This window comes from Micromonospora sp. NBC_00421 (genome assembly GCF_036017915.1).
Classification (GTDB): domain Bacteria; phylum Actinomycetota; class Actinomycetes; order Mycobacteriales; family Micromonosporaceae; genus Micromonospora.
Map to the genome: position 1 here is coordinate 2558446 of NZ_CP107929.1, position 57671 is coordinate 2616116.

49 protein-coding genes, 4 pseudogenes and 1 riboswitch (2 of these 54 only partly in view) are annotated in these 57671 nt (G+C 74.1%); of the genes and pseudogenes, 12 read left to right on the forward strand and 41 right to left on the reverse strand.

The features are described 5' to 3' along the window. The 6 genes and pseudogenes from OHQ87_RS11085 to paaI all read right to left on the reverse strand — a co-directional run. Window positions 1-576 carry the 5' portion of an ABC transporter ATP-binding protein gene (locus tag OHQ87_RS11085; RefSeq protein ID WP_328347535.1) on the reverse strand. 444 nt of this gene lie to the left of the window's left edge, so 576 of the gene's 1020 nt are visible here — the first part of the coding sequence; the start codon lies at window positions 574-576; its stop codon lies beyond the left edge, outside the window. Between the two features lie 125 nt (window positions 577-701). Then, window positions 702-1709 (reverse strand): annotated as a pseudogene (locus OHQ87_RS11090) (ABC transporter ATP-binding protein); the annotation flags it as partial. Next, entirely contained in the window at window positions 1706-2680 is a 975-nt protein-coding gene (locus OHQ87_RS11095) for an ABC transporter permease (protein ID WP_328347537.1), read from the reverse strand. The pseudogene OHQ87_RS11090 and the gene OHQ87_RS11095, both read right to left, overlap by 4 nt. After that, a complete protein-coding gene (locus OHQ87_RS11100) occupies window positions 2677-3621 on the reverse strand; it encodes an ABC transporter permease (RefSeq protein ID WP_328347538.1) in 945 nt (314 codons plus the stop codon). The genes OHQ87_RS11095 and OHQ87_RS11100 overlap by 4 nt, the downstream gene beginning before the upstream one ends. A gap of 9 nt (window positions 3622-3630) precedes the next feature. After that, complete coding sequence (locus tag OHQ87_RS11105; protein WP_442930744.1) at window positions 3631-5175, reverse strand: ABC transporter substrate-binding protein; 1545 nt, start codon at window positions 5173-5175, stop codon at window positions 3631-3633. A 172-nt stretch (window positions 5176-5347) separates the two neighbouring features. After that, complete coding sequence (gene paaI, locus OHQ87_RS11110) at window positions 5348-5758, reverse strand: hydroxyphenylacetyl-CoA thioesterase PaaI (RefSeq protein ID WP_328348809.1); 411 nt, start codon at window positions 5756-5758, stop codon at window positions 5348-5350. A gap of 486 nt (window positions 5759-6244) precedes the next feature. Between paaI and OHQ87_RS11115 the strand changes: the two genes are divergently transcribed. Continuing rightward, window positions 6245-6730, forward strand: coding sequence for a fluoride efflux transporter FluC (locus OHQ87_RS11115; RefSeq protein ID WP_328347540.1), 486 nt, complete (start codon window positions 6245-6247; stop codon window positions 6728-6730). Then, window positions 6727-7089: a fluoride efflux transporter CrcB gene (gene crcB, locus OHQ87_RS11120; protein WP_328347542.1), complete on the forward strand. Its 363-nt coding sequence runs from the start codon at window positions 6727-6729 to the stop codon at window positions 7087-7089. The genes OHQ87_RS11115 and crcB overlap by 4 nt, the downstream gene beginning before the upstream one ends. Window positions 7090-7182: 93 nt before the next feature. Here the strand turns inward: crcB and OHQ87_RS11125 are convergent. From OHQ87_RS11125 to OHQ87_RS11220, 20 genes and pseudogenes are all read right to left on the reverse strand, one after another. After that, window positions 7183-8064, reverse strand: a pseudogene (locus OHQ87_RS11125) (sirohydrochlorin chelatase); the annotation flags it as partial. Continuing rightward, window positions 8061-8654 carry a precorrin-8X methylmutase gene (locus OHQ87_RS11130; RefSeq protein WP_328347544.1) on the reverse strand — a complete coding sequence of 198 codons (594 nt, stop codon included), beginning with the start codon at window positions 8652-8654 and terminating at the stop codon, window positions 8061-8063. The gene OHQ87_RS11130 and the pseudogene OHQ87_RS11125, both read right to left, overlap by 4 nt. Window positions 8655-8721: 67 nt before the next feature. After that, window positions 8722-8922: pseudogene (locus OHQ87_RS11135) on the reverse strand (DUF362 domain-containing protein); the annotation flags it as partial. Window positions 8923-8945: 23 nt separating this feature from the next. After that, window positions 8946-10769, reverse strand: coding sequence for a precorrin-3B C(17)-methyltransferase (gene cobJ, locus OHQ87_RS11140; RefSeq protein ID WP_328347546.1), 1824 nt, complete (start codon window positions 10767-10769; stop codon window positions 8946-8948). Then, window positions 10766-12094: a precorrin-6y C5,15-methyltransferase (decarboxylating) subunit CbiE gene (gene cbiE / locus OHQ87_RS11145; protein ID WP_328347548.1), complete on the reverse strand. Its 1329-nt coding sequence runs from the start codon at window positions 12092-12094 to the stop codon at window positions 10766-10768. The genes cobJ and cbiE overlap by 4 nt, the downstream gene beginning before the upstream one ends. Then, window positions 12091-13242, reverse strand: a complete 1152-nt coding sequence (locus OHQ87_RS11150; RefSeq protein ID WP_328347550.1) for a cobalt-precorrin-5B (C(1))-methyltransferase — start codon at window positions 13240-13242, stop codon at window positions 12091-12093. The genes cbiE and OHQ87_RS11150 overlap by 4 nt, the downstream gene beginning before the upstream one ends. Next, entirely contained in the window at window positions 13239-14069 is an 831-nt protein-coding gene (cobM, locus tag OHQ87_RS11155) for a precorrin-4 C(11)-methyltransferase (protein ID WP_328347552.1), read from the reverse strand. The genes OHQ87_RS11150 and cobM overlap by 4 nt, the downstream gene beginning before the upstream one ends. Beyond that, entirely contained in the window at window positions 14066-14818 is a 753-nt protein-coding gene (gene cobI, locus OHQ87_RS11160) for a precorrin-2 C(20)-methyltransferase (protein WP_328347554.1), read from the reverse strand. The genes cobM and cobI overlap by 4 nt, the downstream gene beginning before the upstream one ends. After that, window positions 14815-16161: a cobyrinate a,c-diamide synthase gene (locus OHQ87_RS11165; RefSeq protein ID WP_442930746.1), complete on the reverse strand. Its 1347-nt coding sequence runs from the start codon at window positions 16159-16161 to the stop codon at window positions 14815-14817. The genes cobI and OHQ87_RS11165 overlap by 4 nt, the downstream gene beginning before the upstream one ends. Continuing rightward, window positions 16158-16769: a cob(I)yrinic acid a,c-diamide adenosyltransferase gene (cobO, locus tag OHQ87_RS11170; protein WP_328347557.1), complete on the reverse strand. Its 612-nt coding sequence runs from the start codon at window positions 16767-16769 to the stop codon at window positions 16158-16160. The genes OHQ87_RS11165 and cobO overlap by 4 nt, the downstream gene beginning before the upstream one ends. Further along, window positions 16769-18988, reverse strand: a complete 2220-nt coding sequence (locus OHQ87_RS11175) for a VWA domain-containing protein (protein ID WP_442930747.1) — start codon at window positions 18986-18988, stop codon at window positions 16769-16771. Before OHQ87_RS11175 ends, cobO begins: the two co-directional genes overlap by 1 nt. Window positions 18989-19043: 55 nt before the next feature. Further along, window positions 19044-22838 (reverse strand): cobaltochelatase subunit CobN, encoded by a 3795-nt coding sequence (cobN, locus tag OHQ87_RS11180; protein ID WP_328347559.1) that lies wholly within the window; start codon window positions 22836-22838, stop codon window positions 19044-19046. A gap of 516 nt (window positions 22839-23354) precedes the next feature. Beyond that, window positions 23355-23484: riboswitch (cobalamin riboswitch) on the reverse strand. A gap of 257 nt (window positions 23485-23741) precedes the next feature. Then, window positions 23742-24014 (reverse strand): hypothetical protein, encoded by a 273-nt coding sequence (locus OHQ87_RS11185; RefSeq protein WP_328347561.1) that lies wholly within the window; start codon window positions 24012-24014, stop codon window positions 23742-23744. Between the two features lie 583 nt (window positions 24015-24597). After that, a complete protein-coding gene (locus OHQ87_RS11190) occupies window positions 24598-24933 on the reverse strand; it encodes a hypothetical protein (protein ID WP_328347562.1) in 336 nt (111 codons plus the stop codon). Window positions 24934-25096: 163 nt separating this feature from the next. After that, complete coding sequence (locus OHQ87_RS11195; protein ID WP_328347563.1) at window positions 25097-25990, reverse strand: aldo/keto reductase; 894 nt, start codon at window positions 25988-25990, stop codon at window positions 25097-25099. 73 nt (window positions 25991-26063) lie between these two features. Then, on the reverse strand, window positions 26064-27290 hold the full coding sequence (locus OHQ87_RS11200) for an MFS transporter (protein ID WP_328347565.1): 1227 nt from the start codon (window positions 27288-27290) through the stop codon (window positions 26064-26066). 97 nt (window positions 27291-27387) lie between these two features. Beyond that, window positions 27388-28506 (reverse strand): FUSC family protein, encoded by a 1119-nt coding sequence (locus OHQ87_RS11205; protein WP_328347568.1) that lies wholly within the window; start codon window positions 28504-28506, stop codon window positions 27388-27390. 328 nt (window positions 28507-28834) lie between these two features. After that, complete coding sequence (locus OHQ87_RS11210) at window positions 28835-29632, reverse strand: sugar phosphate isomerase/epimerase family protein (protein WP_328348812.1); 798 nt, start codon at window positions 29630-29632, stop codon at window positions 28835-28837. Between the two features lie 59 nt (window positions 29633-29691). After that, a complete protein-coding gene (locus OHQ87_RS11215) occupies window positions 29692-30840 on the reverse strand; it encodes a dihydrodipicolinate synthase family protein (RefSeq protein ID WP_442930748.1) in 1149 nt (382 codons plus the stop codon). Further along, window positions 30837-31988, reverse strand: a complete 1152-nt coding sequence (locus OHQ87_RS11220; protein WP_328347570.1) for a Gfo/Idh/MocA family protein — start codon at window positions 31986-31988, stop codon at window positions 30837-30839. The genes OHQ87_RS11215 and OHQ87_RS11220 overlap by 4 nt, the downstream gene beginning before the upstream one ends. 155 nt (window positions 31989-32143) lie before the next feature. Here OHQ87_RS11220 and OHQ87_RS11225 point away from each other — a divergent pair, with 155 nt between their 5' ends. Continuing rightward, window positions 32144-33160: a LacI family DNA-binding transcriptional regulator gene (locus OHQ87_RS11225; protein ID WP_328348814.1), complete on the forward strand. Its 1017-nt coding sequence runs from the start codon at window positions 32144-32146 to the stop codon at window positions 33158-33160. A gap of 46 nt (window positions 33161-33206) precedes the next feature. On the opposite strand, the gene OHQ87_RS11230 is transcribed toward OHQ87_RS11225, so the two are convergent. The 8 genes from OHQ87_RS11230 to OHQ87_RS11265 are packed head-to-tail and all read right to left on the reverse strand — an operon-like array spanning window position 33207 to window position 40850. Continuing rightward, on the reverse strand, window positions 33207-33815 hold the full coding sequence (locus OHQ87_RS11230) for a bifunctional 4-hydroxy-2-oxoglutarate aldolase/2-dehydro-3-deoxy-phosphogluconate aldolase (RefSeq protein ID WP_328347572.1): 609 nt from the start codon (window positions 33813-33815) through the stop codon (window positions 33207-33209). After that, on the reverse strand, window positions 33815-34870 hold the full coding sequence (locus tag OHQ87_RS11235) for a sugar kinase (RefSeq protein WP_328347574.1): 1056 nt from the start codon (window positions 34868-34870) through the stop codon (window positions 33815-33817). Before OHQ87_RS11235 ends, OHQ87_RS11230 begins: the two co-directional genes overlap by 1 nt. After that, complete coding sequence (locus OHQ87_RS11240; protein WP_328347576.1) at window positions 34867-35850, reverse strand: PmoA family protein; 984 nt, start codon at window positions 35848-35850, stop codon at window positions 34867-34869. Before OHQ87_RS11240 ends, OHQ87_RS11235 begins: the two co-directional genes overlap by 4 nt. After that, complete coding sequence (locus tag OHQ87_RS11245; protein WP_328347578.1) at window positions 35847-36479, reverse strand: hypothetical protein; 633 nt, start codon at window positions 36477-36479, stop codon at window positions 35847-35849. The genes OHQ87_RS11240 and OHQ87_RS11245 overlap by 4 nt, the downstream gene beginning before the upstream one ends. Further along, window positions 36476-37357, reverse strand: a complete 882-nt coding sequence (locus OHQ87_RS11250; RefSeq protein ID WP_328347580.1) for a carbohydrate ABC transporter permease — start codon at window positions 37355-37357, stop codon at window positions 36476-36478. The genes OHQ87_RS11245 and OHQ87_RS11250 overlap by 4 nt, the downstream gene beginning before the upstream one ends. Continuing rightward, window positions 37357-38334 carry a carbohydrate ABC transporter permease gene (locus OHQ87_RS11255; RefSeq protein ID WP_328347582.1) on the reverse strand — a complete coding sequence of 326 codons (978 nt, stop codon included), beginning with the start codon at window positions 38332-38334 and terminating at the stop codon, window positions 37357-37359. Before OHQ87_RS11255 ends, OHQ87_RS11250 begins: the two co-directional genes overlap by 1 nt. A gap of 35 nt (window positions 38335-38369) precedes the next feature. Beyond that, entirely contained in the window at window positions 38370-39713 is a 1344-nt protein-coding gene (locus OHQ87_RS11260; protein WP_328347584.1) for an ABC transporter substrate-binding protein, read from the reverse strand. 18 nt (window positions 39714-39731) lie between these two features. Next, entirely contained in the window at window positions 39732-40850 is a 1119-nt protein-coding gene (locus OHQ87_RS11265; protein WP_328347586.1) for a LacI family DNA-binding transcriptional regulator, read from the reverse strand. A 242-nt stretch (window positions 40851-41092) separates the two neighbouring features. Between OHQ87_RS11265 and OHQ87_RS11270 the strand changes: the two genes are divergently transcribed. The 6 genes from OHQ87_RS11270 (at window position 41093) to OHQ87_RS11295 (ending at window position 49489) form a co-directional block, all read left to right on the forward strand. Beyond that, window positions 41093-42421, forward strand: a complete 1329-nt coding sequence (locus OHQ87_RS11270; RefSeq protein ID WP_328347588.1) for a Gfo/Idh/MocA family protein — start codon at window positions 41093-41095, stop codon at window positions 42419-42421. A 142-nt stretch (window positions 42422-42563) separates the two neighbouring features. Further along, complete coding sequence (uxaC, locus tag OHQ87_RS11275; protein WP_328347590.1) at window positions 42564-43988, forward strand: glucuronate isomerase; 1425 nt, start codon at window positions 42564-42566, stop codon at window positions 43986-43988. Continuing rightward, on the forward strand, window positions 43985-45289 hold the full coding sequence (locus tag OHQ87_RS11280; protein ID WP_328347592.1) for an enolase C-terminal domain-like protein: 1305 nt from the start codon (window positions 43985-43987) through the stop codon (window positions 45287-45289). Before uxaC ends, OHQ87_RS11280 begins: the two co-directional genes overlap by 4 nt. Beyond that, window positions 45280-46770: a mannitol dehydrogenase family protein gene (locus OHQ87_RS11285; RefSeq protein WP_328347594.1), complete on the forward strand. Its 1491-nt coding sequence runs from the start codon at window positions 45280-45282 to the stop codon at window positions 46768-46770. The genes OHQ87_RS11280 and OHQ87_RS11285 overlap by 10 nt, the downstream gene beginning before the upstream one ends. Further along, window positions 46767-48053 carry a Gfo/Idh/MocA family protein gene (locus tag OHQ87_RS11290; RefSeq protein ID WP_442930751.1) on the forward strand — a complete coding sequence of 429 codons (1287 nt, stop codon included), beginning with the start codon at window positions 46767-46769 and terminating at the stop codon, window positions 48051-48053. The genes OHQ87_RS11285 and OHQ87_RS11290 overlap by 4 nt, the downstream gene beginning before the upstream one ends. 77 nt (window positions 48054-48130) lie before the next feature. Then, window positions 48131-49489, forward strand: a complete 1359-nt coding sequence (locus tag OHQ87_RS11295; protein ID WP_328347596.1) for a pectate lyase family protein — start codon at window positions 48131-48133, stop codon at window positions 49487-49489. A 182-nt stretch (window positions 49490-49671) separates the two neighbouring features. On the opposite strand, the gene map is transcribed toward OHQ87_RS11295, so the two are convergent. Further along, window positions 49672-50442 (reverse strand): type I methionyl aminopeptidase, encoded by a 771-nt coding sequence (gene map, locus OHQ87_RS11300; protein ID WP_328347598.1) that lies wholly within the window; start codon window positions 50440-50442, stop codon window positions 49672-49674. Between the two features lie 66 nt (window positions 50443-50508). On the opposite strand from map, the gene OHQ87_RS11305 reads away from it, so the two are divergent. The 3 genes from OHQ87_RS11305 (at window position 50509) to OHQ87_RS11315 (ending at window position 52413) form a co-directional block, all read left to right on the forward strand. Next, window positions 50509-50811, forward strand: a complete 303-nt coding sequence (locus OHQ87_RS11305) for a helix-turn-helix domain-containing protein (protein ID WP_328347600.1) — start codon at window positions 50509-50511, stop codon at window positions 50809-50811. A gap of 99 nt (window positions 50812-50910) precedes the next feature. Then, window positions 50911-51459 (forward strand): ATP-binding protein, encoded by a 549-nt coding sequence (locus tag OHQ87_RS11310; RefSeq protein WP_328347602.1) that lies wholly within the window; start codon window positions 50911-50913, stop codon window positions 51457-51459. Between the two features lie 237 nt (window positions 51460-51696). Continuing rightward, window positions 51697-52413: an HD domain-containing protein gene (locus OHQ87_RS11315; protein ID WP_328347604.1), complete on the forward strand. Its 717-nt coding sequence runs from the start codon at window positions 51697-51699 to the stop codon at window positions 52411-52413. A 3-nt stretch (window positions 52414-52416) separates the two neighbouring features. On the opposite strand, the gene OHQ87_RS11320 is transcribed toward OHQ87_RS11315, so the two are convergent. The 6 genes and pseudogenes from OHQ87_RS11320 to OHQ87_RS11345 all read right to left on the reverse strand — a co-directional run. Next, on the reverse strand, window positions 52417-52854 hold the full coding sequence (locus OHQ87_RS11320; protein WP_328347606.1) for a barstar family protein: 438 nt from the start codon (window positions 52852-52854) through the stop codon (window positions 52417-52419). Window positions 52855-52914: 60 nt separating this feature from the next. Next, window positions 52915-53352 carry a ribonuclease domain-containing protein gene (locus OHQ87_RS11325; RefSeq protein WP_328347608.1) on the reverse strand — a complete coding sequence of 146 codons (438 nt, stop codon included), beginning with the start codon at window positions 53350-53352 and terminating at the stop codon, window positions 52915-52917. A gap of 281 nt (window positions 53353-53633) precedes the next feature. Continuing rightward, window positions 53634-54905 (reverse strand): cellulose-binding domain-containing protein, encoded by a 1272-nt coding sequence (locus tag OHQ87_RS11330; RefSeq protein ID WP_328347610.1) that lies wholly within the window; start codon window positions 54903-54905, stop codon window positions 53634-53636. Window positions 54906-55356: 451 nt separating this feature from the next. Next, window positions 55357-56211 (reverse strand): hypothetical protein, encoded by an 855-nt coding sequence (locus OHQ87_RS11335; protein WP_328347612.1) that lies wholly within the window; start codon window positions 56209-56211, stop codon window positions 55357-55359. 324 nt (window positions 56212-56535) lie between these two features. Next, window positions 56536-56773: pseudogene (locus OHQ87_RS11340) on the reverse strand (winged helix-turn-helix domain-containing protein). A gap of 307 nt (window positions 56774-57080) precedes the next feature. Continuing rightward, window positions 57081-57671, reverse strand: the 3' portion of a protein-coding gene (locus tag OHQ87_RS11345) for a VOC family protein (RefSeq protein WP_328347614.1). It continues 111 nt past the right edge of the window; 591 of the gene's 702 nt are visible here — the last part of the coding sequence; its start codon lies beyond the right edge, outside the window; it ends in the stop codon at window positions 57081-57083.

Below are 57671 nucleotides of genomic sequence, written 5' to 3' on the forward strand. Positions count from 1 at the left end.
GTTCATGATCTGCGCCTGCACGCTCAGGTCGAGCGACGCGATCGGTTCGTCGAGGACGATCAGCTCGGGCTCACCGGCCAGCGCGCGGGCGATCCCCACCCGCTGGCGTTGGCCGCCGGAGAGCTCGTGCGGGTGCCGACCGGCCAGCTCCGGTCGCAGGCCCACCAGGTCGAGCAGCTCGGCGACCCGACGTCGGCGGGCCTCGGCGGAACCCGCCAGCCGGTGCACGACGAGCGGTTCGGCGATGCTCGCGCCGACGGTACGCCGCGGGTCGAGCGACGCCTGTGGGTCCTGGAACACCATGGCCACCCGCCGGCGCAGCCCGCGCAGCCGACGACGTGACCAGCCGGTGACGTCCTGTCCGCCGACGGTGATCCGGCCGGCGGTCGGATCGACAAGTCGCAGCAGCGCCAGCCCGGTGGTCGACTTGCCGCTGCCGGACTCCCCCACCAGGCCCAGGGTCTCGCCCGCCCGCACGGTCAGCGACACCCCGTCCACCGCGCGCACCGGCGGGCCGCCGGGGCTGGGAAACCAGACCGTGAGGTCGTCGAGTTCGGCGACGGTTCCCGTACTCATCGGTCCTCCGGTGTGGGCTGGTGGCGGTCCTCGCCGGCGGGCGGGTCACCGGCGGGCCGGCCGTCGGTGGGACGGTGCTCGCCGATGGCGGGATGTTCGCCGATGGTGGGATGTTCGCCGATGGTGGGATAGAAGGTGCGGACCCGGTGGTCAGGCGCGATCGGGGTCAGCGGTGGCAGCTCGTGCGCGCAGCGGGCGTCGCCGCGTACCGGGCAGCGGGGCCAGAACGCGCAGCCCGCCGGCAGGTCGAGCGGGCTCGGCGGGGCGCCGGGGATCGCCGCCAGCTCCTCCCCGGCCGCGCCGGGCCGGGGCCGGGCGGCCAGCAGGGCCCGGGTGTACGGGTGCCCCGGCGTGACGAAGACCGCGTCGACCGGCCCCTGCTCGACGATCCGCCCGCCGTACATCACCGCGACGGTGTCGGCGATCCCGGCCACCACGCCGAGGTCGTGGGTGATCCAGACGACCGCCATGCCGAGTCGGCGACGCAGGTCGGCCACGAGTTCGACGATCTGCGCCTGGGTGGTGACGTCCAACGCGGTGGTCGGTTCGTCGGCGATCAGCAGTTCCGGCTCGCAGGCCAGCGCCATCGCGATGACGACGCGTTGGCGCATCCCGCCGGAGAACTGGTGCGGGTGGGCGTCCACCCGGCGGTCGGGTGCCGGGATGCCGACCAGGTCGAGCAGCTCGACGGCGCGGGACCGGGCCTGCCGCCGGTTCATCCCGAGGTGTTCCTCGCACGCCTCGGCGACCTGGCGACCGACGGTCAGCACCGGGTTGAGGGTGGTCATCGGGTCCTGGAAGACGAACCCGACGTGTCGGCCCCGCCACCGCCGACGGTCCGCCTCGGACATGGCGGTCAACTCCCGGCCGAGCAGCCGGACCCGGCCGGTGACCGTGGCCGAGCGCGGTGCCAGGCCGGTGGCGGCGAGCACGGTCATGCTCTTGCCGCTGCCGGACTCGCCGACCAGGGCGAGGGTCCGGCCGGGGGCCACCGACCAGTCGACCCCGGCGACCGCCCGCGCCGGGCCGTTGCGGGTGCCGAGGGTGACCGTCAGGTCGGCGATGTCCAGCACCGGTCCGCCACCGGATGCCGCACCCGCGACCCGGGGCGACGGTACGACGTGCTCGCTCATCGGGTGCTCCTCCGGGCCTCGCTGACGGTGAGCTGGCGCGGGTCGAGCACGTCCCGCAGCGCGTCACCGACCAGGTTGAAGGCGAGCACGGTCAGGAAGATCGCCGCACCGGGGAAGAACCCCAGCCACCAGGCGTCGGTGACGAACCCGCGCCCGTCGTAGAGCATCCGGCCCCAGGCCGGCGCGGGTGGCTGGACGCCCAACCCGAGGAAGGACAGCGCCGCCTCGGACAGGATCGCGAAGGCCAGCGACAGCGAGGTCTGGACGATCAGCGGGGCGGCGATGTTGGGCAGCACGTGCCGGCGCAGGATGCGCAGGTCGGAGGTGCCGATGGAGACGGCGGCCCGGACGAAGACCTGTTCCCGGACGGCGAGCACGCTGGCCCGGGTGACCCGGGCGAAGATCGGGGTGTAGACCACCCCGATGGCGACCATGGCGGTGACCAGCCCCGGGCCGAGCACCGCGACGATCGCCACGGCGAGCAGCAGCACCGGGAACGCGAAGAGCACGTCCATGCCGCGCATCAGGATGTTGTCCGCCCAGCCGCCGTACCAGCCGGCGAGCAGGCCGACGGTGACCCCGACGGCCAGCGCGATGCCGACGCTGACCAGGCCCACCTGCAACGACACCCGGGCCGCCACCAGCACCCGGCTGAGCACGTCACGGCCCAACTCGTCGGTGCCGAACGGGTGTGCGCCGCTGGGTGGGCGGAGCATCTGGTCGACGTCCACGTCGTTGGTGCCGGCCGGCGCGAGCCACTGCCCGGCCAGCCCGACGACCAGCAGCACCAGCAGGACCACCGTACCGGCGACGGCCGGCGGGTCGTGCCGCAGCGCGGTCAGCGTCCGCCGCAGGGTGCCCGCCTCGGCGGCCCGCCGGGGCGGGTGCTCGTCGGTCGGCGGAGGGTCGACGCGCGGCGGCGGGTGCGGCGTGCTGGCGGCGGTCGACGTCCGGTCCCCAGGCGTGCTCATCGCAGCCTGATCCTCGGGTCGAGGCGGGCGTAGAGGACGTCCACCAGCAGGTTCATCAGCAGGAAGAGGCTGGCCACGAAGAGCACCGCACCCTGGAGCACCGGGTAGTCCCGGGCCTGGACGGCGTCGTAGGTGAGCCGGCCGACGCCGGGCCAGGCGAACAGCACCTCGATCACGATCACCCCGCCGACCAGGCTGGCCAGCTGCACCGCCACCACGGTGACCACCGGGATCAGCGCGTTGCGCAGTACGTGCCGGACCACCACCACCCGGCGGCGCAACCCCTTGGCCTCGGCGGTGCGGACGTAGTCCTCGGCGAGCACTTCGAGCACCGAGGAGCGGATGAACCGGGTGAGGATGGAGGCGGTGACCAGCCCGACGGCGGCGGCGGGCAGCGCCACGTGGGACGCCCAGCCGGCCGGGTCGTCGGTGAGCGCCACGTAGCCCGACGGTGGCAGCCAGCCGAGCACCCCGGCGAAGAGCAGGATGCCCATGATGCCCATCCAGAAATCCGGGACGGAGACCCCGAACTGGCTGAACACCCGGGCGGCGTGGTCGACGAACGAGCCGCTGCGCACCGCGGAGAGCACCCCGAGCGGGAAGGCGACGAGCAGGGCGAGCAGCACCGCGGTCACCGCCAGTGACAGGGTCGCGGGAAGCCGTTCCAGCACGATCGAGGTGACCGGCTGCCCGCTGCGGAAGCTGACCCCCAGGTCACCGGTGAGCGCGTGCCCGACATAGCTGAGGTACTGCACCACCAGCGGCCGGTCCAGCCCCGCGCGCTCCCGCAGCGCGTCGTAGGTCTGCTGGTCGAAGCGGGTGCCGAGGGAGACCCGGACCGGGTCGCCGGGGACCAGTTGCAGCAGCAGGAAGACCACCAGGGTCACCCCGAGCAGGACGACGACAGACTGGAGCAGCCGTCGCAGGACGAAGCGTCCCATGCCGCCCCCTCAGCGAGCCAGGGCGACGTCGCGGAACCGGATCGCCCGGTCGGTGCGGACCTGGTAGCCGGTGACCTTCTTGGACCAGCCCTGCACCACGTCCGGGTTGTAGAGGTAGATGTAGCTGGCGTCGTCGACGATCTGCTTCGCCGCCCGCTCGTACGTCTGCTTGCGGACCCCCTCGTCGGTCTGGGTGCGGGCCTGGTCGAGCAGGGTGTCCACGGCGGGATTGCTGTACTTGTGGAAGTTGAACGTGCCGCCGGTGCGGTGCTGGGCGTAGTAGAACTCGTCCGGGTCGATGTTGCCCAGCCAGCCGAGCAGGAACCCGCCGAAGTTCCCCTTGCCCTGCTCGTCGAGCCACTGGGCGAAGTCGAGGGTACGGATCTTCACGGTGATCCCGACGTCCTTCAACTGGGCGGCGATCACCTGGGCGGCGGTGACCGTCTCCGGGTATTCGCTCGTCACCATCAGGTCCATGGTGAGGCCCTTGACACCGGCCTGGCCGAGCAGTTGCCGGGCCCGGTCCGGGTCGTGCCGGTACGGCGAGTAGTCGTAGTACCAGGAGCTGCCCTTGGGGATGGCTGTCTGGTTGGCGGTGGCCTGCCCGAACTTGGCGGCCTTGGTGATCGCCTCCCGGTCCAGCGCGAACGCGACGGCCCGCCGGACGTTCACGTCGTCGTACGGCTTGCGCCCCTCGTTGAGGGCCAGGTACCAGTAGTCGGTCGAGGGGGTGGTGGACACCGCCACCTCACCGGCCTCCTTGAGCGCCGGCACCTGCTGCGGCGGCAGGTTGTCGGTCCACTGCACCTCGCCGCCGCGCAGGTTCTGCAGGGCCACCGTCGGGTCCTTGACGAAGGTGAAGGTGACCCCGTCGAGCTTGGGCTTCGCCCCCCAGTAGGCGTCGTTGCGGGTCAGCTTGATGTTGTCGCCGGAGGTGTAGCCGGCCACCGTGAACGGGCCGCTGCCCACCGGCCTGGTCTTGATCGCGCCGGACTCCACGTTGGACTTCTCGACGATGGCGACGCCCTTGAAGCCGCCGAGGTTGGCCAGCAGGTTGGGCGTCGGCGCGGTCAGCGTGACCACCACCGTGGCCGGGTCGGGCGCGGTCACCGACTTGACGGTGGCGAACTTGTACGACGCGTTCAGCTTCTCCTTGATGATCCGCTGATACGAGTAGACGACGTCCTCCGAGGTCAACGGCGACCCGTCGGAGAACTTCACCCCCTCGCGGAGAGTGAATGTCCAGCTGAGCTGGTCGCTGCTGGTGGTCCACTTCGTGGCCAGCGCCGGGCCCATCTTCAGGTCGGCGTCCGGCTCGACGAGGGTGTCGTAGACGTTCTCCAGCACCTCGAAGCTGTAGTAGGCCGAGGTCTTGTGCGGATCGAGCTGGTCCGGTTCGCCGCCGATGGCGGCGGTGAGCGTGCCGCCGGCCGACCCACCGGCGGTGGAGCCGCCACCGTCGACGTCGACGCTCTCGCCCGCGCTGCACCCGGCCAGGCCGGTCAGGACGACGGCGAGTGCTCCCGCGGCGATCCTCGATCTGGTCATGGACACGGTCATCCTCCGTCGCCTGGCAGATCAAAAACGCGAGTCTTCTCCGCCAAGCGGGGCAATGTCAATGAAATCAGTGCAATTCCTCGATTGTCGCGCGTGGAACGTGCCCGCCAGCATCGCGCATGGAACGTGCACAGCGGACACCCCGCTACTCTTTCCCGCAGCACGACGGTCAAACCTCACCCCCGCGACGGGGCACGGACCCCTCGCCGACCGGCCGGTCGAGGGTGCGGCTGCGTCCCCGGAACTCGGCCACCACCTCGTCGCCCCGGGTGACGGTCACGTCGTAGATGCCGCTGCGGCCGTACCGGACGCGTTCGCTGGCGTACGCGGTCAGCAGGTCGCCCTCGCGGACGGGGCGCAGGAAGCTGATCTCGCCGCCGGCCGCGACGGTGGCCGGGCCGTGGGTGTTGCAGGCCAGCGCGAAGGCGGTGTCGGCGAGCAGGAAGACGAAACCACCGTGGCCGATCCGGTGCCCGTTGACCATCCCGGCGGTCACCCGCATCCGGGCCACCGCCGCACCGCCGCCGGCCGAGACCAGCTCGATGCCGAGGCCCCGGGACGCCACGTCGGCGTCGAACATGTCATGGGCGGCCGTCCGGCCCGTCCCGCCCCCACCGGCTCCTCTCTCCCCGGCGGGCTCGTTCTTCCCGCCCGCCGGGCCCTCCCCGGCGGGCTCCTTCTCCACGGCGGAGGCGGGCTCCACCCGCCCGGCCCGCCCGCCGCCGCGCCGCCTGCCGCCGGTCCGCCCGGCAAGGTCCGGTTCGCCGGGGCGTGGGCTGCGGTCCGGCACGGTTCCTCCTGTGGTCACCCGGCGCGACGACCGGGGCCGACGCCGGTCGCCGCTGCCGACCGTACGCGGGCGGAGCGGTGACCACCGGCCGCGGGGGGCGGGGCGGGCACCGCGACCTGCGGCGTCACCTCCTCCGGGCGGCGGGGGGAGGTCGGCCGGGCTATGCTCACGGACGTGTCGGCGGTGGGGCCCGCCGTCCCGGCGTCGACCGGGAGAACCGCGCCGGACGCGCCAACGGTCCCTGCCAGTGGTCCACGTACTGGTGGGGAGGTCCCGATGGCACCACGGTCAACGCGCCGCGTCGATCCCGACGTCGACCTGCACGTCCCGGCCGACCGGGGTGAGCTGACCGCCCGCCCGGCCGCCGTGCTGGGCGCGATCGCCGCCGGTGGGATGCTCGGGGCGCTGGCCCGCGCCGGGGTGCAGACGGCCCTGCCGTACGCCCCGACCGGTTTCCCCTGGTCCACCTTTGCCGTGAACGTCACCGGTTGCCTGCTGATCGGGGCGCTGATGGCGGTGCTCGGCCGGCGTCGGGTCGGCCCGCTGGTCCGGCCCTTCGTCGGGGTAGGCGTGCTCGGCGGCTTCACCACCTTCTCCGCGTACGTGGTGGACGTGCACCGGGCGCTGGCCTCCGGGGCCGCCGGGACGGCCCTGTGCTACCTGGCCGCCACCCTGGTCGGCGGCCTGCTGGCGGTCGTCGCCGGTGACGCCCTGGCCTCCCGGCTGCTGGACCGGCGCACCGGCCGGGAGGTCCCCCGGTGACCGTGCTGCTGATCGCGCTGGGCGCGGCGCTCGGCGCGCCGCTGCGTTACCTCACCGACCGCGCGGTGCAGGCCCGCCACGACTCCCGGTTCCCGTGGGGGACGCTGACCGTCAACCTCGCCGGCTCGCTGCTGCTCGGCGCGGTGGTCGGGATGCCCGTCGGGCCGGCGGTGACCGCGCTGGTCGGCACCGGCTTCTGCGGCGCGCTGACCACCTGGTCCACCTTCGGCTACGAGACCGTTCGGCTGGCCCGCGCCGGTGCCCGGCGGCACGCGGTGGCCAACGCCCTGGTCAGCGTCGTCGCCGGGCTGGGCGCGGCCACGCTCGGCTTCGCCCTGGCCCAGGCGCTCACCGGCTGACCGGCGGGCCGGACCTCAGCGGACCGTGGTCACGTCCCGGCCGGCGTGCTCGTGGCCTCCGCCGTGCTCGTGGCCGTGCTCGTGGCCGTCGCCGTGCCGGTGGTGGTGACCATGGCCGTCGACCGGGTCGTCGGGGTGGTCGTGCGGGGTCTGCGGGCGGCCCACCTTGTCGGCGAAGCCGGGCATCGACACCCGGTACACGCAGGTGTCGCAGTTCATCCGGATGTCCCCGCCCAGCGCCTCGGCCTGCCGTTGCAGCACCAGGTCGGCCAGGGCGTCGCAGTCGCCGATCACCTCGGCGACCCGGATGTCGAGGTCGGGACGGTCGGCGGCGAACGCCCGCGACTGGTCCACGATCCGGTCCGGTAGCACCCCGGCGAACAGGAAGTACGGGGCGACCACGATCCGGCGGGCGCCGAGCCGACCCAGCCGGTCCAGCACCGCCGGCACGGACGGCTCGGCCAGCGAGATGAAACCCGGCTCGACTCCGGCGTAACCCCGCCCCTCCCAGAGCAGCCGGGCCACCTTCGCCACCTCGGCGTTGGCGTCCGGGTCGGTGGCGCCGCGCCCGATCAGCGCCACCCAGGTGCCGGCCCGGTCGGCCCCGGCCAGCGCGGCGTCGATCCGTTGCTCCAGGACGGTGTGCAGCAGCGGGTGCGGGCCGAGCGGCCGACCGTACCGGTAGGTCAGGCCGGCGTGCCGATCCCGCTCACGCGCCATCGCGGCGGGGATGTCACCCTTGCCGTGACCGGCGGCGGTGAGCACCAGCGGCAGCGCGACAAGCGACAGGTGACCCCGCGCGACCAGCGCGCTGACCGCGTCGGTCAACGGCGGCCGGGACAGCTCGATGAAACCACCCTCGACGTCGCCGACAGCGGCCCCGGCCCGGTGCCGGACCCGGTCGACGAGGGCCGCGAACTGACCGACCCCGGCCGCGCTGCGCGTACCGTGCCCGACGATGACCAGTGCGGTCATGATTCCTCCAGATAGAGCAGGGCGTTGAGGGCGGCGGCGGCGACCGCCGAGCCGCCCTTCTCGCCGATGTTGGACACGGCGGGCAGGCCACTGGCCCGCAACGCCGCCTTGGACTCGGCGGCCCCGACGAAGCCGACCGGCAGGCCGACCACAAGCGCCGGGGCGGCTGCCACCGCGATCAACTCGACAAGTGCGGTCGGCGCGCAACCGACCACCCAGACCGCCCCCGGGCCGACCCGGTCCAGGGCGATCCGGACGGCCGCCGCCGACCGGGTCAGCCCGGCCTCCCGGGCCAGGACGGCGGTGGCCGGTTCACCGACCGGGCAGACGATCTCCCGCCCCGGGTGGGTGATCCCGGCGGCCACCATCGCCACGTCGGTGACGATCGGCGCCCCGGCCCGCAGCGCGGCCAGCCCACCGGCCAGCGCCACCTCGTCGCAGACCAGGTCGGTGACGTAGTCGAGGTCGGCGCTGGCGTGCACCACCCGCTCGACGACCGCGCGAGTCAACGGCGGCAGCCGTCCCAGGTCCACCCGGTCCCGCAGGATCCGGTAGGACTCCCGTTCGATCGGGTGGACGACCCGGCTCACCGGCCACCCCCGGCGGTCGGTCGGGCGACGGCATGTCCGGTCATGGCGCTCCTCGCACATCGGTGGTGGCCCGGATCGCGTCCACCGGGCAGATCTCCACACACTCCAGGCAGCCGGTGCAGCGGTCGGCCCGGACGGTCAGCCCGCCGGGCACCGGCCGGATCGCGTGCGTGGGGCAGGTACGCAGGCAGGCCCCGCAGCCCTGACAGGCGTCGATCACCACCGGTGGGAACCCGTGGGCCCCCGCTGCCGCGCCAGCCGGAGCCACCCCGGGCGGGGGCACGGCGGGGATCACTCGCGCCACCGGTAGCCCCGGGGGGTGACCATCCGGCCGCCGACCAGCCGGGTCTGCGAGCTGCCCACCACCACCAGCCCGTACATGTCGACCACTGTCGGGTCGAAGGTGGCGAGGGTGGCCAGGTGGACCTCTTCGTCGGGTCGGCTGGCGTGACGTACCACGCCGACCGGGGTCTGCGGCGGGCGGTGCGCGGCGAACGTCTTCAGCACCGCCCCGAGCTGCCAGTGCCGGGCCCGGCTGCGCGGGTTGTAGAGCAGCGCGACCAGGTCCGCCTCGGCGGCGGCGGCGACCCGCCGTTCGATGACCGCCCACGGGGTGTGCAGGTCGGACAGGCTCAGGTAGACGTGGTCGTGCCCGATCGGCGCGCCGAGCAGCGCGGCGGCGGCCAGCGCGGCGGTCACCCCGGGCACCCCGACCACGTCGATCCGCTCGTCGGCGTACTCCAGGGCGGGGCTGGCCATCGCGTACACCCCGGCGTCGCCGGAGCCGATCAGCGCGACGGCCTGCCCGGCGGTGGCCTCGGCGACGGCGCTGCGGGCGCGTTCCTCCTCCGCGCCGAGCCCGCTGGCGAGCACCCGGGTGCCCGGCCGGAGCAGGTCACGGACCTGGTCGACGTACTGGTCGAGGCCGACGACCACGGCGGCCCGGCGCAGTTCGGTGACGGCGCGCGGGGTACGCAGGTCGGCCGCGCCGGGGCCCAGGCCGACGATGGCCAGCCGGCCACGCGGTGCCTGCCGGACTACCGCGACGGTGGCCATCGCCGAAGCGGTCTTCGGCACCAGCAGGGTGCCGCCGTCGTGCAGCGCCGCCGCCTCGGCGACGCTGGGCGTGCCCACCGCGGCCCGGACCACCTCGCTGGGGTGCGGCACGTCGACCGTCGCCAGCTCCGCCGCCGGCCAGGTCCGCAGCGGTACGCCGAGCACGTCGGCGGTGGCCCGGATGCCCTCCTCGTCGGCCTTGACGTCGGCACTGGCCAGGCAGCGCAGGCTGGCCGGGCTCAACCCGGCGTCGCCGAGCGCCCGGCGCAGCAGCGCGTCGACCTCGGCGGCGTCCACCCCCCGGCTGGACCCCACCCCGGCGACCAGGGACGGCGGTCGCAGCACGGCGGTCCGGTCGTCGACCGGCACGACCCGGTCGGTGACCAGCACCCGGTACCCGCCCTCCACCCCCACGCCACGATCCGGGCCGGCGGTGGGCTCCGGTCCGGCCGGTGCCTGCGGGTCAGGCGCGGTGGACGGGTCCGCGGCGGCCGGGTGGACGAGGTGGACGTTCGGCGGCAGGGCGGGCAGCGGCCAGACCGCGTCGGCGACCAGCCGGACCGGTTCGCCGTCGAGGATCGCCCGGGACACCGCCGCCACCGCCCCCTCGACCGGCCAACCGAGGGTGTCCAGGCCGGGCAGGTCGACCGCGTCGGTGGCGGTGGTGACCACCGGTCGGGCGTCGAGCAGCGCGGCCACCTCGGCAGCCAGCGCGTTCGCTCCCCCGGCATGGCCGCCGAGCAGGGCGACGGCGTGCCGGGCGGCCTCGTCGACCACCACCACGGCCGGGTCGGTGCGCTTGTCACCGAGCACCGGCGCCAGGATCCGCACCACCGCCCCGGTGGCCAGGAACGCCACCACCGCGTCGTACCCCGCCCAGGCCGTCCGCAGCGCGTCGGCGACCCCGTCGGCCTCGACGAGTCGGGCGTGCGGCCAGGCGGCGGCCAGGGTGCGGGCGTGCCGGCGACCGGCGGCGGTGGCCGCGACGAGTCCGATCCGGTGCGGGCCGGTGCCGGTTTCGGGCGTTCCCCGGTGCCGGCGTGGTGCGGTGGCGGTCACGGGCGCTCCCCGGTGAGGACGACCACCGGGTTGGTGGCCGCGAGTCGAATGGATCCGCCGGGCAGGTCGGCGAGGCGGGCGGCGGTGAGCTGGCTGCCCGTCACCGGGTAGCCGGCGGCGCGCAGCAGGTGCACCGCCGGGGCGACCCGGTCCAGGGCGGCGAGGGCGACCACCACCCGGGCGGGGCGACGGTCGACGACGGCGGCCAGCACGTCGGTGCCCCCGCCGCCGACGAAGACGGCGTCCGGATCGGGCAGCGCACCCAGCACGGCTGGTGCGTCACCGGTGACCACCCGGACGTCGACGCCGTGCCGGGCGGCGTTGTGGGCGATCGGGGCGGTCGGGTCCCGCTCGATGGCGATCACCGCCGCGCCGAGCAGCGCGCACTCGATGCCGACCGACCCGCTGCCCGCGCCGACGTCCCAGACCAGCCGGCCGAGCCGGGGGCGCAGCCGGGCGACGGCCAGCGCCCGTACCTCGGCCTTCGTGATCATCGAGTCCCGGTGCTGGTACGCGGACTCGGGCAGCGCCCACCCGACGGCGGGCGCGGCGGCCGGCTGGTTGTCCTCCCGCACCGGCCCGACACCACCCGGGCCGTGGCTGCCCTCCGGGTCACCGGTCCCGGCGGCGGTCGGGGTCAGGCTGAGCAGGACGTGCGGGTCGGCCCAGCGGCGGGTGGCGGCCTGCTCCGGGGTGGTCCAGGTGACCCGCTCGGCGGCGCTGCCCAGGTGCTCGGCGACCAGCAGGCGGCGGGACCAGCCGACCAGCCCGGCACCGATCTCGGCGGCCCCGGCACCCGGCGCGGTGAGCACGGCGACGGCGGGCAGCGCCCGGCAGGCGTTGAGCGCGGGGCCCAGCTCACGCCCGTGGGCGGTGACCACCACCGCGCCGTCCCAGTCGAGGCCGGCACGGGCGAACGCGGCGGCCACGCTGGACACCGCCGGCAGCACCCGCACCGGCAGTCCGGCGACGCGCAGCCGGCGTACCACGCCGAAGAACCCGGGGTCGCCGCTGGCCAGCACGACGGCCGGCTGCCCGGCGGCGTGGGCGGCGGCGAGCCGGTCCAGCGCGGGGGCGAGCGGGCCGAGGGTGACGGTGTCGACGCCGGGCGGCACCGGAACGGCGGCCAGGTGCCGGGCCGCCCCGACGACCAGCCCGGCCCCGGCCAGGGCGGCGAGCGCCGGCGGGGGCAACGACCGACCGACCGCGTCCATCCCCACCACCACGACCGGCTCCGGCCGCAGCACCTCGACCAGCGGCACCGATCCGGACCCGCCGGCCACCGGCTCCGGTCCGGTCCCAGCCGGCATCGGCGAGCGCGTCATGCCGGCCACCGGCCGGAGGAGGCGACCAGATGGTCACCGGTGAAGTCGACCATCGCCACGTCGACGGTGGGCACCGGTCCGGCGAAGCGGCGCAGCACCTGGCGGACCCGGCCGCAGAGCAGGTCACCGGCGGGCCGCAGCAGCCCGGCGGCCTCCCACAGCTCGTACGCGTGCCGGCCGGTGTTGGCCGCCAGCACCGCCGCGACCAGGTCGGCGTCGCCACCCGCCTCGGCGGTGACCGCGCCGAGCAGGGACAGGTCCACCTTCGAGCGGGTGTAGTGGGTCATCAGGATGCCGGCGGCGAGTTTCGCCAGCTTGCCGGCCATCCCGACGAAGACCACCCCGGTCATCGCGTCGCCGACGGCGGCGGTGACGGCCGCGCCGGTGAAGTCACCGACCTCGACGAAACACACCTCGGGCAGCTCCGGCAGCAGCGTGCGGGCGGCCCGTTCGGTGCGCCCACCGGTGCACAGCACCACGGTCCGCTCCCCCTGGGCGGCCATCACGTGCACCGCCTGCACCACGCTGGCCCGCCAGGAGGCGGTGGAGAACGGCCGGACGACGCCGGTGGTGCCGAGGATCGAGATGCCGCCGACGATGCCGAGCCGCCGGTTGGTGGTCCTACGGGCCATCACCTCACCGCCCGGCACGCTGATCACCACCCGGACGCCCACCTCGGTCAGGTCGACCACCTCGGCGACGGCCTGGCCGATCATCCGCCGGGGGGTGTCGTTGATGGCCGGCCCGCCGACGGCGAGGCCGAGCCCGGGTCGGGTGACGGTGCCGACGCCGGAGCCTCCGGCGAGGTCCAGGCCGGGCCGGGGCCGCCAGCCGACGGTGGCGGTGAGGTGCGCGCCGTGGGTGACGTCCGGGTCGTCCCCGGCGTCCTTCACCACCACCGCCTCCGCCTGCGGGTCGGGCGGTCCGCTGAGGTCGCAGCGGACGACCGGGAAGGACACCCGCCGACCGGCGGGCAGCCCGATCTCCACCTCCCGCTGGGGAACCCCGGTGACCAGGGCGGTCACCGCCGCCTTCGCCGCCGCCGTCGCGCACGCGCCGGTGGTCCAGCCGGTCCGCAGCGCGACCGGCCGGACCTTCGCGGTACGCGGCAGGTCCGGCTCGCGCAACGGCGGCTCGGCGTACGTCACGGTGTCGCGTCCCCCGGTCCGGCGGCGCGGGACCGGCGCAGCTCGGCGCGGGCGGTCGGCTCGGCCCGGCGGAAGGTGTGGAAGTGCCCGGGGTGGTAGAGGTGCGAACGGGTGCCGCTGGCGGCGAGCGCCGGGCCGACCAGGAACAGGGTGTGCTTCCACAACCGGTGTTCCCTGACGGTGGCCGCCAGGTCGCCGAGCGCGCACCGCACCACCAGCTCGTCCGGCCAGGTCGCCTGGTAGGCCACCACGACCGGGGTGTCGGCCGGGTAGCCGCCGGCGAGCAGTTCGGCCTGGGCCTGCCCGGCGCGGGCGGCGGACAGGAACAGCGCCATGGTGGTGCCGTGCCGGGCGAAGTCACGGACCCGCTCCCCCGCCGGCATCGGCGTCTTACCGCCCTCCAACCGGGTGAGGATCACCGACTGGGCCACCTCGGGGATGGTCAGTTCCCGGCCGACGATCGCGGCGACGGCGGTGAACGAGGAGACCCCGGGGATGATCTCCACGGCCAGGTCGAGGGCCCGGCACAGGTCGAGCTGCTCCTGCACCGCACCCCAGAGCGCCGGGTCGCCGGAGTGGATCCGGGCCACGGTGAGCCGGTCGGCGGCGGCCCGCCGGTAGAGCGGCAGCACCCCCTCGATGGGCAGCTGCGACGAGTCGACGATCTCGGCGTCGGGGCGGGCGTGTGCCAGCACGTCGGCGTGCACCAGGCTGGCCGCCCAGATCACCACGTCGGCGTCGGCGATCACCCGGGCGGCGCGCAGGGTGAGCAGGTCGGCGGCGCCGGGCCCGGCCCCCACGAACCACACCTTTCCGGTGGACGTCACAGTTTTCCTCCCCGCCGGTCCCGGCGGGCCGGGACCAGCAGCGTCGACAGGTACGGCAGGTCGTCGTCGGCCGGCCCGACCGGCCCGATCCACTCACCGGGCAGGCCGAGCCCCCGGCCGAGCACCGCGTCGTCGAGCCGGCCCTGTCGGCGCAGTTCGTCGACCAGTTCCCTGTGCCGACGCCAGCCCTTGTAGACCACGACGGTGCCCGGCCCGGCGAGGGCGTCGGCGACCGGTGTCAGACCGGCGGTGGCGGGCAGCAGGGTCAGCGGTTCCCGCCCCTGACACAGCGGGACGCCACTGCGGGCGGCCAGCTCCTGCAGGGCGGTGACCCCGGGGACGGTGTGCACCCGCACCGCCGGGCGCAGCGCCCGGACGCCCTGGGCCAGGTAGTCGAAGGTGGAGTAGACGTTCGGGTCGCCGATGGTGGCGAAGGCGACCGACCGGGCACCGCCGTCGATGGCGTCGACCACGGCACGGGCGGCGGCGTCCCAGGCGCGTTGTCGACGTTCGGTCACCCCGCCCCGGTCGTCGAGGGCGAAGGGCAGCCGGCGCAGCCGGTCCGCCGGCACGTGTGCGCGGACCGTCGTCTCGGCCCGGCCGGGGGGCGTCGCCGGGTCCGCCGCCAGCCGGTCCAGCACCGGTACGACCACCAGGTCGGCCTCGGCCAGCACCCGGACCGCCTTCAGGGTGAGCAGTTCCGGGTCCCCCGGCCCGACCCCCACCCCGGTCAACGTGGCGGCGGTCACCGGCTCGCCGCCTCGACCAGGCGTCGGGCGGCCCGTGGTCGACCCGCCCAGTGGGTGTGCAGGTAGGAGGCGTGCACCTGCCCGGTGACGAAACCGTGGGCGGTGCCGTCCCAGCGCCAGGCGGGTCGGTCGCCGTGACCGGGGTCGGTGACGGTGCGGTGGAACTCGTGGCCGCGTACCGGCTCACCGGCGGGGTGGACCGGGGAGTCGACGGCGGAGACCGCGTCGCGGTAGCCGAGGGTGAGCCGGCCGGTCATCCGGGCGTGGTGGTCGAGCCGGCCGCACATCGGCACCCCGTCCAGGGACCGGCCGAGGTAGAGCAGCCCGGCGCACTCGGCGACCACCGGCCCGGCGAAGCCGGCCAGCTCGGCGCGGAGCCCGGTGTTGGCGCTCAACGCCTCCACGTGCACCTCGGGGAAACCCCCGCCGATCACCACGGCCCGGGTGCCGGGCGGCAGCGCCGGGTCACGCAACGGGTCGAACGGGGCCACGGTCGCCCCGGCGGCGGCGAGCAGTTCGGCGGTCTCGGCGTACGAGAAGGTGAAGGCGGCTCCGGCGGCGACCGCGACGACCGGACGGTCCCCGCCGGCCGGGCCACCGACGGCGACTGTCGGATCCCAGGCGTCCACGGTCAGCGGTGGTGCGCTGCGGGCCAGGTCGAGCACGGCGTCCAGGTCGATCGTGGACTCGACGAGCCCGGCGAGCGCCTCGACGACGGCACGTGACTCAGGTGCCCGCTCGGCGACCGGCACCAGCCCCAGGTGCCGGGCGGGCGCGGCCACCTCCACGGCCCGGGTGACCGCCCCCAGCACCGGTACGCCGATCTCGGCGAGCGCGTCGCGCAACAGGGTCTCGTGCCGGGGCGAGCCGACCCGGTTGAGGATGACCCCGCCGATCCGCACCGCCGGGTCGAAGGCGCGCATGCCGAGCACCAGCGCGGCGGCCGAACGCCCCTGTGCGGTGGTGTCCAGGACCAGCAGCACCGGCGCGTCGATCAGCGTGGCCACGTGGGCCGTGGAGGCGTACCCGGCCCGGCCGACCGCGCCGTCGTACAACCCCATCACCCCCTCGACCACCGCGACGTCGGCGGGGACGGGGACGCTCGCGCCGTGTCGCAGCAGCGGGGCGATCAGCTCCTCCCCGACCAGCCACGGGTCGAGGTTGCGACCCGGACGGCCGGCGGCGAGCGCGTGGTATCCGGGGTCGATGTAGTCGGGGCCGACCTTGTGCGGGCTGACCGCGAGACCCCGGCGGCGCAGCGCGGCGAGCAGCCCGGTGGCCACCGTGGTCTTGCCGTGCCCACTGGCCGGGGCGGCGACCACCACCCGGGGCAGCGCGGTCACCACTCGATGCCCTTCTGGCCCTTCTGGCCGGCGTCCATCGGGTGCTTGACCTTGGTCAGCTCGGCGACCAGGTCGGCCGCCTCGACCAGGCGCGGGTCGGCGTCCCGGCCGGTGATCACCACGTGCTGGAAGCCGGGCCGGTGGGTGAGGGTGTCGACCACCTCGTCGACGTCCACCCAGCCCCATGTCATCGGGTAGGTGAACTCGTCCAGGACGTACAGGCCGTAGCGCTCCGCGGCGAGGTCGCGTTGGATCTGCCGCCACCCCTCCAGCGCGTCGGCGGCGTGGTCGGCGTCGCCGCCGCGCTGGATCCAGGACCAGCCCTCGCCCATCTTGTGCCAGGCGACCGGGGCGCCCTGTCCGGTGTCGGCGTGCACCTGGCCCAGGGCGCGGAAGGCGTTCTCCTCGCCGACCCGCCACTTGGCGCTCTTGACGAACTGGAACACCCCGATCGGCAGCCCGGCGGTCCAGGCCCGCAGCGCCAGCCCGAACGCGGCGGTCGACTTCCCCTTCATCTGCCCGGTGTGCACGATCGTCAGCGGGCGGTGCCGCCGCTGCCTGGTGGTCAACCCGTCGGCGGGCACGTGCTCCGGTCTTCCCTGCGGCATCAGCGCACGCTCCGATTCGCTCCGACGGTGGCGAGGCCGGCCAGCGGGTCGGCGGCCACCGTGTCCAGGTGGTGGTGGGCCGCGCCGAGCTGACCGGCCAGCCGGCGGGCCAGGTGCAGCCGGACCGGGCCCGACTCGCAGTCGACCACCACACACGACGCACCGGTGGCGGCCAGCACGGCCGCCGCCCGCGCCGACCGCTCCAGCGGCCGGGTGCCGGCGGTGGCCCGGCCGTCGGTGACGACCAGCACCAGCGGACGCCGTCGCGGGTCCCGCAGCCGCTGCACCCGCAGCAGGTCGGCGGCGGCGAGCAACCCCTCCGCCAACGGGGTACGCCCACCGGTGGGCAGCTCGGCCAGCCGCGCCGACGCGGCAAGCACCGAGGAGGTGGCCGGCAGCAGCACCTGCGCGCCCGCGCCCCGGAAGGCGACCACCGCCACCGTGTCCCGGCGCTGGTAGGCATCGGTGAGCAGGGCGAGCACCGCGCCCTTCACCGCCGACATCCGTTGCCGGGCGCCCATCGACCCGCTGGCGTCGACCACGAACAGCACCAGGTTGCCCTCGCGGCCCTCCCGGACCGCCTCCCGCAGGTCGCCGGGGCGCAGCAGCAACCGGCCGCCGCACCGGCCCCGCCCGGCCTGGTGCGGGGCGGCGGCGCGCAGGGTGGCCGGCAGGTGCAGCGCGGCCGGCCGGCCGGCGGGCACCCGCGCGCCGGTGGTCCGGCCCCGCCCGGTCCGGGCCCGCGACCGCCGGCCGGGCACCCCGTCGCCCACCCCCGGCGCGGTGAACAACCGGGCCGTCATCCCCCGATGAGGTACGGCCACCGAGGAGGCGCCCGCCGCCGGATCACCGGGGCTCCCGGTGCCGCCCTGGTCGGGTCGCCCGGGACGGGCACCGCTGCGGTCGGCCGACCCGTCGTCGGGCCGTCCCGACCGACCGTCGGCGCACCCATCCGGACCACCAGCCGGGGAGCCACCCGGTCCACCTGGTTCGCCCGGTCCGCCGGAGCCACCCGGTCCACCTGGTTCACCCGGTCCACCTGGTTCACCCGGTCCGCCGGTGGGGTCACCGGGGCCGGTCGGGTCCGTGTCGGTCGGGTCCGTGTCGGGTGGGTCGTCGTCGGGGTGCTCGTCGCGGGCCCGCTGCAACGCCTCGTCGAGGCGCTTCTCGTCCAGCCCGGGGGTGTCGAACGGGTCGCGGCGACGGCGGTGCGGCAGGGCCAGCCGGGCGGCGACCCGGACGTCGTCGGCGGTCACCCGGTCCCGGCCCTGCCAGGCGGCGTGCGCCACGGCGGTCCGGGCGGTGACGATGTCGGCGCGCATCCCGTCGACGTCGAACGCGGCGCAGACCTCGGCGATCTGCCGCAGCGCGGCGTCGGGCAGCAGTACCCGGTCGAGCCGGTCCCGGGCGGCAGCCACCCGGGCGGCCACCTCGGCGTCGGCGGCGGCCCACCGGGCGGCGAACCCGGCCGGGTCGGCGTCGGCGGCGAGCCGGCGACGCACCACCTCCACCCGGACGGCCGGATCGCGGCTGGCCACCACCTCGACGGTCAATCCGAACCGGTCGAGCAGCTGCGGGCGCAGCTCCCCCTCCTCCGGGTTCATCGTGCCGACCAGCAGGAACCGGGCGGCATGGCTGACCGAGACACCCTCCCGCTCGACGTGGCAGCGGCCCATCGCGGCGGCGTCCAGGAGCAGGTCGACCAGGTGGTCGTGGAGCAGGTTCACCTCGTCGACGTAGAGCACCCCCCGGTGGGCGGCGGCGAGCAGGCCGGGCTCGAAGGCGCGTACCCCCTCGGCGAGGGCCTTCTCCAGGTCGAGCGAGCCGACCACCCGGTCCTCGGCGGCCCCGACCGGCAGCTCCACCAGCCGGGCCGGCCGCCGCTCGACCGACGCCGCGTGCGGGTGGGGGCCGTCCGGGCAGGTCGGGTCGGGGGCGGCCGGGTCGCAGCCGAACCGGCAGCCGGCGACCCGGTCCACCGGCGGCAGCAGGGCGGCGAGGGCGCGGACGGCGGTGGACTTGGCGGTGCCCTTCTCGCCCCGGACGAGCACCCCGCCGATCGCCGGGCTGACCGCGTTGAGCAGCAGCGCCAGCCGCATGTCGTCCATCCCGAGCACCGCCGAGAAGGGATAACCGCCCACTGTTGTCGGGGGACTCACTGTGCTGCCCTCCGCTCGCGACTGCGGGGCTCGCAAACCCGGCTCGCTCCTCGCGCTCACTGTCCCCCCTCCGCTCGCGACTGCGGGGCTCGCAAACCCGGCTCGCTCCTCGCGCTCACTGTCGCTCCTCCAGGTCGCCCTCGGTGGCCAGGTACGTCTCGCGGAGCCGGTCCAGGGTGGCGGGTTCGGGTGCGGCCCACAGTCCACGTTCGGCGGCCTCCAGGAGCCGTTCGGTGATGCCGCGCAGCGCCCACGGGTTGGACCGCTCCAGGAACTCCCGGGTCGGCGCGTCGAACAGGTACGCCTCGGCCAGGTGCTCGTACATCCAGTCGTCGACGACACCGGCGGTGGCGTCGTAGCCGAACAGGTAGTCCACGGTGGCGGCCAGCTCGAACGCGCCCTTGTAGCCGTGCCGGCGCATCGCGGCGATCCACTTCGGATTCACCACCCGGGCCCGGAACACCCGCCGGGTCTCCTCACCGAGGGTGCGGGTACGCACGTCGTGCGGCATCGCCGAGTCGCCCACGTAGGCGGCCGGGGTCGCCCCGGTGAGGTGCCTGACCATCGCCACCATCCCGCCGTGGTACTGGAAGTAGTCGTCGGAGTCGACGATGTCGTGCTCGCGGGTGTCCTGGTTCTTCGCCGCCACCGCGATCCGGGCGAAGGAGCGTTCCATGTCGGCCCGCGCCTCCCTCCCGTCCAGGCCCCGGCCGTAGGCGTAGCCGCCCCAGACGGCGTACACCTCGGCCAGGTCGGCGTCGGTACGCCAGTTCCGGGCGTCGATCAGCGGCAGCAGCCCCGCCCCGTACGCCCCGGGTCTGGAGCCGAAGATCCGGGCGGTGGCCCGCCGCTCGTCACCGTGCATGGCGACGTCGGCGGCCACGTGCGCCCGCAGGTAGTTCTCCTCGGCCGGCTCGTCGAGGGCGGCGACCAGCCGTACCGCGTCGTCGAGGAGGGTGACGACGTGCGGGAACGCGTCCCGGAAGAAGCCGGAGATGCGGACCGTGACGTCGACCCGGGGGCGGCCCAGCTCCGCCGGCGGCACCACCTCGACGCCGGTGACCCGCCGCGACCGGTCGTCCCAGACCGGCCGGCAGCCGAGCAGGGCCAGCACCTCGGCGATGTCGTCACCCTGGGTACGCATGGCGCTGGTGCCCCAGACGGTCAACCCGACCGAGCGGGGGTACTCCCCGGTGTCGGCGAGGTAGCGGGCGAGCAGCGAGTCGGCCAGCGCCACCCCGACGTCCCAGGCGTTGCGGCTGGGGATCGCCTTCGGGTCGACGGAATAGAAGTTGCGGCCGGTGGGGAGCACGTTGACCAGCCCCCGGGTCGGCGACCCGGACGGTCCGGGCGGCACGAACCGGCCGTCGAGCGCGCCGAGGGTGTGGGTGATCTCGTCAGTGGTGCGGTCCAGCCGGGGCACCACCTCGCGGGCGGCGAAGCGCAGCACCTCGGCGACGTCGGGGCAGGCCCGGCCGGTAACCTCCGCCACCACCGCGTCGGCGCGGGCGGCGTCCCAGCCGAGGGTCTCCATGCCGAGGACGAGTCGTCGCGCCAGCGCCTCGATCAGGTCCACCGCGTCGGCGGCGGTGGCCGCCGGCCCGTCGACCACATCAGTCAGTGCCGCCGGCACCGTCACCCGCGCTCCGGGCTCGGCGAGCAGCGTCTGCTCGTCCAGGCCGTAGCCGGCGGCGAGGGCCTGCCGCAGGCCGGGCAGCACGCGGGTGCCGCCCCAGACCTGGGGGGCGCGCAGCACGGCGAGGACGAGGTTCACCCGGGGCTCGCCGGTGGGCACCTCGGCCAGGATGTGCAGCCCGTCCCGGATCTGCACGTCCTTGACCTCGCACAGGTAACCGTCGAGGTGCAGCACGAAGTCGTCGAAGTCGTCGGCGGCGGGCATCGCCTCGGTGTGCAGGTCGTGGTGCAGTTCGGCGGCGCGTACCAGCTCCCAGATCTGCCCCCGGACCACCGGCACCTTCGCCGGGTCGAGGGCCTGCACGGTGGCGTACTCGTCCAGGAGCTGTTCGAGCTTCGCCAGGTCTCCGTAGGTCTCGGCGCGGGCCATCGGCGGCACCAGGTGGTCGACCACCACGGCGTGCGCCCGCCGCTTGGCCTGGGTGCCCTCACCTGGGTCGTTGACGATGAACGGGTAGACAAGCGGCAGGTCGCCCAGCACGGCGTCCGGGGCGCAGTCGGCGGCCAGGCCGAGACCCTTGCCGGGCAGCCATTCCAGGGTGCCGTGCTTGCCGAGGTGCACCACCGCGTCCGCGCCGAACCCGCCGTCGCCGACCGGTGCGGCCAGCCACCGGTACGCGGCCAGGTAGTGGTGGCTGGGTGGCAGGTCGGGGTCGTGGTAGATGGCGATCGGGTTCTCGCCGAAACCGCGCGGCGGCTGGATCAGCAGGGTGACGTTGCCGAAGCGCAGCCCGGCCAGGACGATGTCACCGCCGTCGGTGTAGAGCCGGCCGGGTGGCTCACCCCAGTGTTCCCGCATCCGGTCCCGCAGGTCGACCGGCACCTGGTCGAACCAGCGCCGGTAGGTCTCCCCCGGCACCCGGGCCTCGGCGGCGGACAACTGTTCCGGGGTGAGCCACTCGACGTCGTGGCCACCGGCGGCGATCAGCGCGTGGATGAGCGCGTCCCCGTCGGTGGGTGGTGGCGCGTCGCCGAGGTGGTAGCCGGCGGCGGCGAGGGCGGCGAGCAGCCGTACCGCCGAGGCCGGGGTGTCCAGCCCGACGGCGTTGCCGACCCGGGAGTGCTTCGTCGGGTAGGAACTGAGCACGATCGCCAGCCGCTTGTCGGCGTTCGATAGGTGCCGCAGCCCTGCCTGCCGAACGGCTATCCCGGCGACCCGGGCGGCCCGTCCGGCGTCGGCGGCGTAGACCGACAACCCGTCGGCGTCGACCCGTTTGAACGAGAACGGCACGGTGATGATCCGGCCGTCGAACTCGGGGATGGCCACCTGCATCGCCGCGTCCAGCGGGGAGATTCCGGCGTCGCTCGCCGCCCACTGCTCGCGGGTGCTGGTCAGGCAGAGCGCCTGGATCACCGGTACGTCCAGGGCGGCGAGCGCGCCGACGTCCCAGGCATCCTCGTCACCCCCGCCGGAGGCGTCGGCGGCGACCGTCCCACCGGCGGCGAGGACGGTGACGACGAGCGCGTCGCAGCGGGCGAAGAGGTCCAGTGGCCCGTCACCGGGAGCGAGCCCGCGCAACGAGCCGCAGAAGATCGGCAGCGGGCTCCCCCCGGCCGCGTCGACCGCCTCGGCGAGGGTCTCGACGAAGCCTGTGTTGCCGGCCAACGCGTGCGCCCGGTAGAACACGATCCCCACCGTCGGCCGCCCGTCGCCACCCACCCGCCACCCGGCCTGCCCGGCCTGCCCGGTCGGCGCGGTCAGCCCGGCCTGCGCGGCCTGCCCGGTCTTTCCGGCGTGCGCTGGCGGCTCGGCCGGGCGGGCGGCTTCAGCCGGGTTGGTCGGGCGTCGGTGGTCGAGGATGCCGTACGGCGGGGTGGGGGCGGGCGGGTCGAAACCCTCGCCGGTGAGCAGGACCGTGTCGGACAGGAACCGGGCCAGCTGGGCCAGGTTCTCCGCACCCCCCTCGACCAGGTAGGACAGTGCCTCGGTGGCCACCCCGGAGGCCACCGTGGAGGCCGCCATCAGCTCCGCGTCGGGCACCGCCTCGCCACCGAGCACGATCGTGGGCACGCCGGAGCCGAGCACTGCCGCGAGGCCGTCCGGCCACGTCTGCCGACCACCGAGCAGCCGTACGACGGCCAGGTCGACGCCGTCGAGCAGCGCCGGCACGGCATCCGCGCCGACCCGGGCGGGGTTGGCGAGGCGGTAGCCGGCGGCGCTGGCACGGGCGGCGAGCAGATCGGTGTCGGCGGTGGACAGCAGCAGGATGCGCACGGGCAGCTCCGGAGAGTGACACCCGGTCGACCGTCGTGGTGGGTCGCGCGGGTTGGGAATGGATGCCGGCCCGGTCAGCGCCGGCGACGGTACCGGTTCACCCACGCCGAGCGGCGGAAGGAGTCGGGGAGGTCGCCACAGGCTGCCGGCGGGCAGGCCGGAACAGCTCCGTCAGCGGTACGCGGCGGACCGACCGCGCCACCGACTGCCGGGCGACGCCGCAACCCGACCCGTCGCCGACGCAACGATCCGGCCCGTCGCCGACACGGCGCGGCCCCACGCCGGCACGGCAGCACGACTCGTCGGCGGCGCGGTGCGATCCGACGCCGGCACGGCGGCACGACTCGTCGGCGGCGCGGCGCGGTGTGGCAGACGACCAGCGGTGCCGGCTCGGAGCAGCACCGGCTCGGTCACGGCGCTGGAATCACCGACCGTAATCGGATCGGCGGCGGTGGAGACGCTGCGCGTCATCGGATCCTCCTCGGGTGTCCACGCCCTGGGGTTCTCCGACGGCCGAAGTATCCTGGCTTCCGGATCGACGCTCACCCCCGGTCTTCCAACCGCGCACGCACGGCCGTGACACACGAGGGGGGATCGCTCCCCGGTGACAGTGGCGGGACCGCGTCGGAATCACACCGACTTCCTTCACTGCCGTCAGGCCGCGAATGCTGCCACACTCCTCGCCCCGAGGTCAACGACGCCCGACCGCACCGGCCACCGATCAGCCCGCCGGCTACGAGTCAGGGAGACGAGACCCCGACGAGGCAGACGCGCCACGACGAGCAGACGCGCCACCGATCCACGCAGCCATGACACCGGCGAGCAGACGTGCCATCAAGGCGACCCGGCTGCGCACCGACCGGCGGCCGGGTTTCTCCTCCGCCCCCTGTCGAGCTGATGACGTCAACGACTCACGCCGAGCCCACCTGAACCGGGCCGTCGGTGCCCCTCGCTGTCGCTGTCGCTGTCGCTGTCGCTGTCGCTGTCGCTGTCGCCGTCGCCGTCGCCGTCGCCGTCGCCGTCGCCGTCGCTGTCGCTGTCGCTGTCGCTGTCGCCGTCGCCCTCGCCGTCGCCGTCGCCGTCGCCGTCGCCGTCGCCGTCGCCGTCGCCGTCGCCGTCGCCGTCGCCCTCGCCCTCGCCCTCGCCCGGATGATGGTCCTTCCGGCTCCTCCTCACCCACTACCGCTGAAGATCACGCTCGATCCATGTTTGAGTGGTCTCGAAGCGCTTGGATGCCACTCGAACATGGACAACACCGTTGCGTCAGGTGGAACGGCTGTTCGTCAACCACCGCTGCCTCGCCGATCATGGAGTTGTGGTGGGTAACAGAACGCCCGTAAAGCCACCAAAGTCGGCACCACCACTCCATGATCGCCAAGCGGGCCCACCCCGCTCCCCGATCGGGCACTTCCTGTCCCGGGTTGACCAGCCGCCCATGGCGTTAACGCAACGGTGTTGCGAACATGGATCGAGCGTGATCTTTCACCTCGGAGCCACGTGCCGCCCGCGATGCGTCGTACATGGGCGGGCCGCTACCGCGCGGGCTTGCGGGGCTGGACACGCGGGGGTCCCGAATCGGACCCGAGGCCGCGAACGGCGTTCAACGAGTCCGCCGCCTAGCAGGCGCGGCGCTCAGCAGACCCAACGCTCAACGGGCCCGACGCTCAGCAGACCCAACGCTCAGCAGACCCAACGCTCAGCAGACCCAACGCTCAGCAGGCCCGACGCTCAACGGGCCGATGCTCAACGGGCCCGACGCTCACCGGGCCCGGCGTTCCGGGTGGGCCCGGTTCCAGGCCCGCATTCGCTCCGGGTAGCCGGTCTTGGCAGCCTCGTAGAGTGGCACCGCGTGCCGGTGAGCCAGCTTCGCCGCTGTCCGCGGTGAGCCGGTACGACGGCGAATCCACTCTCCGTCATGCGCGATCGCCACGACGGTGGTGTCGGTGGCGGTGGTCTCCGGTTCGAGATAGAACTCCACCCCACGGTGGGCCGCCACGAAGTCCTCCAACGCGGTCAGGTCCTCCCGGGTGGCCTCCCGGTCGAGCTTCGTCGGAACACCCTCGTCGACCCGGGGTCGCCGGCTGAACCAGCCCATCTGCCCGTCCTCTCCTCGACGTCCCTCCAGTGGAGCATCCCTGCCTGGCAACCCGCTGCGAGCCGCGTGACAGCCGGCTGAACACGGGCGGAGCATCAGCCGGGCACGGCACGGACACGAGCGGAGCATCAACCGGGCACGGCACGGACACCCGAGCGGAGCATCAGCCCAGGGCGGCCAGGTCGTCGGGGGTGAGGCGCAGCGCGGCAGCGGCCACGTTCTCCTCCAGGTGGGCGGGATCTCCGGTGCCGGGGATGGCCAGCACGTGCGGGCCCTGGTGCAGGGTCCAGGCGAGGCGGACCTGCTGCGGGGTGGCCCCGTGGGCGCGGGCGACGGCCTCGACGGGCGCGGAGTGGTCGATGCGCGCCCCACCCTCCCGGTTGCCGCCGGCGAGGGTGAAGTACGGCACGTAGGCGATGCCCCGCGCGCCGCACTCACGGACCATCGCGTCCTGGTCGGTGCGGTTGTCCAGGGCGTAGTTGTTCTGTACACAGACCACCGGGGCGATGGTCTGTGCCTCGTCGAGATGGTCGAGTCGGACGTTGGACAGGCCCAGGTGCCGGATCAGGCCGGCGTCGCGCAGCTCGGCCAGCGCCCCGAAGCGTTCCGCCATGGAGTCCGGCGCGGGGCGTTTGACGATCCGCAGGTTGACCAGGTCGAGGTGGTCGCGGCCGAGCCGGCGCAGGTTCTCCTCCACCTGGGCGCGCAGGTCGGCCGGGCCGACCGCCACCTGCAACCCGGTCGTCGGGTCGTACCGGAAGCCGACCTTGGTGGCGACGACCAGGTGGTCGGGGTACGGGGCGAGGGCGGCGCGGATCAGGTCGGTGGCGTACCGGGCGGGGCCGGTGCCGACCTTCAACGTGCCGCCCGGCGAGACGTAGAAGGCGGCGGTGTCGAGATGGTCGACGCCCAGTTCGACGGCCCGACGCAGCACGCGCAGCGCCCGGTCCCGGTCGGGATGGACGGTGATCCGCATCGAGCCGAACCCCATCCGGTGCACGGTGCGGTCACCCAGAGTCCAGCGGCCCGCCGCTGCGGCGGTGATCTCGGTTGGCATTCGGCGACCCTAACCAGCACCAGCGGCCTGGGTGATCGGCCACGCACCCGATACCGACGACGGTCGGTGACTGCTAGTTTTCTTGTGTCGGAGCGGTGGGCGTCGGGCCGGCCGGTGGCCGCGTCGCCGGCACCAGGGCCAGCGTCGGAATCAACAGCACCGGCACCACCAGCAGGGCGTGCAGGGTGCCGACGTGGTCGCCGAGCAGACCCAGCAGCGGCGGGCTGGCCAGGAACGACGTGTAGCCGAGCACCGCGACGACGCTGACCCGGGCGGGTGCCCGCTCCTCGTCGTCGGCGGCGGCGCTCATCCCGACCGGGAAGCCGAGTGACGCGCCCAGCCCCCAGAGGACCACCCCGACCACGGCGAGCGAACCGGAGCCGGCCAGCACCGCCAGCAACGAGCCGACGGCGGCGAGCAGGATCGTGCCGACCAGTACCGGGACCCGACCCCAGCGGTCGATGGCCACCGTGCCGACGGTCCGGCCGATGGTCATGCCGGCGACGAAGACCCCGAAGACGGCGGCGCCGGCCGCCTCGCTGACCCGGTAACCGTCGACGAAGGCGACCGCCAGCCAGTCGTTCGCGCTGCCCTCGGTGAACGCCATCACCAGCACCAGCGCGCCGATGAGCAGGGTGCGCGGCTCCCGCCACGCCGCGAGCAGGCCACCACGACGGGCCGACCCGCCGTCGGCGTGGACGTCGACCAGGAACCACCGGGCTCCGAGCAGGGTGCCACCGAGCACCAGCACCGCCAGCACCGTGAGGTGGGCGGCGATCGGCACGCCGAGCCGGGCCGCGCCGGCGCCGAGGCCCGCGCCGGCCACCGAGCCGAGACTCCAGGCGGCGTGGAACCGGGGCAGGATGGTACGGCCCAGCCGCTTCTCCACCGCCGCGCCCTCGACGTTCATCGCCACGTCGCAGGTGCCGGAGCCGTAGCCGAGGGCGAACAGGCCGACCGCGACGCCGGGCAGGGAGCCGAGCGGGCCGGCGGCGAGGCCCACCCCGGCCAGACCGGCGGCCACCAGCACGGTCGAGGTGACGACGGTGCGGGCCGGGCCGAGCCGCTGGGTCACCAGGCCGGCGCTGGTCAGCGCCAGCACCGCGCCGCCGGACATGGCCAGCAGCAGCAGGCCGAGCCGGCCGGCGCTGAGGCCGAGCGACTCGCGTACCGCGGGGACCCGGGCGAACCAGGTGGCCACGGCCAGGCCGTTGAGGGCGAAGACCACAGCGACACCGTTGCGGGCGGCCAGCACCGGCGGGGGTACGGCACTGTGGGGCTGGCTGGTGGTGACGTTCACGACGGTGGTGGTCCTTCCGGGTACGGCATCCTCGCCGTTGATCTCACACCCGATCCGTCACGGTTACAAGCGGTATCCGCCCCTTACCGCCCAGGCGTCAGAGCGCGGGCAGGCCGAGCGCCTCGTCCACCCGGGCCAGCACGGCGGCGTCGTCGTCGGTGCGCACCCCGCGCAGCAGGTCGATGGCGGTGGCCCGGATCTGGCCGACGATCATCGCCAACGGCAGGCTCTGGCCCGGGGTGAAGAGCCGCCCGGCGGTGCGGACCGCCGCCAGGGCGGCCCGGTCGGCGTCCTCGGCGTGCCGGTCACCGGTGTCCTCCGCGCCCTCCAGGTCGGCCGCGAGCGCCCGGCCGGCCGCCTCGACCGCCCGGGCCAGGTCGCGCAGCGCCGCGCCCAGGTCGGGCGGGACGGGGGTGGGTAACCGGCTGAAGGTCACCCCGGCCCGGGCCAGCACCCGGATGTTGCGTACCGCATAGTCGATCTGGCCGATGGAGGCGTCCACGCTCCGGAGCCGGCCGATGTGCCGACGGCGGCGGACGTTGAGCCGGACCGCCTCACCGGCGGCGAGGACGGCGTCACGCAGTGGCTCCACGTCGAGCTGCCGGGCCTGTTCCAGGGCCGCCAGCGCGGCGGGCGCGTCATGCCGGTCGAGTGCGGCGGCCACCTCCTCCAGCACCCCGGTCAGGCCGTCGAAGGTCCGTCGGAACTCGGCGACCAGCGGGGCGAGCGGCCGACGGACGTCGATGAGTTGGCTCGCCACCACCGCCACCCCACCACCGATCAACGCGTCCACGAACCGGAAGGGCACGAGCGACTCGGTGGGTGGAGAGACCACCACCAGGTAGAGGGCGGAAACCGCGGCCTGCACCACCGAGACGGTGCTCGCGCCGACCGCCACCGCGAGGGCGATGGTGAGCAGGATGACCGTGAAGACCGTCCAGGTGGTACGCGGTCCCAGGGCCTGGACCACCAGATCGGCGACCAGGACCCCGGCGGCCACCCCGAGCACCACCTCGACCGCCCGGCGGACCCGCTGGCCCCGGGCCTGACCGAGGACGATCAGCGCGGCGGCGGGTGCGAAGAAGGGCTGCGGGTGGCCGACGATCCGGGTGGCCAGCACCCAGGCCACAGTCGCCGCCAGGGTGGTCTCGACGACCGGCAGCCAGCCCTTGCGCAGCCGGCCGGCGGAGGTGCGCAACCAACTCCATCGCAGCACGCCGCCTCCTCGGGTCCGCCCCCACGCTACGGCGGGTCGGCGGGCCGGCGGGCAAGGGGGCGGGGCGGCGGGCAAGGGGGCGGGGCGGCGGGCAAGGGGGCGGGGCGGCGGGCAAGGGGGCGGGGCGGCGGGCAAGGGGGCGGGGCGGCGGGTGACGTGAGGTGCCACGGCCCGGTATGCCTGTCCGTCATATTCATGCCGCAGTGGCATACCGGTCCCGCAGGGAACCGCCTTCCACCGCCGTCACACGCGGGCGACCGACCTCCGCGCCGCGCGGTCGCCCGCGTCGGTCGACGTGGGCCGGCACCCGCCCCCGCTCCCCGCCGGGTCAGTGCACGTGGGCCAGGTAGGCGTCGATGGTGGCGGCGAGGATGGCCGGGCCGGGCCGGGACCAGAGCGCGGCCTGGAACACCTCGACCTCGACCGGCCCGGTGTATCCGGCGGCATCCACCGCCTCGCGCAGCCGGCGCAGCTCCACGCAGCCCTCGCCGGGAAGCGCCCGGCCGAGCAGCACCCCCTCCGGCAGCGGGGTCACCCAGTCCGCCGCCTGGAACGCGGCGATCCGGTCGCCGGCCCGGGCCACCTGCGCGTACACCGTGTCGTCCCACCACACGTGGTAGGTGTCGACCACCACCCCGACCACCGCCGGGTCGAACCGTTCGGCGATGTCGAGCGCCTGGCCGAGGGTGGCGATCACGCACCGGTCGGCGCTGAACATCGGGTGCAGCGGCTCGATGGCCAGCCGTACCCCGGCTGCCGCCGCCTGGTCGGCGAGCGCGGCGACGGCGTCGGCGACCTGTCGTCTGGCCCCGTCGACGTCGCGGCTGCCGGGTGGCAGTCCGCCAGAGACCAGCACCAGTTCCCGGGTGCCGAGGGTGGCGGCTTCCTCGATGGCCCGCCGGTTCTCGTCCCACCAGTCCGGGGCGGTGAAGAACCCGCCCCGGCACAGCGAGGTGACGGTGAGCCCGGCGGCACGGACCAGCCGCGCCGCCCGGTCGAGGCCGTACTCCTGGACGGGTTCCCGCCAGAGGCCGATGCCGGGCACCCCGGCCGCCACGCAGCCGGCGACCGCCTCGGCCAGCGGCCAGTGCTGGGCGGTGGCCTGGTTGAACGAGAACCGTTCCAGCCCCGGGGCCGGCACCACCCGCCCGGCCGCCGCGCCACCGCCCGACACCGCCGGGGCGGTCACTGGGTCACCCCGGCCACGGTGAGATACGCCCGTGCCCGCGCGGCGGCCAACTCCGCGTCGGGGAGCAGCCCGGCATCGTCGGCGAGGACGAGCAGCCGGGCCAGGTGGGCCGGGGACCGGCCGGACTGCTGCCCGGCCAGCATGGTGAAGTGCTCCTGGTGCCCGGCCAGCCAGGCCAGGAACACGATGCCGGTCTTGTAGAACCAGGTCGGCGCAGCGAACAGGTGCCGGGCCAGGGGCAGGGTCGGGGCGAACACCGCGTCGTACCGGTCCAGGTCACCGGCGTCGAGGGCGGCGAGCGCGGTGGCGGCGGCCGGCGCGATGGCGGCGAAGACGCCGAGCAGCGCGTCGGAGTGGCCCTGTGCGTCACCCCGGATCAGCTCCGGGTAGTGGAAGTCGTCGCCGGTGTAGAGGCGTACCCCGGCGGGCAGGCGGCGGCGCAGCGCGACCTCCCGCCCCGCGTCGAGCAGGGACACCTTGATCCCGTCGACCTTCCCCTGGTGCCCCTTGATCAGGTGCAGCACCGTCTCGGTGGCCTCGTCCAGGTCGGTCGAGCCCCAGTAACCGGCCAGCGCCGGGTCGAACATGTCACCGAGCCAGTGCAGCACCACCGGCTGGTCGGCGGCGGCGAGCAGTTCGTCGTAGACCCGCAGGTAGTCGTCGGGGGCGGTGGCGGCGGCGGCCAGGTGACGGCTGCACATCAGCACCGGTCGGGCGCCTGCGGCGCAGACGTCGGCGAGCTGTTCGGCGTACGCCCGGGTCACCTGGGGCAGCGTCGCCGGCCCGGGTGGGAGCTGGTCGGTGGCGACCCCGGCGACGATCCGGCCGCCGACCGCGCGGGCCTCGGCGGCGCTGCGCCGGATCAGCTCCCGGGTGGCCGGGTGGTCCAGGCCCGCGCCGCGCTGGGCGGTGTCCATCGCCTCGGCCACCCCCAGCCCGTACGACCAGAGGTGGTGCCGGAAGGCGAGCGTGCCCTCCCAGTCGACGGCGGCCGGGGCACCGGGGACGTTCTCCGCCCGGGGGTCGGCGACGACGTGCGCGGCGGCGTACGCCACCCGGCTGGTGGACGGGCCGGTGGGGCGGTCGTGGCCGGCGCTGCCGCGCAGCCGGTGGGTGCTGCCGTCGGGCAGTCGGACGGCGGTCACCGGGACAGCTCCGGCACCTCGACCCGGCGGCCCTCCCGGGCCGAGCGCAGCCCCAGCTCGGCGAGCTGCACGCCGCGCGCCCCGGCCAGGAAGTCCCAGGCGAACGGGGTGCCGGTGACGACGTGCCGCAGGAACGCCTCCCACTGCACCTTGAAGCCGTTGTCGAACTCCTCGTTGTCGGGCACCTCGGTCCACTGTGCCCGGAAGTCCTCGGTGGCGGGCAGGTCGGGGTTCCAGACCGGCTTGGGGGTTACCGCCCGGTGCTGGGCGCGGCAGCGGCGCAGCCCGGCGACGGCGCTGCCCTCGGTGCCGTCGACCTGGAACTCGACGAGTTCGTCGCGGTGCACCCGGGTGGCCCAGGACGAGTTGAGCGCGGCGACCACCCCGCCGTCGAGTTCGAAGATGCCGTAGGCCGCGTCGTCGGCGGTGGCCGGGTAGGGCCGGCCGGCCTCGTCGACCCGCTGGGGGATGTGGGTGGCGGCCACGCAGGTGACCGCCCGGACCGGGGCGAACAGCTCCTCGAGCACGTACTGCCAGTGCGGGAACATGTCCATCACGATGCCGCCGCCGTCCTCGGTGCGGTAGTTCCACGAGGGCCGTTGGGCGGGCTGCCAGTCGCCCTCGAAGACCCAGTAGCCGAACTCGCCGCGGACGGACAGGATGCGGCCGAAGAAGCCGCCGTCGATCAGCCGCTTGAGCTTGCGCAGCCCGGGGAGGAAGAGCTTGTCCTGGACGACACCGGTGCGGATGCCGGCGGCGTCGGCGGCCCGGACCAGCTCCAACGCGGCAGCGCTGGACTCGGCGAGCGGCTTCTCGGTGTAGATGTGCTTGCCGGCCTCGATGGCCTGGCGGATCGCCTTCTCCCGTTGCTGGGTCACCTGGGCGTCGAAGTAGATCTCCGCGTCGTCGCGGGCGAGGGCGGCGGCGAGGTCGGTGGTCCAGTCGGTGAGGCCGTGCCGTTCCGCGACCGCCCGCAGCCGGGTCTCGTCCCGGCCGACGAGGATCGGCTCGGGCCAGACCCGGGTGCCGTCGGCCAACGCCAGGCCGCCCTGCTCGCGGAGGGCGAGCAGGGAGCGGACCAGGTGCTGGCGGTAGCCCATCCGACCGGTGACGCCGTTGACGATGATGCCGATCGACCTTCGGGTCATGGTCGTTCTTCCCCTCTGCACGTCACATAGGTAAGCGCTTTCCTAGCAGCCTAGGTGGCCGCCCGACCACGGGGCAAGGGCCAGCTCCCACCGTTGCGGTAACCTGTCCGCTACCGCGCGGCCCGCCTCGGGGCCGGACACTTTCGGGGGTGCCCATGGCGACGCTGGCCGATGTCGCCCGCCGCGCCGGGGTCTCCCCCGCCACCGCCTCCCGGGTGATCAACGGCAGCAGCAAACCGGTCGCCGAGGAGCTGCGCGAGCGGGTGCTGCGAGCCGTCGCCGACCTGCGGTACGTGCCGAACGCGCACGCCCAGCTGCTGGCCAGGCCGCAGCGCAGCGTGGTCGGCGTGGTGGTGCACGACGTCTCCGACCCGTACTTCGCCGAGCTGACCCGGGGGCTGCAACGGGTCGCCACCGACCACGGCCGGCTGGTCATCATCTGCAACAGCTACCGCGACCCGGAACGCGAGCTGGAGTACGTGGAGATGCTGCGCGCCCAGCAGGTCGCCGCGATCGTGCTGGCCGGGTCCGGCTACCACGACGCCACCTTCACCGCCCGGCTCGCCGAGAAGCTGGCCGCCTACGAGGCGACCGGCGGCCGGGTGGCGGTGGTCGGCCGGCACGAGCACCCCGGCGACGCGGTGATGCCGGCCAACACCGACGGCGGCCGGTTGCTCGGCGAGGAGCTGCTGCGCCAGGGGCACACCCGGATCGGGGTGGTCGCCGGCCCGCAGGTGCTGACCACCATCACCGACCGGCTCGACGGGCTGCGCGCCGCGCTCGCCGACGGCGGCCACCCGCTGCCCGAAGAGCGGATCCGGTACGCCGACTTCGACCGCGACGGTGGCGCCCGCGCCGCCGGTGAACTGCTCGACGCCGTCCCCGGACTGACCGCCCTGGTGGCGTTGAACGACTCGATGGCCGTCGGCGCGTTGACCCTGCTGCGTGCCCGCGACGTGCCGGTCCCCGGGCGGGTGTCGGTCGTGGGCTTCGACGACATGCCGGTCGCCGCCGACGTCACCCCGGCACTGACCACCGTCCGGCTGCCGCTTGTGGAGCTGGGTGCACGGGCGATGACCCTGGCCCTGGGCCCGGCCGCCGACCGCTCCCGGGTCGAGGTGCTGCCGGCCACCCTGGTCGTCCGGGACAGCCTCGGCCCCGCCCCGGCCTGACCAGCCCGTACCGCGCCGGCCGACCGGTTCGACTGTGCGCACCGGCTCAGGCCGGGGTGGTCGCCAACTCGGCGAGGCGGTCGATCTGCCGGGGGTCGGACAGCGCCGAACCCACCGCCACCACCCGTACCCCGGCGGCGAGGAAGTCGGCGGCGTTGCCCGCGTCGATCCCCCCGGTGGCCACGAACCGCAACTCCGGCAGCGGACCGGCGACCGCCTTGAACCACTGTGGACCGAGACTGACCGCCGGGAAAGCCTTGAGCCAGATCAGCCCGTGGTCGAGCGCGAGCTGTGCCTCGGTGGGGGTGGCCACCCCGGGCAGGTGCGGGATGCCGTAGCTGACCGCCGCGTCGGCCACCGCCAGGTCCAGCCCGGGGGCGACGGTGAAGGCCGCCCCGGCGCTGGCGGCCTGCCGTACCTGGGCAGGGGTCCGCACCGTGCCGGCCCCCACCCGCCGGCCCCGGTCCTTGCCGGCCTCCACCGCCGCCCGCAGGGAGAGCGTGGCGTCCGGGGTACGGATCGGCACCTCGACCACGTCGATGCCGAGGTCCCAGGCCCGTTCGGCGAGCCGGACGGTCTCCGTCGGGGGCAGGTCGCGCAGGATCACCATCACCCGCGCGGTGCCGAACAGGGGTGCGAAGTCGTGCGCGGTCATCAACCGTTCCTTCCGGTGGCAGGGGTGGTGAGCAGGCCGGCGTCGACCAGGTCCAGGCCGGCCCACTCCGGTGCCGGCAGGGCGAGGAGCCGGTCGGCCAGCGCCCGTCGCGGCGGCGGAGCGGTGTCTCCCGCGACGGTCAGGGTGGGGGCCGCGCAGAGGTGCCCGAGCCGCAGGCAGCGGTCCAGGTCGAGGCCGCGCAGCAGCCCCGACAGGCAGCCGGCGGCGAAGGCGTCACCGGCACCCACCGGCTCGTGCACCGGCACCCGCAGCGCGGGGACGAAGACGGTCGGCCCGCTGCGCGGCAGCGCGGTGACCCCGACGTCGGCGTCCTTGACCACCACCAGGTCCGGGCCGGGCAGCAGGTCGCGCACGGCGGTCGGGTCGGTGACCCCCCACAGGGTGTGCGCCTCGTCCAGCCCGACGAGGACCACGTCGGCCGCGTCGGCGAGCCCGCGCAGCACCGGTGCGGCGTCCTCGGCCGACCAGAGCCGGGCCCGGTGGTTGACGTCGAAGGTGACCCGGGCGACGGGCAGCGGTCGGTCGGTGATCGCCCGGCGGACCAGGGCCGCACAGGACGGTGAGAGGGCGGCGGTCACCCCGGACAGGTGCAGCAGCCGGACCCCGGCCAGCCTCGGGTCGTCGAGCACCCCGGGGTCGAGGCGGGAGGCCGCTGAGCCGGACCGGTAGTAGTGCACGGCGGTGCCGCCCGGTGCCGGGTCCTTGAGATAGACACCGGTCGGCGCGGTCGGGTCGACGGTGACCAGGCTGGTGTCCACGCCGGTGGCGCCGACGTGCCGCCGCACCCGCCTGCCGAACGGGTCGTCGCCGACCCGGCTCACCCAGGCGGTCCGGTGGCCGAGCCCGGCGAGTGCGGAGGCCACGTTGGACTCCGCCCCGCCGACCGAGACGCCCAACCGGTCGGCGGCCTCCAGCGGCCCGGTCGGATCCGGGCTGAGCACCACCATCGACTCGCCGACGGTGGCCACCTCGGGTCCGGCCGGCACGGGCCCACCGGGGGGCGACTCCGCGCCGGACGGCCGGTCGGCGGTCACCCCGGCTCCGCGGCGGCGAGCAGGGCGGTCACGCCGGCCCGGTCGTGCACCCCGTCGGCGACAAGCACCCGGTGCTGCCCGGTCCGCCGCCCACCGGCGGGCACCACGGCCGGCCGGTCGAAGGCGAAGGCCACACAGACACCCGGGTACATCGCCGTCCGCACGAACCACCTGTCGCCGAGCCCCAGCCCGGTGAAGACCAGGGTGTACGCCCCACCGCCCGGCGCGACACAGGTCAGCGCGACCCAGCGGGCGGTGCTGCCGTTGGCCGCCTGCTCACCGTCGGCGTCCATGGTGAACGCGGTCGGCTCACCGTCGGCGACCGCCCGCCAGAAGAAGCCACCGTAACCGGCCCCGCCGGGTCGGCCGTTGGTGGCCGGGCTGCCCAGGTGGACGTCCCGCGTCGCCGGGGCGGTGAGGGTGTAGTCGACGTCGAGTGCCCAGGCGTCCGCCGTCACCGGGGTCGCGGCGAGCCGGCGGTGCTCGGTGAGCAGCACCCCGCCGGCGCGGTCGCGCCACTGCAACACGTGCGCCAACCGGTCCCGGGTGCGCTCGCGCCACTGCGTGTGCGCGATCATCCCGTGGTCGTCGCGCCAGGTGTAACCGGTGCCCCGCACGTACGTCCGGCCACCCCACAGGTTGGTGCCGTCGACGTCCTGCACGGCAAGCGACGCCCCGAGGTGCCAGACGTGGTCGGCGGGGAGCGCGTCGGTGACCGGGGTGCCGGCAAGCGTCCGGACCGGGTGCAGGTAGGGCCGGGGGCCGTGCTTGGGGGCCAGCTCGGGACGGACCACGTACCGGGCCACCTCGACGTCGCCGACGTGCAGTGCGGGGTCGTCGTCGCCCGGCCCGGCGGGGCCGGACTCGACCGGCTGCGGACCGGGCCCGGCCGGCTGGGGGACCGACCCGATCGGATCCGGGTCGACGTGGTGCGGGTCGGGGTCGGTGCGGGTCGGGGTGGGGTGGGGGTGACCGGTCACGGTGCCTCCGTCCGGGCGGTGGGCCGGCGGGCGGCGACGGCGTGCAGGGCCGCCAACGCGTAGCCGGCCAGGATCGGCACCGCCACCGGGGTGACAAGTATCCCCAACAGCGTGGCCACCGCGCACACCCCGCCGGCCGCCGCCCAGGTGCCCGGCCGGGCCAGGGCGGTCCCGGCGGCGGCGCGGGCCGCGTCCCGCCAACCCTGCCCGCCGGTCCGTCCGATCGCGACCACGGTCAGCCCGGCGTACCCGGCCAGGGCGGCGGTGACCACGACGGTGCCGGCCAGCGCGAGCCCGCCACCGGGCACCCGGCCGGTGGCCAGCGCGACCAGGTCGACGCCGAGCGCGACGGCGACGGCCACCCCGACGACGCCGGCGACCAGGCCGGCCGGCAGCGCCCGACCGAACCGGGCCAGCGTGGTGCGCAGGTCCGGCCAGCCGCCGAGGGTCAGCCGATCGTGCACGGCGGCGCTGGCGGTGGCCAGGGCCGGCGCGAGGGTGAGCACCGGCAGCGCGGCCAGGCTCAGCGCGAACCCGAGCAGCGCCAGGTCGGTGGCGTCGCGCAGGGTGTCCCGCCAGTCCCGGCGGGTCGGCTCGGCGGCCGGCTCCGCCAGTGGGGCGGCGGTCATCCCTTCAACCCGCTGGTGTTGATCCCCTCGACCAGCATCCGCTGGAAGGCCAGGAAGAACAGGAAGACCGGCAGCAGGGACAGCACCGACATGGCGAACATCGGGCCGACCGCGCTCTGACTGGTGGAGTCGATGAACAGGGTCAGCGCGACAGGCACCGTGTAGTCGTCCAGGCTGGACAGGAAGACCAGTTGCCGGAAGAAGTCGTTCCAGGTCCAGATGAACGAGAAGATCGCGGTGGTGACCAGCGCCGGCCGGCTCAGCGGCAGGATGACGTGCCGGAAGATGCCGTACGGGCTGGCGCCGTCGATCTTGGCGGCCTCGTCCAGCTCGCGCGGGATGCCCCGCATGAACTGCACCATCAGGAACACGAAGAACGCCTCGGTGGCCAGGAACTGCGGGATGAGCAGCGGCAGGTAGGGCCACTCCCCGCCGACCAGGCCGAGGCTGCGGAAGAGGATGTACTGCGGCACGATCAGCACGTGGCCGGGGAGCAGCAGGGTGCCGATCATCACGGCGAACCAGATCCCCCGCAGCCGGAACCGCAACCTGGCGAAGGCGTACGCGGCGAGCAGGCAGGAGACCGCGTTGCCGGCCACGGTCAGCAGGCTGACCATGGCGCTGTTGAGGAAGAACGTGCCGAAGCTGAGGTCGAAGTTGCCCCAGCCGGCGGTGTAGTTGCCCGGGGTGAACGTCTCGGGCAGCAGGCCGATGTTGTTGACGATCTCTTCCTGCGACTTGACCGAGGTGCCCAGCATCCACAGCAGCGGATAGAGCACCACCGCCACGATCGCGATCAGGATCAGCAACCGCACCGCCTGCCGGCCACCAGGCCGGCGGCGGCCGGTGCGACGCGTCGTCGAGGTCACCGCCACCATCACTTCTCCCCGTCGGAGTAGTGCACCCAGAACCGCCCGGTGCTGAAGAAGATCGCGGTGATCAGGCCGATCGCGATCAGGAACACCCAGGCCATCGCGGAGGCGTAGCCCATCTCCAGGTCGGTGAAGCCGGAGATGTAGAGCTTCAGGGTGTACATCAGGGTCGAGTCGACCGGTCCGCCGGTGCCGTTGCTGAGCACGAAGGCGGCGGTGAAGCCCTGGAAACCGTTGATGGTCTCCAGCACCAGGTTGAAGAAGATGACCGGGGAGAGCATCGGCAGGGTGACGTGCCAGAACTGCGACCACCGGCTGGCGCCGTCGACGGAAGCGGCCTCGTACAGCTCGGTGGGCACCTGCTTCAAGCCGGCCAGGAAGATCACCATGGGCGCGCCGAACTGCCAGATGGCCAGCACCATCAGGGTCTGCAGGGCCCAGTCCGGGTCGCTGACCCAGGGCAGCCCCTCGATGCCGAACAGCGCGAGGAACGAGTTGAACGCGCCGTCCCGGTTGAACATGTTGACCCAGACGATGGCCAGCGCGACGCTGCCGCCGAGCAGCGACGGCAGGTAGAACAGCGCCCGGAACAGCCCCACCCCGCGCCACGCCTTGTTGAGCAGCAACGCCACGCCGAGCGCGGCGGCCAGCTTCAGCGGCACCGCCACCACGGCGAAGGTCAACGTGACCCGGACCGCGTGCCAGTACGACGGGTCGGCGGTGAACATCCGCTCGTAGTTGGCAAGCCCGACCCACCGCACCTCGGACAGCGGGGTGAGGATGTCGTAGTCGGTGAAGCTCAGCCAGAGCGAGAGCAGCATCGGGATCGCCGTGACGCCCATCAGTCCGATGAGCCAGGGCGAGAGGAATACGTAGCCCGCCAGTCCTTCGGCGTGCCGGTCCCGCCCGACCCGACGCCGGTTGGCGTGGGGGCGGGCGGAACCGGAGCGTCCGGTCCGGCCGGGGGCCGTGGTGAGGGCCACGGGGCCGGCTCCTTTCGTCGACCGCGATCGGTCGATCAGGCGATCGCGGACTTGCAGGCGGTGACGAACTGCTCCGCCGCCTGGGCCGGGCTGGCCCGCTTGTACTGGACGTTCTCGGCGGCCTTGACCAGCTCGGACTTGACCTTGCTGTGTCCCTTGATCGGCACCTGCGGCGACTGGCCGAACTTCTGTGCCAACTCGGACTCGACCTGGATGGACTGCTTCATCGCCGGGTCGGTCACCGTCTCGCTGACCGTGGCCCGCAGGTCCATGTTCGACGGCAGGCCCCGGTCGGTGCCGAGCAGCGCCACCGCCTCCGGGTCGTTGGCCAGGAAGCTGATCACGTCGACGGCGGTGTCGCGGTGCTTGCTGCTCTTGAACACCGACCAGTACATCGAGGCCCGCGCCCACTGCGCGCTCGGGTCACCCGGGTACGCCACGACGCCGAGCTCGTCCTTGGTGTTCTTCTTCAGGTCCGGCATCTGGTTGACCCAGACCCAGGAGGTCGCGGCCTTGCCGGTGACCACGAGCTGCTTGGTCACGTCGCTGGCGTTGCCCTCGTGGATCACGTCGGGGGTGGGGGTGGCGCCCCGGTCCCGGGCGCCCTTCCACAGCTCGAACCACTTCGTCACGTCCTCGGCGGTGAAGCCCAGGTCCTTGCCGTCGTAGAGGTCCTTGCCCTGCTGGCGCAGCCAGACCCAGAACGCCTTGTAGTCGGCGCTCGGGTCCTGGGTGCCCGGGATCTTGGTCTTGCGGGCCACCTGCTCGGCCCAGGCGATGTGCTCCTCCCAGCTCTGGCCGGTGGTCGGCTCCGGAAGGCCGTTCTTGGTCAGCAGGGTCTTGTTGTAGACCAGGCCCTGGGTGTTCTCGCCGGAGGCGACCCCGGCCAGCTTGCCGTCGACGACGCCGTACTCCAGCAGGCTCTTGGGGAACTTGGACACGTCGAGCTTGCCGGAGTCCTGGTAGCTCTTGAGGTCGAGCACGGTGCTGCGGCCGGCGTACTCGGCCAGGTAGTTGTCGTCGATCTGGAACAGGTCCGGCGGGTTGCCGCCGGCGGTGAGGGTGGCCAGCTTGTCGAAGTAGCCCTGGTTGGCCTGCCAGGTCTTCTCGAACGTCACGTTCGGGTGCTTCTTGGTGTAGAGGGCGAGGGCGTCCTCGGTGAGCTTGGCCCGCGCCTCACCGCCCCACCAGAAGACCGAGAGCTTGACCTGGCCGCCGTCACCGGCGGAGTCGTCGTCGCCGCAGGCCGCCGCGCCGAACATCAGCGGTACGGCGACGGCGGTGGCGACCAGGCCGCGCAGGAATCGACGGCGCGGTGCGGGGGTACGGTGGTGCGGTTCGGCCGGCGTGCCGGCGGTGGGGGACGTTGCGGGGTGCATCTGCGCTCACTCCTCGGGTTAGGAGGCGACGACGCCACCGGTGGTCACGGTCGGGCCGCCCGGGTCCGCAAGGCGATGCGGGCCCGGGCCATCCGGAACGGAGCCGGGACGGGATCGACCGGGTACGGGTCCGGTCGAGTCGCGAATGACCAGTTCGGTCTGGAGCATTACCTGTGCGGTGGTGCGACGGTCACCGACGGCCGCTGCCCGTCCCCCGCCGCGTGGGCGGGGTTCGGAGTCGTGCTGCAGCAGCATGTCGACGGCCGTCCGGCCGGCGGCCGCGGTCGGCGTGGCCACCGTCGTCAACTTGGGGCGGGTGAGTCGGCTCAGCGCGATGTCGTCGACCCCGACCACGCTGACGTCCCGGGGCACCCGGATCCCGAGGTGGTCGAGCCCCTCGATCAGCCCGATCGCCATCAGGTCGTTGTAGGCGAGTACGGCGGTGACGCCGCTGTCGCGCACCTGTTCGGCAAGCGCGCTGCCGCCGGTCTCGGTGGGCGGGTTCGGCCCGAGCACGGTCAGCTCGGCCCCGCCGGTGCGGGCGGCGGCCCCGGCCGCCCGGCGCATCTGCTGGTTGGTCCAGGAGCCGCGCGGGCCGCCGAGCAGGGCGAGCTGCCGGTGGCCGAGGCCGAGCAGGTGCTCGATCGCGGTGCGGGCCCCCTGGCCGACGTCCATCATCACGCAGGGCAGGCCGGTCACCTGGCGGTTTATCACCACCACCGGGACCTCCCGGCTGACCTGCTCGATCAGGGCGTTGCTCATCCGAGGGCTGCACAGCAGCACCCCGTCGACCTGCTTGGCCAGCGCGTGGACCAGCTCCTCCTCGGCGGCCGGGTCCTCGTTGGTGTCGGCCACGAAGACGTGGTAGTCGCGGTGCCGGGCCTGCCCCTCGGCCGCCTTGATCAGCGGCGGGAAGAACGGGTTGGCGATGTCCGCGATGATCAGGCCGATGTTGTGGGTCCGGCCGGTGATCAGGGCGCGGGCGGCCCGGTTGGGTCGGTAGCCGAGGTCCTCGGCGCAGGCCAGCACCCGGACCCGGGTCTCCGGGTTGACCAGGTGGGGTGCCGAGAAGGTGCGGGACACCGTGGAGATGTGCACGCCCGAGGCCCGCGCGACGTCGCGGATGGTGGCTGGCACGGGCGGCCCTCTCGTCGATGGTGTGGTCGGGGTCACGTGGGTGTCGCCAATTAATGCAAACGGTTGCTCCACTGTCAACGGGGCTTTGTTACGGATCGATTGCGACGACCCTCCCACCATGCCCTCTTAAGCCCACGAAAGGGGATCTATGCCACGGGATTGGCATCGATCGTTGACGTGGTCTTCGCCATCGTGGTTTCTTCACTGCAAACCTTTGCAGCGAGCGGGGAGGATCCCACCCGATGTCACCACCAGCCGCGCACCGCCGACGGCACGCCCTGGTCGGCACCGGGGCGCGGGCCGAGATGTTCGTCCGCGCCCTCGTCACCGACCACGCCGACACCGCAGAACTGGTCGCCTTCGCCGACGTCAACCAGGCCCGGATGGACGCGCACAACAGGTGGCTGACCGAGTTGGGCCACCCGGCCGTGCCGACCTACCGGGCCGGCGACTTCGCCGCCATGCTCGCCAAGGAGCAGGTCGACGTGGTGCTCGTGACAAGCGTCGACGTCACCCACGACGAGTACGTGGTGGCGGCCCTGCGGGCCGGCTGCGACGTGGTCACCGAGAAGCCGATGACCGTCGACGCGGCCCGCTGCCGGCGCATCCTCGACGCGGTCGCCGAGACCGGCCGGCAGGTCACCGTCGCCTTCAACTACCGCTACAACCCGCTGCACGAGCAGGTCCGGCGGCTGCTCGCCGACGGCGCGGTCGGCGAGATCGGCTCGGTGCACTTCGAGTGGCTGCTCGACGTGCGGCACGGCGCGGACTACTTCCGCCGCTGGCACCGGGACAAGGCCAGCTCCGGCGGGCTGATGGTGCACAAGGCCAGCCACCACTTCGACCTGGTCAACTGGTGGCTCGACGCCACCCCGGTCGAGGTGTACGCGGCCGGCCGGCTCTTCTTCTACGGCGACGCGGGCCGGCGGCACGGCTACGCCCGCGACTACGACCGGGCACACGGCTCCCCCGCCGCCGACGACGACCCGTTCGCCCTGCGGATGGCCGACCACCCCCGGCTGCGCGAGCTCTACCTCGACGCCGAGGGCGAGGACGGCTACCACCGCGACCGCAACGTCTTCGCCCCCGGGGTGAGCATCGAGGACGACATGGCGGTGCTGGCCCGCTACTCCACAGGCGCGACGATGACCTACCACCTCACCGCGTACGCCCCCTGGGAGGGCTACCGGGTGATGGTCAACGGCAGCCGGGGCCGGCTAGAACTGGAGGTGACCGAGAGCGACTTCGTCAGCCCGGCCGCCGCCGGGGCGCTCAAGGGCGCCGCCCTGCACGGCGACGAGGCCGCCGTCGAACACGGCGAGGCCACCCTGACCCTGCGCCCGTTCTGGGCCCCGCCCACCCGGATCCCGGTCGAGGGCTACACCCGGCAGGGCCACGGTGGCGCGGACGCCCGGATGACCCGGGTGATCTTCGGCGGTGAGCCGGACCCGCTGGGCCGGGCCGCCACCGCCCACGACGGGGCGCTGGCCCTGCTCACCGGGCTGGCCGCCAACCGCTCCTTCGACACCGGCGACCCGGTCCGGGTAGCCGACCTGCTCACCCTGCCCTGACCGCTGCCCACCCTGCGCCCGCCCCAACCCTGGTCCGTTGCACCCACCCACCTGCCCACCCCGGCCGTTACGGCCCACCCACCCACCCACCGACCCGCCCCGATCCGCCGACCCGCCGCCCGTACCCGAGGAGTCCCCCGACGTGCCGACCTCTCCTGACCTGCTCCTGCCGACCGACCCGGGCGTCCGGGCCATCGCCCGCGAGCTGTACGCCCTGGCCGGGCCGCAGCCGATCATCTCGCCACACGGGCACGTCGACCCGGCGCTGCTGGCCGAGGACCAGCCCTTCCCGGACCCGGCCCGGCTGCTGATCGTGCCCGACCACTACCTCACCCGGATGCTGCTCAGCCAGGGCGTGCCCCCGGCCGAGCTGGGCGTGCCCAGCGTCGACGGCAGCCCGGTGGAGACCGACGGCCGGACGATCTGGCGACGCTTCGCCGCGCACTGGCACCTGTTCCGGGGCACCCCGTCCCGGCTGTGGCTGGAACGCACCTTCAGCGAGGTGTTCGGGGTGGACACACCGCTGACCCCGGCGACCGCCGACGCCGTCTACGACGAGCTGGCCGCCCGGCTGGCCGAGCCGGAGTTCCGGCCCCGGGCGCTGTTCGAACGGTTCCGGATCGAGGTGCTGGCCACCACCGAGTCGCCCCTGGACGACCTCGCCGCGCACGCCAAGCTCGCCGCCGACGGCTGGGGCGGGCCGGGTGGCCGGGTGGTCACCACGTTCCGCCCGGACAACGTCGTCGACATGGAGTTCGACGGCTGGGCCGACAACGTGGCCCGGCTCGGCGAGGTGGCCGGCGTCGACACCGGCACGTACGCCGGCTACCTGGACGCGCTGCGGGCCAGGCGGGCGGCGTTCGTCGCGGCCGGCGCGACCTCCTCCGACCACGGCCACCCCACCGCGCGGACCCTGGCGCTCTCCGCCGACGAGGCGGCGCGGCTCTACGACAGGGGCCGGCGCGGGCTGGCCGACGCCGCCGACGCCGAGGCGTTCCGGGCGCACATGCTCGTGGAGTTCGCCCGGATGTCGCTCGACGACGGGCTGGTGCTGCAACTGCACCCCGGCGCGGTCCGCAACCACAACCGCCAGCTGTACGCCACCCACGGCCGCGACGTCGGCGGGGACGTCCCGCACGCCACCGAGTACGTGCACGCGCTGGCCCCGCTGCTCGACGCGTACGGCAACGACCCGCGGCTGCGGGTGGTGCTCTACACCCTCGACGAGTACACCTTCACCCGGGAGCTGGCCCCGCTGGCCGGCGGCTACGCCGCGCTCTACCTCGGCGCGCCCTGGTGGTTCCTGGACTCCCCGGAGGTGCTGCGCCGGTTCCGCGAGGCGGTCACCGAGTCCGCCGGGTTCTACAACACCGCCGGCTTCGTCGACGACACCCGCGCGTTCTGCTCCATCCCGGTCCGCCACGACGTGGCCCGCCGGATCGACGCCGGGTTCCTGGCCCGCCTCGTCGCCGAACACCGGCTGACCGGGGACGAGGCCGCCGAGACGGTCGTCGACCTGGCGTACCGGCTGCCCAAGAAGGTCTTCAGGTTCGGAGGGTCCGCATGAGCACCAGGATCACCGACGTCGACGTGCACGACGTCCGGTTCCCCACCGCGGCGGCCGGCGACGGCTCGGACGCGATCAACCGGGGCGACTACTCGGCCAGCTACGTCGAGCTGCGTACCGACGGCGGCCCGACGGGTGCCGGATTCACCTTCACCAACGGGCGGGGCAACGAGATCACCTGTGCGGCGATCGACGCCCTCGCCCACCACGTGCGGGGCCGGACGGTGGAGGAGATCGCGGCCGAGCCGGTGGCGTTCTGGCGGTCGCTCACCGCCGACGTGCAGCTGCGCTGGCTGGGGCCGGAGAAGGGGGTCATCCACATGGCCGCCGGCGCGCTCGTCAACGCGGTCTGGGACCTGCGGGCCAAGCTGGCCGGCAAGCCGATGTGGCGCTACCTCGCCGAGCTGCCCACCGACGAGCTGGTCGCCAACGTCGACTTCCACCACATCACCGACGCGCTCACCCCCGACGAGGCCGCCACCATCCTCGACAAGGGACTAGTCGGAGGGTCGGAACGGCTCGCGGAACTTGAGCAGAGTGGTTTTCCGTCGTACACGACGTCGGTGGGGTGGTTGGGGTATCCGGACGAGAAGGTGCGGGCGTTGACCCGCGAGGCGTACGCCCAGGGGTGGCGGGCGATGAAGATGAAGGTCGGCGGCCCGCCCGCCGACGACCTGCGTCGGGCGCGGATCATCCGGGCCGAGATCGGCCCCGACGCGCTGCTGATGATGGACGCCAACCAGGTCTGGGACGTCGACGAGGCGATCACCAACATGACCGCGCTGGCCGAGGTCGACCCGTACTGGATCGAGGAGCCGACGCACGCCGACGACATCCTCGGCCACGCCCGGATCGCCCGCGCGGTGAGCGGGCTGACCGACGGCCGGTGCCGGGTCGCCACCGGTGAGGTGGCCGCCAACCGGGTCATCTTCAAGCAGCTGCTCCAGGCCGAGGCGATCGGGGTGATGCAGATCGACGCCTGCCGGGTCGCCGGGGTCAACGAGGTGCTGGCGGAGATCCTGCTGGCGGCGAAGTTCGGGGTGCCGATCTGCCCGCACGCCGGTGGCGTCGGCCTCTGCGAGTACGTGCAGCACCTGGCCATCTTCGACTACCTGCGGGTCGGCACCAGCCTGGACGGGCGGATGGTCGAGTACGTCGACCACCTGCACGAGCACTTCGTCGACCCGGTCCGCACCCGGGGCGGCCGGTACCTGCTGCCCACCGCCCCCGGTTACAGCGCCACCATGCGCCCCGGGTCGATCGCCCGGTTCCGCTTCCCGGACGGCCCGGAATGGCGGTGAACGGGGGCACCGACCGGCTGGGCCTGGCCACCCTGCGCCGGCTGCCCGAGCCGAGCCGACCGCTGATCCGACCGGGCACCGTGCCGGCCGGCATCGTCCACCTGGGACTCGGCGCGTTCCACCGGGCCCACCAGGCGGTCTACACCGAGGCGGCGATCGGCGCGGCCGGCGGCGACTGGGCCATCGTCGGCGTCGCCCCGCGCAGCACCGCGCTGGTCGAGGCCCTCGCGGCGCAGGACGCGCTGTTCAGCGTCACCACGCTGGCCGCCGACCGGTCCGAGACCCGGGTGGTCGGCGCGTTGGCCGGGGTACGCCACGCGGCCAGCGACCCGGCGGCGGTGGTCGCGCTGCTCGCCGACCCGGCGATCCGGGTGGTGACGCTGACCGTGACCGAGAAGGCCTACCAGCTCGACCCGGTCTCCGGGGCGCTGCGGGCCGACCCGGAGCTGACCCTCGACCTGACCACCGACCGGCCTCCGGTCACCGTGCCCGGCCTGCTGGTGCGCGGGCTGCTCGCCCGTGCCGCCGCGCAGGCGGGCCCGATCGCGCTGGTGAGCTGCGACAACCTGCCGGCGAACGGGCGTCGGCTGCGCGGCCTGGTGCAGCAGTCACTGGCCCTGGCCGGGGCGTCGGACACCGTGCTGGACGCCCTCGCCGGGCAGGTGGGTTTCCCCGGCACGATGGTGGACCGGATCGTCCCGGCCAGCACCGACGGGACGCGGGCGACCGCCCGCGCCGCGTTGGGGGTGGCCGACCTGGCCGCGGTGGCCGCCGAGCCGTACCTCCAGTGGGTGATCGAGGACGACTTCCCCGGCGGCCGGCCGGCCTGGGAGCAGGCCGGCGCGGTGCTCACCACCGACGCCGGGCCGTGGGAGCGGCTGAAGCTGCGCGGCCTCAACGGCGTGCACTCGGCGGTGGCCTACCTGGGCGCGGTGGCCGGCCGCGAGACGATCGCGGACGCGCTGACGTTGCCCGGCCTGACCGACGTGCTGCGCCGGTTCGTCGCCGACGACGTCGCCGCCAGCTTCACCCCACCCGACGGGGTACGGGTCACCGGGTACGGCGACGAGGTGCTGGCCCGCTTCGCCAACCCGGCGATCCGGCACCGCACCCTCCAGGTGGCGATGGACGGGTCGCAGAAACTGCCGCAGCGGGTCCTGCACACCGCCGCCGACCTGCGCGCGCGGGGCCGGTCGGCATACTGGTCGGCGCTGGTCGTGGCGGCCTGGCTGCGGTTCCTCGACGGGCGGGCCGACGACGGCACCGTGCTGCCGCTTGACGACCCGCTGGCCGACCGGATCACCGCCGCGCTCGCCGCCGCCGACGGCACCCCCGCCGGCACGGTCGGGGCGCTGTTCGCCCTGCCCGAGGTCTTCCCGGCCGCGCTCGCCGACGACGACGGGTTCCGCACCGACGTCACCGGGTGGCTCGGCGCGCTGCGTACCCACGGTGTGGCGGCGGTCCTGGCGGGTGCGGCGTGACGGGCCCGGTGCCGCCGGCCGCCGTTGGTGGGCTCGCCGCCCAGGGCGCACCGCCCGCCCGACCCACCGCCGCGACGCCACCGGCCGGGACCGGGCACCCCGGGGTCGCCGTGCCCCGGGTGGCGATCGTCGGGGCGAACGGGCACGGCCGCTGGCACCGGCGGACGGTGGCCCCGCTGCACGCGGCGGGACGGTTGCGGCTGGTGGCGCTGGTCGACGTGCGGCCGGTCTCCGACGAGCCGGCCGCGCCCGTCCCACCCGGGGCCACCGTGCACACCGACCACCGGGAGATGCTCGCCGCCACCCGCCCCGACGTGGTGATCGTGTGCACCCCGCCGCACACCCACCTGCCGATCGCCCTGGACGTCCTCGCCGCCGGTGCGGACCTGCTGCTGGAGAAGCCGCCGGTGCTGTCCACCGCCGAGCACCGGGCGCTGGCCGAGGCGCTGGCCGAGGGCGGCCGGGTCTGCCAGGTCGGCTTCCAGGCGCTCGGGTCGGTGGCGCTGGCGCAGTTGTCGGCCGCCGTCGGGCAGGGCCGGCTGGGCACCGTCACCGGCATCGGCACGGTCGCCGCCTGGCAGCGGCCGGACGGCTACTACGCCCGCTCCCCGTGGGCCGGTCGGCGCACCCTGCACGGCCGGCCCGTGCTGGACGGGGCGCTGGTCAACCCGTTCGCGCACGCCGTGATGCAGTGCCTGGCGGTGGCCGAGACGGTGGTCGGGGCACCGGTGCGGCCGGCGCGCATCGAGCTGGAACGCTACCGGGTCCGGCCGATCGAGGTGGACGACACCGCCACGCTGCGGATCGTCACCCCCGGCGGGCCGCCGATCGTGGCGGCGGTGACGCTGGCCGGGGAGGACTTCGTCGCCGGTGAGGTGATCGTGACCGGCACCGCCGGGCGGGCGGTGCTGGAGTACCCGACCGACCGGCTGTTGCTGCCCGGCGACCCGGAGCCACGGGAGGTGCCGGGGCGGCGGGGGCTGCTGGAGAACCTGCTCGCCCACCGCGCCGACCCGGCCGGCACCCCGCTGATCGCCCCGCTGGCCCGGACCGCGCCGTTCACCGCCGTGCTGGAGCAGGTGCAGCGCGCTCCCGAGCCGACCATGCTCGGCGGCGACCTGGTCACGGTGACCGGCAGCGGGCCGGAGCGGGCGGTGACGGTACGCGGCATCAACGCGGCGCTGCGCCGGGCCGCCGAGCAGGGGGCGCTGCTGTCGGAGCTGGCGGTGCCGTGGGCGGTGCCCCCGGTGCGCACCGAACTGGCAGTGCACCAGGGCTGTTGAGCCAGGGCGGCCCGGTCCCCCCCCCGCAGACCTGGCGGAACCGACCGCACCATCCACCACATCCTCCGGAGCGTCACATGCGTCCACGAACCACCGGGGCGGCCCTGGTCGCCGTCTCCCTCCTCCTGACCTCGGGCACCGCGGCACACGCCGCGCCCGGCCGTACCACCACCGACGGGGTTCCCCGGGCGGTCGAGCGGCTGGCCCGGCAGACCCTGCCGGCCGGCGACGGCTGGGCGGCCGACGGCCCCGGCACCACCGGCGGCACGGCGGCCGGCCCGGACCAGGTCCACCTGGTGCGCAGCCGGGCCGACCTGGTCCGCGCACTGGGCGGCGACAACGCCACCAACCGGACCAACGCCACCCCGAAGGTGATCGTCGTGGACGGCGTCGTCGACGGGTTCGCCGCCGACGACGGCAGCCTGCGCAGCTGTGCCGACCTGGCCGACCCGGAGTACAGCCTGCCGGCCTACCTGGCCGCGTACGACCCGGCGGTGTGGGGCATGGTGCCGCCGACCGGGGCGCTGGAGGCGGCCCGGGTCCGTTCGGTGGCCAACCAGACCCGGCAGACGCAGATCAACGTCGGCCCCAACACCACCATCGTCGGCCGGCACGGGGCCACCCTCACCGGGCTGACCCTGATGATCGACGGGGCCAGCAACGTCATCGTCCGCAACCTGACCTTCGACGACGCCCGGGACTGCTTCCCGGCCTGGTCCCCCACCGACGGCGCGACGGGCAACTGGAACTCCCAGTACGACCAGGTCTCGGTACGCCGCAGCGAGCACGTCTGGGTCGACCACAACACCTTCACCGACGGCGACAACCCGGACAGCGCCCAGCCGGTGTACTTCGGTCGGCCGTACCAGGTGCACGACGGTTCGTTGGACGTCACCCACACCGCCAGCCTGGTGACCGCCTCGTACAACCGGTTCGCGGGAAGGGACAAGCTGATGCTGATCGGCTCGTCCAACACGGTCGGGCCGGACGTCGGCCGGTTGAAGGTGACGCTGCACCACAACCTGTTCGACCGGGTCCTCCAGCGGCTGCCCCGGGTCCGATTCGGCCAGGTCGACGTCTACAACAACTGGTACCGGCTGGCCGGCGACGACTTCGAGTACGCGATCGGCGTGGGCGTGCAGTCCGCCGCGTACGTGGAGCACAACTTCTTCACCCTCGGCGTCGGCATCACCCCCGCCGACCTGCTCTACGACTGGGGTGGCACCGCCGTCACCACCCGGGGCAACTGGGTGGACGCCCACCACGCGCTGCCCCGCCCGGTCGACCTGGTGGCCGCCTACAACGCGACCCATGATCCGGACCTGGGCGGTGACGCCGGCTGGACGCCGACCCTGCGCGCGTCGGCGGCCGTACCCGCGCCGCTGGTGCCGATCGTGGTCGGGGCGCTCGCCGGGGCCGGCCGACTGCCCCTGTGACCCGCCTGCCCCTGTGACCCGCCTGCCCGCTCGCCCGCCGGTCGGGCCGCGCCGTCGTGGGTGCGGCCCGACCGGTCGGTCGTCCATCCGCCCGCCGCCTCCCGACCAGGGGCCCGGCCCACGGCACCCGGCGGCGGGGAGCCGGCGTCAGGGAATCCGGGCGGCGCGGATCACGAGGGTGACTACCTGGGCAGGGTCATCACCTCGGCACCGTCGGGGGTGATGGCGATCGTGTGCTCGCTGTGCGCCGTGCGGCAACCGGTCGCGCTACGCAGCGTCCAGCCGTCGGCGTCGGTGACGAGTTCGGCGGTGTCCGCCATCACCCAGGGTTCCAGGGCCAGCAGCAGCCCGGGGCGCAACCGGTAGCCGCGACCGGGCCGGCCGGTGTTGGACACGTGCGGGTCCTGGTGCATGGTGGAACCGACGCCATGGCCGCCGAACTCGGTGTTGACCCGGTAGCCCGCCGCGTCGAGGACCGTGCCGATGGCGTGCGAGATGTCGCCGACCCGCGCACCCGGGCCGGCGGCGGCGATTCCGGCGCGCAGTGCGCGTTCGGTCGCGTCGATCAGCGCGAGGCTCTCCGGGGGGCGGGTGTCGCCCACCACGAAGCTGATGGCCGAGTCGGCGACCACCCCGCCGAGACAGACCGCGAGGTCGAGCGAGAGCAGGTCACCGTCGGTGAGCGTACGGTCGTGCGGCAGGCCGTGCAGTACCGCGTCGTTGACCGACGTGCAGATGTAGTGGCCGAACGGGCCGCGCCCGAAGGACGGCTCGTAGTCGACGTAGCAGGACTGCGCCCCGGCCTCGACGATCATCCGGCGCGCCCACTCGTCGATCTCCAGCAGGTTGGTGCCGACGACGGTGCGGCTCTTCAGGGTCTGGAGGATCCCGGCGACCAGGGCACCGGTGTCCCGCGCCCGCCGCACGTCGGTGGGGTTCAGGATCTCGATCATGCAACGCCCTCCTCGGACCACCAATAAATATCCCGGCCATGTTATCCCGGTACTAGAATCGCAACCATGGTCAGGTTGCCGCTCACTCCCGCCGAGGTCGAACGCGGACAACGCCTCGGTGCACTGCTGCGCCGCGCCCGGGGCCAGCGTTCGATGCTCGGCACCGCGCTGGCCGCCGGGCTCTCCCCGGAGACCCTTCGCAAGATCGAGTCCGGCCGGGTGGCCACCCCCGCCTTCCCGACCATCGCGGTGCTCGCCGACGTCCTCGGCCTCTCCCTCGACGCGGTCTGGTCGGAGATCAACCGGTCCGACGGCGGGATCGACCTCGCCGGCCAGGTCCGCGCCCCCGGCGAGCGGCTGGCCTCGTAACCCGCCGCCACCCCGGCGAAGTGATACAGGGAGAATGACCCCCGGGTGACGGCCGGGCTTCCAGCCCCGGTGGCGTGGATCAACGGGAGGTGGACCCGGGTGGCGGGTGGACGCGACGTGGACGGGGGCTTCCCCGACCCGGCGACCGAACCTCTCCCGCCGGCCGACCCGACACCACCCATCGACCCGGTGCCACCGGTCGGCCCGGCACCACCCATCGACCCGGCGCCACCGGTCGGCCCGGTGACCCGTGACGTGCCGGGGGCGTTCCGCGTCGCGCTGGCCGCCGATCCGGCGCAGCTCTCCCCCACCCGGGAGGCCCTGCGGGCCTGGCTGACCGGGCTCGGGGTGGGCGAGGCGGAGGTGGAGGTGGTGCTGATCGCGGTCGGCGAGGCGTGCGCCAACGCCATCGAGCACGGCTACCGGTTCGCAGCCGGGTCGACCGTCCGGGTGCAGGCGCGGCTACACGGCGATCGACTGGAGATCGAGGTGTCGGACACCGGCGGTTGGCGGGAGGCCCCTTCGGACGACAGGGACCGGGGCCGCGGGCAGTTGATCATGATGCGGTTGATGGACGAGGCTCGGATCGACGGCACCGCCGCCGGGACGACGGTACGGCTGGTCAAGCACCTCGTCGACGCCTCCTGAGACCGCTGCACCGCCCATCCGTTCCTACTCCAGGCCGGCCGGCTCTGCACTTCGGCGCTGGTGACCCGCCAACCGGAGCGGTTCTGCCGGGTGGACGAGAGCGCCCCGATCCGGGATGCGCCGGTTCTGGCGACTGATGTCGGAACGCAACCTCCCGTCGTGGCGGCGCTGGTGACGATCAGTCGCACAGCGGACGGCGGGGTCGGATGGGCAGTGAAGATCGGCTATAAGTAGGCGATGGAGTTCCCGCCGTACCTCGCCACCATGCCGATGCACGCGATCACCGAGCTGCACGGCGAGCCGGGCCTGCTGGCCCGGTTCCGGTTGGAGCTGCCGGCCTTCCCGGCCGCCGAGCGGGACCGGCTGACCGCCGCCCTGGACCTCGCCGCCGAGCTGCACCGCGACGACCGCCGTTCCCGGGAGCCCTACCTCAACCACCTGTTGCGGGTGGCCATCCGGATGATGCACCACTATCAGGTGCGCGACGTCGACGTGATCGTCGCCGGGTTGCTGCACGACGCGGTGGAGGACCACCCGGGCGAGCTGGCCGGCGCGGGAGCCGCCGACCCGACGGCGGCGGCGCTGGCCACCCTTGCCGGCCGGTTCGGGTCGCGGGTGGCCCGGCTCGTCGCGGCGGTCACCAATCCGGCGTACGACCCGGAGCGCGACCCGCACGTGCAGTACCGCGAGCACGTCGCGGCCAGCCTGGACCGGGAGCCGTGGGCACGGGTCATCAAGGTCTCCGACTTCACCGACAACGGCGTGGGGGTGGTCTACGCCGTCGGGCCGAAGGTGGCCCGCTCGGCGGCGAAGTACCGACCGCTGGTACCGGTGTTCCGGGAGCTGATCGCCCGACCGGACACCCCGCTGTCGATGCCGGTGAAGCGGCACATCTTCGCCCAGCTCGACCTGGCCGAGGAGCGGTTCAGCGCGATCCTCGACCACCCCGCCTGACCGTCAGCAGGCCGCGCCGGGTGGCACGGACACCCCGCAGCCGCCGAGGACGGCGGAGAGCCGGTGCCACAGGTCGGGCAGCCGCTGCGGGGTGTCCCGCAGCAGCAGGCAGACCGGTTCCCGGGAGCCGGCCGACACCCCGCCGATCACGTCGAGCAGGGTGCCGAGCTGGCCGGGTGGCTCGTCGGTCAGCAACAGGCCGGCGTCGGTCACCTCGAGGGTGAGCGGCCCGACGTCGAGCCGGTCGGCCAGCAGGTCGGCCAGCGCGTCCCAGTTACGGCCGAAGTGTCCGGGCAGGTCGAGGGCGTCGGTGAGAGCGTCGAACAGCGCCGGGCGGGTGCGGGCCGCCGCCCCGGGCACGGTGACCGACGGCGTCGGGTGCCCTGCCGGCTGCGGCTCGTCGGTCACCCGCAGCCAACCCGGCTGGCGCTGTCCGGTCATCGTGCATCCTCCTGCTCGACGGGGTGGGCCGGCGGACCGGCCCACCCCGGTGGTCCTCGGTCAGATCCGGTAGAAGTTCGCGTAGTGGTCGGGCGAGAACCAGGTCGCTCCGGTGCTCCTGTTCACCACGATGCGGTACGCGTCCCGCGCCGCGCCGGAGACCCGCGGATAGACGTCGTACTCGTAGTAGGTGGCGTTGGCGGGAAGCTGGCCCTCGTAGTTGTAGAACTGGCCACCGGCGAAGTTCGACAGCCCGCCGCTCCAGGCGTACCAGCCCCGGCTGGTCGGGAAGCCCTTGGCCGACCAGCCGGAACGGGCGGTACGGGCGTCCGCGCAGCGGGACATCGTGCAGGAGCCGTAGACCGCCGCCGACGCGGAGTCGGTCAGCCTCGGGGCCACCACGGACGGCCCGACGAGCATCGCCGCGACCAGGGCGGTCAGCAGGGCGAGCGTGCCCGGCAGTCGGCGCGGTCGGGCGACCGGAGTCGGGGCGGTCACGGGGGTGACGGGGATGGCGGGGGTGACGGGGATGGCGGGGGTGACGGGGTTCGCGGGAGTGCGCAACGGGTCCTCCGGGTCGCGGGGGCCGACAGGAATGCATCGATCAGGATGGTTATCCCGATCAGCCACATTCTGGCGGGAAGCGAACCCCGCCGACCAGAGGTCAGCCTGGCAACCGTGGATGAACGCACCATGATCGGCACCCCACCGCCGGCTGAATGCTCAGTCGGCGCAGCCGGGACCGGGCAGCCCTGTCGGCCGCCCGGTCCCGGCGGGGGTCAGCAGCCGATCCGGCTGGTGCTCAGGGCGACGTCGTCGTACCAGATGGTGTCCGCGCCCTCGCCGTAGCTCTCCCAGCCCAACTTCAGGTCGGTCAGCCGGGGCCGCCAGGTGCGGTTGTACCACTGGCCGTCGATGTCGTGGCTGGGCACGCCGTCGGCGGTCAGCCCGGTGACGGCGGTGCCGTCCAGCCAGGTGCGCAGTTGCCCCTGGTTGCCGTCGACCATGAACTCCAGGCACGTCCAACGCCCGGTGGGCAGCGGCACGCTCAGCGCCACCCCCGACGGGCTCTGCTCGGGCAGCGTCGCGTCGTCGGAGGCCCGGTTCCACTGCAACGCGCCGTTCTGGCCGCCCATCCGCAGGTCCTTGTTGCCGTCGGCGGTGTCGGTCATCGCCGTCATGGTGACATGCTGGGTCGGCAGCGCGGTGGTGTGGCGCAGCCAGATCCGGCCGTACCGCACGGTGCCCACGGCGCTGAGGTCCTTGTTGGACCGGACGAAGACGTGGTTGCAGTAGCCGGCCGCGCCGTCGATCCGCAGCGAGCGGCTACCGCTGTGGGCGGTCGCCGTGTCCACCGAGGCCCGGCCCGCTCCGGAGCAGTCCGGGTTGACCACACTCCAGTCGCCGGCCGGCGTCGTGCCGGTCTGGTTCTCGAAGCCGTCACAGAGCACCGCACCGGCACACCCGACCGGCGGCGGCGTCGTGGGCGGCGGGGTGGTCGGCGGAGGGGTCGTCGGCGGCGGCGTGGTCGGCGGCGGGGTCGTCGGCGGCGGGGTCGTCGGCGGCGGCGTGGTCGGCGGCGGGGTCGTCGGCGGCACCGGCGTGGTGGTCGGAGGCACCGGCGTGGTGGTCGGCGGCGGACCGCCGTTGCACGGTACGCCGTTCAGCGCGAACCCGGTCGGCGCGGCGGCACCCGAGGTGCTGGTGCCCTGGACGCCGAACTCTGTGGCACCGCCGGCCGGCACGCTGCCGTTCCAGGTGGCGTTGCGTGCGGTCACCGTCGTGCCGGCCTGGCTGACCTGGGCGTTCCAGCCACCGGTGATCCGCTGGCCACCCGGGTAGGACCAGGTGACGGTCCAACTACTCAGGGCGGTGTCGCCCGGGGAGACCCGGACGTTGGCGGTGAACCCGCCGGTCCACTCGTTGGGCTGGTAGTCGATCCGGCAGCCCTGGGCGGCCGAGGCGGTGCCGGCGAGCACCGTGGTGACGGCCGCCGCCACCGTGGCGGTGACGGCTAGGGCGGCGGTGATACGGGTACGGGAAATCCTCACAGGGGTCCTTCCGGCTGGCCGTCGGTACGCACCGACGGCGCAGGAGCAACGATGTCGCTCGCGCGTCGACGTGCCTGCTCGGCACGTGGACAACGGCCCGGCTCAGGCCACACAGCCGCCTGGCAACACGGCGGCACCCGAGCCCAATGTAGTGATGGTTGCCTATGGAAACAAGTCCACCGTCGGCTCACGCCCGGCACGGCCGATCGACTGCACCCGCTCACCGATCTCATCGACGGGTACGACGGCATCCACCAACGCCCGTACGGCGAACTCGTTCCCACGCCTCCGAGATCCGCAACTGCGTGAATCCGCTGAAGAAGCCGCCGCCCGAAGATGATCTCGCCACCACCAACCGAACGGCCATCTCCGGCATTGCCAAGCCCACAGATCCCGAGCAGCCGCCCCGGCCGGTCGACACATGATCGGGTCGACCGGCCGGGTGTGCGGCTCAGCGGCCAGCGGTGAGGCTGGCGCAGTCGGTCTCGTCGGGCAGCAGCGGCCGGAGGGTGACCGTCCACTGCTTCCCGCCGGAGGTCCACGGGGTCGCGGCGTTGGCCTTGCCGGCGGTGGCGATCACCTGTTGCACGGCGGTGCCGGTGACCGTCACACAACCCAGGTTGAGGCCCTCGCCAAGGCTGGCACCGGGCAACGTCGGGCCGAGCCACTCCACCCTGGGCTGCTTCGCCGTCTCCGGGGTGGCGACCCACGGCCCGGCCACCGCCGCGATGGCGGTCGGCTGGTACGGCTGCGTCGCAGCGCTCCCCGGGTCGGTCACCTTGTCGGCGAACGCCCGCAGTTTGTCGCGGGCGGCCTGCTGGGCGGCGGTCAGGCCGGACTGGGGGCCGGTCGCCTCGCCCAGGGCGTAGACCTCCAACTGCTCGGTGCCCACCGCCCCCCGGATGGTGAACCGGGTGGTGGCCACGTCGGTGATCGACGGGGTGCCCACGTCGACCGAGCTGCCCACCCCGGCGGCGCGGGCCTGCTCGACCAGCTTCGCCACCTCGGCCGCGCTGATCGTGCGGACCTGGACGTTGGGCAGCGCCGGCCCGGGATAACTCAGGACGGTCGGCCCCTGGGTGATCACCCGACCGTCACCGTAGACGCTGACGGCCGGCAGCCGGGTCAGGTTCGTCTCGGGCCGCACGAAGCCACCCGTGTAGTCGATCCGGAGCACCGGCACGTCAGCAGGAAAGGTAGGCGCGGCATCCTCGGCTGCGCCGGTCGGCTCACCCTGCCCCGCGCAGGCAGCCGTGAGCAGGAGCAGCGGAACGACCGCCACCCACATGCCTCGAAAACTAGTCATACCCCTTGGACGCACCCACACCCCCCACGGCTCCCCCCACTTTCCCCACCCCCACCCCACCTCCCGCTCCCACCCCGGTCCGCCCCGGTGATCAAGAGGTTTACGTCAAGGTTGATCTTCTGAATGACACAAACCTCTTGATCACCGGGGCACAGCGCTCGGCGTGAGGAGCGGGCGAGGCGAAGCGGAGACGCGGGGGCGCAGAGCCTGCCATGCGCCCGGTGATCAAGGAGTTTGCGTCATCGGGGAGATCAACGTCGACGTAAACCTCTTGATCACCGGGTAGATCGCCGCGCGTGGGGCGGGGTGAGGCGGGTTAGCGGGTCAGGGCTCGCGCATCCAGAGCTTCGGGTCGTTGACGAAGACGCCCTTGCCCTGGTGTCGCCAGATCACCCGCAGCGCTTCCAGCCGGACGTAGACCTGTTTGACCGTCGACGGACTGACCTTGTACAGCGAGGCAAGCTCCGTGATCGAGGGCAGCTTCTCCCGGCGTGAGCTTCTTCGCTCTCACGTCGGCGACGATCTTGTCGGCGATGCGGATGTAGTCGGCGGTGATCGGCATGACTCCCCCTGCGTGGCACGCCAATTCGATCACGCAAGGACACCCTCCAACAACTCTATGTTCAACTCAGGTGACTGAGACAGCTAAGTTGATTCCTGCCTCTCCCCTCGCGTGGCAACGAGAGAGGGGTTTCCCCGGTCGGGGCGGGTGTGTGCCCGCCCCGACCCCGTCCGGCTGTTCTGCTGTCGTACCGCTGCCGGCCCACCGGCCGTCGGCAGTCGAGCCGACCGCAAGCCGGCCAGGCCCGACGGAGCTCGTCGGTGAGGGCGGGTGTCCGGCGGGCGTTCCCCCGGGCGGCAGCCGGCGATCAGGCGCCGGACGCGTCCTCGGCAGGATGCCGGTCCGGCTGCCCCTGGCGGGCGCGCAGGAACGGGCCGAGGCCCATCCCGTCCTCGGTGGCCAGGAACGCGCCGCGCGCGGTCAGCAGCGTCTCGTCGGCGTGCGTCATGCAGCCCCACGCCGTGTCGCCCCACGAGTCGGCGAGCTTGACCTCTGCCGGCTCCGCGCAGGGCTCGCCGCGCGGGCCGCCGATCTGGCACCGGGCGGGTGCGCCGCCGCGCCGGCCGACCGCCTCGGCGGCCTCCCGGATCAGCGAGAACCGCGCCTCGCCGCCCGCCTGCGGGTCCCGCTCCTGCTGCGGTACGGCCTGCCGCTGCCCGAAGGCGACCACGTTGCCGTCGGGGTCGGTGACCCGGCACTCGCCCCCGGGGGCGTGCTCCGGGTAGCCCGCCTTCTGCACGGGGTGCCCGGCGGCGGTGAGCCGCTCGGCGGTCGCGGTCAGGTCGTCCACGTACAGGTAGACGAGTAGGGGCAACTCGACGGTGACCAGGCGGGGGGTGACCGCCGCCAGCAGCAGCGTCAACTCCCCGCACCGCAGGTACGACCAGCGTGATCCGCC

Coding starts and splice junctions, on each gene's coding strand:
- OHQ87_RS11095 (WP_328347537.1), bottom strand. CDS start 2,680: ATGAGCACGCCTGGGGACCGGACGTCGACCGCCGCCAGCACGCCGCAC.
- OHQ87_RS11100 (WP_328347538.1), bottom strand. CDS start 3,621: ATGGGACGCTTCGTCCTGCGACGGCTGCTCCAGTCTGTCGTCGTCCTG.
- paaI (WP_328348809.1), bottom strand. CDS start 5,758: ATGTTCGACGCCGACGTGGCGTCCCGGGGCCTCGGCATCGAGCTGGTC.
- OHQ87_RS11115 (WP_328347540.1), top strand. CDS start 6,245: ATGGCACCACGGTCAACGCGCCGCGTCGATCCCGACGTCGACCTGCAC.
- cbiE (WP_328347548.1), bottom strand. CDS start 12,094: ATGACGCGCTCGCCGATGCCGGCTGGGACCGGACCGGAGCCGGTGGCC.
- cobO (WP_328347557.1), bottom strand. CDS start 16,769: ATGCCGCAGGGAAGACCGGAGCACGTGCCCGCCGACGGGTTGACCACC.
- OHQ87_RS11190 (WP_328347562.1), bottom strand. CDS start 24,933: ATGGGCTGGTTCAGCCGGCGACCCCGGGTCGACGAGGGTGTTCCGACG.
- OHQ87_RS11195 (WP_328347563.1), bottom strand. CDS start 25,990: ATGCCAACCGAGATCACCGCCGCAGCGGCGGGCCGCTGGACTCTGGGT.
- OHQ87_RS11220 (WP_328347570.1), bottom strand. CDS start 31,988: ATGACCCGAAGGTCGATCGGCATCATCGTCAACGGCGTCACCGGTCGG.
- OHQ87_RS11225 (WP_328348814.1), top strand. CDS start 32,144: ATGGCGACGCTGGCCGATGTCGCCCGCCGCGCCGGGGTCTCCCCCGCC.
- OHQ87_RS11230 (WP_328347572.1), bottom strand. CDS start 33,815: ATGACCGCGCACGACTTCGCACCCCTGTTCGGCACCGCGCGGGTGATG.
- OHQ87_RS11245 (WP_328347578.1), bottom strand. CDS start 36,479: ATGACCGCCGCCCCACTGGCGGAGCCGGCCGCCGAGCCGACCCGCCGG.
- OHQ87_RS11250 (WP_328347580.1), bottom strand. CDS start 37,357: ATGGTGGCGGTGACCTCGACGACGCGTCGCACCGGCCGCCGCCGGCCT.
- OHQ87_RS11260 (WP_328347584.1), bottom strand. CDS start 39,713: ATGCACCCCGCAACGTCCCCCACCGCCGGCACGCCGGCCGAACCGCAC.
- OHQ87_RS11270 (WP_328347588.1), top strand. CDS start 41,093: ATGTCACCACCAGCCGCGCACCGCCGACGGCACGCCCTGGTCGGCACC.
- OHQ87_RS11280 (WP_328347592.1), top strand. CDS start 43,985: ATGAGCACCAGGATCACCGACGTCGACGTGCACGACGTCCGGTTCCCC.
- OHQ87_RS11285 (WP_328347594.1), top strand. CDS start 45,280: ATGGCGGTGAACGGGGGCACCGACCGGCTGGGCCTGGCCACCCTGCGC.
- OHQ87_RS11295 (WP_328347596.1), top strand. CDS start 48,131: ATGCGTCCACGAACCACCGGGGCGGCCCTGGTCGCCGTCTCCCTCCTC.
- map (WP_328347598.1), bottom strand. CDS start 50,442: ATGATCGAGATCCTGAACCCCACCGACGTGCGGCGGGCGCGGGACACC.
- OHQ87_RS11305 (WP_328347600.1), top strand. CDS start 50,509: ATGGTCAGGTTGCCGCTCACTCCCGCCGAGGTCGAACGCGGACAACGC.
- OHQ87_RS11315 (WP_328347604.1), top strand. CDS start 51,697: ATGGAGTTCCCGCCGTACCTCGCCACCATGCCGATGCACGCGATCACC.
- OHQ87_RS11320 (WP_328347606.1), bottom strand. CDS start 52,854: ATGACCGGACAGCGCCAGCCGGGTTGGCTGCGGGTGACCGACGAGCCG.
- OHQ87_RS11335 (WP_328347612.1), bottom strand. CDS start 56,211: ATGACTAGTTTTCGAGGCATGTGGGTGGCGGTCGTTCCGCTGCTCCTG.